The organism is Pseudoalteromonas sp. SG44-17, assembly GCF_014164235.1.
In the GTDB taxonomy this organism is placed as follows: Bacteria; Pseudomonadota; Gammaproteobacteria; order Enterobacterales; family Alteromonadaceae; genus Pseudoalteromonas; species Pseudoalteromonas rhizosphaerae.
Genome location: NZ_JACJEV010000005.1, coordinates 1 through 57,671 on the forward strand (window position 1 = coordinate 1; position 57,671 = coordinate 57,671).

The following is a 57,671-nucleotide window of genomic DNA, read 5'->3' on the forward strand; positions in this document are numbered from 1 at the left end:
AGTTTACAGCTTACAGCTTACAGCTTACAGCTTTATATAACCGACCCAAGTTGGAAAATAGGTAAGTACATGGCAATAATTAAACCGCCAACCAGTACGCCGAGTACCGCCATAATAAGCGGCTCTAATAGGCTTGATAAACCATCTACTGCATCATCCACTTCTTGCTCATAAATAGTAGCAACTTTTGCCAGCATACCATCTAAAGAGCCTGACTCTTCACCTATGGCGACCATTTGTATCACCATATCGGGGAATATTTTTGAGTTGCGCATCGCCCAGTTCATTTGATTCCCCGAGCTTACTTCAGCTTTAATGTCTAAAATAGCATAACGATAAACCGCGTTACCTGAAGCCCCAGCAGCTGAGTCCAGCGCATCAACTAGAGGTACACCCGCCGCAAAGGTGGTCGAAAGCGTACGGGCATAGCGCGCCACTGCAGCTTTGTTTAAAATCATACCAATTACGGGTAATTTTAAAATAGCACGGTCGTTGGCATCGCGTAGTTTTTTGCTTTTTAGTAGCGCTTCCTTATAAGCCCAGCCAAAGCCTACTAAGGCAATGAGCATCATCCACCAATATTCTTGCATAAACTCAGAAATACCTATCACGATTAAAGTAAACGCAGGGAGTTCTGCACCAAAGCCGGCAAAAATATCTTGAAATTGCGGCACTACAAAAATAAGCAGGATTGAGGTAACAATTAACGCCACTACCAATACAGCAATTGGGTAGAACATAGCTTTTTTAATTTTTGATTTCAGCGCTTCTGACTTTTCTTTATAAAGGGCAACGCGGTCAAATATTTTATCCAGTGCACCAGATTGCTCACCGGAGGCAACTAAATCACAATACAAATCATCAAAATAACGAGGATGTTTACGCAGTGCATCAGATAAAGCACCACCGGCTTTCACTTCATCGCCGACGGTTTCCATTAACTTTGCAACGCTTTTGTTTGTTGAGCCGGTACCAATCATTTCGATTGATTGAATAAGTGGTACGCCCGCCATTAACATAGTGGCAATTTGCCGCGTAACTAAAGCAATATCTTTTGGCGTAATAGCCTGCATACGCACGCCGAACAAAGGCTTGGCTTTACGTTTAACTTTTGAGGGGGTGATACCTTGTTTACGTAATTGGGCTTTGACTAAAGCTATACTTGCGCCTGTCATTTCGCCTTCAAGGCGCTTCCCGCGAGCACTCACGCCTACCCATTCAAAAGTATCAAATCCTTTTTTGTCCGGTTGCTTTGCCATTATAGAGCCTTTTGAGAATTACTGAGGACGTAATCAGAGTTTATGCATGGGGTTATGTTAGCGGTTATTATTTCACTATTAAAATGATTACATAACTTTTTTATTAATTCTTTTTTTAGATATATATCAGAAAAATCGCTGTCATTATATAATACTTTTTTTTCTAAATCAGTAATGTAAATTTTATTGTCATGTTCCGGATAAAATGATATTTGCCATTTATCAAATATAATGCCTCTCTGTTTAGATATAACGGCACGTTGATAAAGCTCTTCTTTAACAACTACTTTACCTAATGAATCCACTTCGAACAAATATGAATTTTGTTGAATGGTACCATCTATATCTATAGTGCCTTTACTATTAAACATAGGTTGTAATGAGCTTTCAAGAGGTATACTTCTTTGTTCTTTTACTTTCAAAATAGACATTCCGTCGAATTTCTCAGTCACATTTAAATTTAAGATATCAATAATAGTAGGTGTGATATCAGATAATGCATAGTTTAGCATAGGCTTTACATTTTTGAACTTATGTACTTCTCCATTTTTTATGTGCCCGAAGCTAAGTAGCGTTCTGTATTGAGAGTTCGAAATAATAGTGGTTCCATGGCCTGCTAAGTTAATGATTTCAGGGTTTTTATTGTCTGGTATGTCACTTTCTCTAGAAAAGCTTTCGCCATGATCAGAAACTATAAATACTAGAGCATTTTCTAATAATCCTTTACCATTTAGTATGGCGAAGTAGCTTTCTATTTGTTCATCGACTATTGATAATGTTTTTAAATATTTATTATAATCACTATCGATGCCATCTGTTTTTTTGTTTATTTTATAAGGCCAATGTGGAAGTGTAAAATGAGCTGCTGAAAAAATAGGACTGTCAGTATTTAATATGTTTTGTTCTATTTTTTTATTAAATTTTTCAGTGCTGTAGGTAACCCATGCTGCTCTGTTATTTATGATATGTGGCATAAATAAGTTAAAAAACTTCAACTCAGATGCTAAAGTAACTAAAGGAAAATCAACCACTTTAGATAATAGGAACTCTGCTGCTGTTGCGGGGGGGCCAATTATTTTATCAAAATAAAGTCTTTCATCAATATTATTAAATCGTCTTTCATCTTGAATATAATAATTTACATATCCTGCTGCCTTTAAATAGTATGGTAGTGTTTTCTTTAAATTAATTTGATTAAAATCGGTTAAATTTAAACGAGCTTTATTTGTTATTGGGTAATTCCCTGTAAGGATAGTAATCCATGATGGAAAAGTTCTCGCTATATGAGTATAAGTGATTGGAAGATAATTTGATTTATCAATGAATGACTGTAAAAATGGCATTTTTTTGTTATCAATCTCATTAATATTTAGCGAGTCTATACCTATAATAAAAACATTTCTCTTTGTTGTATTATTTTTTTCTTCTTTTTTTAGTTTGAAATTATTTAGTTCAGCAGTTGTCAATGTTAGTGATATTAATAAAAGTGTTTTAATGTTTTTTCTAGTTATAAATGATGAGAGTAGTAATAATAATAATGCTGGAATTGTAATAACAAGCAATATGAAATTATTCCAAGTGGAGTGACTAAAAAAGAGACTAGGATATAGGTTACTTGATAAACCTAAAATAGAAAAAAATAATAGACACCAAGTTATTAAAACACAAGTGAAGTATGATAAGCTTTTATTTTGTAATGTTTTTAAATTATCTGAAGCAATGTGAGCAATTACTCCTAGAAGTATTATTGATAGTGAAACTCCAATAAAAAATAAAGATATTTCATATAAGAAAGGGTAACTTGACAACGCATTAGAAAGTTTTTTTTCTGTAGACTCAATGCCAAGATTTTGTGAACTTAATTTCATTAGCCAATAATAAGAGCTAAGTATGAAAAGTATAAAAGAAATTAATATATTTATTATCATTTAATTAGGTTTCAAGCGTAGCTAAGAGCTACGCTCAAGAAGTTATTAACGGCAGTTTGCAGGGCGGTATTTATCGTCAACCGTTCCACCAGTACATATCCAAGTTATAGAGCCACCTGTTGATGCAACTGTTGGTGCGAAAACAATAGTTGTTGTATCAGCAACTTTATCATTATAAGTCACAGTTATTTCACCGTTGCCATTACCAACAGCTACACTTGTCACTGCATTACCAGTAATTGTAGTGCTGTCAGGAAGCCCAGCTTGCGCATTAGTTGTTGGCCAAGCAGCTTGTGATACATAATATTCAGTAACAGCAGCTTTTGCAGACGCAGCTAAGGTTATACCTTCACTTACATGAGCGCGCTTTGTATAATCTTGATACGCAGGCAAAGCTACTGCTGCCAAAATACCGATGATTGCTACTACAATCATTAATTCAATTAGGGTAAAACCCTTTTGACTTTGTTGTGTCATTTTTTCCATGTTCCTCTCCTAAAGGATAGTGTTTTTTGTAAGCTAAATAAATTATGTTAGTAAAGTGTGTAATCACGTTAGCTATTGTAACTGCTTTATCTTACGGTTTTTTTAAAATCGTTAAATTACTAATACCTAACCCAGTGCCTAGCTAAATACTGCTGGGTAGGTTTTTGCAACTATTAAAATTACTCTGTTAGATCTACTTTAGCACTAAAACAGCTGATTGAAAGCGGCTTTAACTGCATTTCATCGAATTTTAAAAACTTTCTTCACCCACTACTTGGTATTAATGTTGTTTATTTAACTCACAGCTTTCATCAAAGTAGCCGTGCGGTGTAAAACAATACCTGAAAGTAGTTCTTTAGAATTGGTTGAAAGTTAATTCATTCATCCTAGAGGCTTACATTAGCACTATTTCGTATTATATAAAGCACTAAAATTAACATTTTGTTACAGTGTAAGCCTTTCGGCGTATTTAATGCTTTTTTAATCAGTTTGTCAACGCATTAGGGAAACATAATATTTGTTATTTAGTTTGATTATTACTCAAAGCGCATTGATAAATCGATTGACTGTAAATTTTTTGTAAGTGCCCCGCTGGATATAAAATCAACCCCAGCCTGTGAGTAGGTGTGCAGTGTTTCTAAGGTCATATTACCCGAGACTTCTAATTTAGCGCGCTTATCGGTCAGTACCACTGCTTGTTGAATTTGCTCAACGCTAAAGTTATCCAGCATTATAATATCAGCACCGGCTGTAATGGCTTGATCTAGCTCAATAAGTGATTCGACTTCTACTTCTACTGGTTTAGTTGGATGATTAAGTTTTGCTTGCGCTACGGCTTTATCGATGCCACCGCAGGCGGCAATGTGGTTTTCTTTAATTAAAAACGCATCAAATAAGCCAATGCGATGATTTGCGCCACCGCCACATTTGACCGCGTACTTTTGTAATGCCCGTAGGCCCGGAATGGTTTTACGGGTATCGAGTAGTTGGGTGTTGGTGCCACTGAGTTCTTTTACATAATGCGCTGTGGTGGTGGCTGTACCTGACAAGGTTTGTACAAAATTAAGTGCGGTACGTTCGGCTGTTAAAATAGCGCGGGCAGAACCTATTGCTGTAAATAAGGTATCGTTAGCTTTAACTGTATCACCATCATTTACCAATACATTAACGGCTACACTCGGATCAACTTGTTTGAATACTTCTAAGATAATGTCTTTTCCGCAAAACACGCAATCTTCACGGGTGATCACTTTGGCATTAGCGTGCTGCGCCGCTGGAATTAATTGCGCGGTGATGTCGCCTTGTTCGGCTGTTTGATAATTTAAATCTTCATCAAGGGCAAGTTTAACCAATTGGCTTAAAAGGCTGTGTGGGATAGACATTATAAAAGCTCATTATAATTAAGAAATTGCACAAATTTTACATGGTTTGAAAGTGAAAGAGAAGGCTGAAGCTATAAGTTTGATTAGGTTCTAGGTTCTAGGTTTTAGGAAGTGACTAGGTGCTAGGGCATATTCGAAGTTCGTCGTTCGAAGCCCGTGGCATTTGTTCTTCTCATTCACTTCTCTTTGTGCAAAAGTCTTTTAGTGATTTATTCACCACAGAGATCATCGAGCTCACAGAGGAAAACCAATAGGTAATAGTGATTAACTTTACTTTTGTCTTCTCGGTGTAGCAAAGCGCCTCGGTGGTGAAATAGTGTATCTGTGTAAATGTAAAAACAGTCGCGAGGTAAACTCGCTGCTACCAATACTTAGGCGCGGGTTTACCCCGCGTATATTCACAAACAGGTTATGAGGCGCCGCGCATTAGAGAAGTAATTTAAAAATAGGGACTAGGTTTTAGGAAGTGACTAGATGCTAGGGCATATTCGAAGCTCCCCGCTCGAAGCCCGTGGCATTTGTTCTTCTCATTCACTTCTCTTTGTGCAAAAGTCTTTTAGTGATTTATTCACCACAGAGAGCACCGAGCTCACAGAGGAAAAACCAATAGGTAATAGTTATTAACTTTACTTTTGTCTTCTCGGTGTAGCAAAGCGCCTCGGTGGGCTCGGTGGTGAAATTGGTTTGTCTATGGAAATGCTGAAACAGTCGCGAGGTAAACTCGCTGCTACCGGCGCAAAACAATGAAAGTGCTTTGCTGTTATTCTACTTGGAAATCTATTAGCATCTGACTATGCATTTATTTACAGGCCATTATGAATATAAACTATGAAAATAAACTCTTTTGGTGTCGTTAGTACCGCTATCCAGCGACCAAGTACGCATTTTGATGAGCGCCCACTAGGTGAGGAAATATCTTTATTAGTGATTCATAATATTTCCTTGCCAGCAGGGCAGTTTGCCACGCCGTTTGTGGATGATTTGTTTATGGGATGTATTGATTGCCAAGCACACCCTAGCTTTGCTGATTTAAAGGGGTTGAGAGTTTCAGCACATTGTTTTATCAAACGCAGCGGTGAAATAGTTCAGTATGTGCCTTTTAGTAAACGTGCTTGGCATGCTGGCCAGTCTGAGTTTTTAGGACGTAGTCAGTGTAATGATTTTAGTATTGGTATTGAGCTTGAAGGTACAGATACAACGGCGTATACCCAAAATCAATATAATGCATTACAATCCTTAACTAAGACATTGATATATAAATACCCAGCTATCACTCGCGAGCGTGTTGTTGGCCATTGTCACATTGCACCAGGGAGAAAAACAGACCCTGGAGACAGTTTTGATTGGAATCATTATTTTGCTGCTATATTTTAACTAGCGCCCATTTGGAAAGAGAAAAGTATGATCTTAATTTCTATAATAATAGCTCTGATATTAGAGCGTTTAGGTGCCCGATCTGATTATTGGCAAATAAGCTATTACGCGCAAGGCTATTTAACACGTTCAAAAAAACAGCTTGGCGAGCAAGGTCTATTCAATTCGCCTGCAGGATTTATTATTTGGTTGTGTTTGCCGGTATTACTTGTGGCGGTTATTTTTACCTTATCTGATTTTGTATTATGGCAGTTAGCTATTAATGTGGCTGTGCTGCTGGTTTGTTTTGGCTGTGCTAAACAACGTGCTTTATATAAGTCCTATTTAAATGCGCTAACCCGTGATGATCAGCAAGCGGCAACCTTATATGCACTGCAAATGGGGCAAAAGAAAACGGAAGAGCAAAAAGGCGGCGAAACCTTTGGACAAACGTTGGCTTGGGTAAACTTTCGTTTTTATTGTGCAGTTATTTTTTGGTTTGTAATATTAGGCGTACCTGGCGCGACCTTGTATGCATTAGTACGTACTTTTGCTGATTTAGTGCAGAACGACCATAAAGTTGTGTATGCCAAACGTTTTAAACTTATTCATTCATTATTATTTTGGCTTGATTGGTTACCAGCCAGAATCGCCAGCTTTGGTTATCTAGTAATAGGTAACTTTAATAAAGGCACCAGTTGCTGGCTGCATTATGCACTCGATTTTACAGTGAGTAACCGTAAAGTGGTTACTAATACCGCGCTTGCCGCAGAGCAAATAGAACAGCAACATTTTGGTTGCGCGTATGAAGCAACTTGTATGATGAAGCTTGTAAAACGAAATGTGTTATTTTACTTGGTGTTGATTGCCTTGCTAACGTTGTTTGGCGGGTTAGCGTAAATAAACAGGTGCTAGGTTTTAGGGAAGTAACTAGGCGTTAGGGAAGTTATTGTTAAAACCTAGAACCTAAAACCTAAAACCTAAAGCTTCATCTCCCAATCACCTGGTCAGACCATTGTATTTTTTTATAAAATTCCTTCCTAAACACAGGCTTTATCTCATACTGTTTGATCTTTGTGCAAAATACGTTAGGGTGTTTTTTAAGGTGCGTCGCAGCGAAATTGACAGCAAACTTGCTTTTTGATAACGTATGGCTCAAATTTGGTATGACCAATTTACCTTTTGGTCTAGTCTCTGGGCACAAACTTGGATTTTTCAGGTTACATTTCCACTACAATGCGGACGTTGATTAATGTCTTTAAAGATTAAAGCAGCAAAACTATCGGATGTTATTTTACAGCAACTTGAGAACATGATTCTTGAGGGCTCATTAGCACCGGGTGAGAAACTGCCGCCAGAGCGTGAATTAGCCAAACAATTTGAAGTGTCTCGCCCTTCATTACGTGAAGCCATTCAAAAGCTAGAGGCAAAAGGCTTAGTAACGCGACGTCAAGGTGGCGGAACGTTTGTAAAAAATCAGCTAGAAGAAGGGCTCACTGATCCGTTATTTGACTTGATCAGTAAACATCCTGAATCACAGTTTGATTTATTAGAGTTTCGTCATGCTCTCGAAGGGATTGCAGCTTATTATGCTGCGCTTCGTGGTACTAGCACTGACTTTGCTAAAGTTAAGCAAAGCTTTGAATGCATTGCATTGGCTCATGATGATTTACTACAAAAAGCCAAAGCAATTAACGCGTTTCACTTTAGTGTGGCAGAAGCCTCGCATAATGTGGTGTTACTGCATTTAGTGCGCGGTATGCGGGCATTGCTTGAGCAAAATGTTTTACAAAATTTAACGGTATTGTTAGAGAAGCCGCATATTAGTTCGCGCTTAGCTGAGCACCGCCGTTTATTGATGGATGCAGTGATTGAAGGGAATCCAGAGCAGGCGCGACTTGCCAGTAATGCTCACTTAGCTTTCATTGAAGAAGCGTTATTGGAAGCAGGTAAAGAGCATTCACGAATTGAGCGTAGTTTAAGACGCACAAAGCAAAATTAAGTAACAAAAAACTAAGTTAAAGATAAATAATTTAAGCAAGTGCTGTATATGGCAACACGATTACCACAGTGCTAATTAAGAACATTCGTATTTTAAACATAAGGAAACCTCCATATGTCTGAAGTCAATAAAATTGACGTAGACGCGCTAGAAACACAAGAGTGGTTACAAGCTCTTGAATCAGTTGTGCGTGAAGAAGGTGTTGAACGTGCTCAGTTTTTACTTGAGCAAGTATTAGAGCAAGCCCGTTTAGACGGTGTTGATATGCCAACAGGTATCAACACAAACTACGTTAATACGATCCCGGTAGATCAAGAACCTGCTTACCCAGGGGACGTAAACCTTGAGCGCCGTATTCGTTCTATTATTCGTTGGAACGCAATCATGATTGTATTGCGTGCTTCGAAAAAAGACCTCGACCTAGGCGGCCATATGGCGTCTTACCAGTCATCAGCGGCGTTTTATGAAGTATGTTTTAACCATTTCTTCAAAGCCCCAAATGATGTAGACGGCGGTGACTTAGTTTATTATCAAGGTCACATTTCTCCGGGTATTTATGCACGTGCATTTGTTGAAGGTCGTTTATCTGCTGCGCAGCTTGATAACTTCCGTCAAGAAGTTGATGGCGAAGGTTTACCATCTTACCCACACCCTAAATTAATGCCTGAATTCTGGCAGTTCCCTACGGTATCTATGGGTCTTGGTCCTATCGCATCTATTTACCAAGCGCGCTTCTTAAAGTACCTAGATGGTCGTGGTTTAAAAGACACTAAAAACCAACGTGTATACGCGTTTTTAGGCGATGGCGAAATGGATGAGCCAGAATCGCGTGGCGCTATTTCTTTTGCTGCCCGTGAAAAACTAGACAACCTTTGTTACTTAATTAACTGTAACTTACAGCGCCTAGATGGCCCAGTAATGGGTAATGGTAAAATCATTCAAGAGCTTGAAGGTCTATTCAAAGGCGCTGGCTGGAATGTGATCAAGCTAGTGTGGGGCAGCGGCTGGGATATCCTACTAGCTAAAGACACTACGGGTAAGTTATTGCAATTGATGAACGAAACAGTCGATGGCGATTACCAAACTTATAAAGCTAAAAATGGCGCGTACGTACGTGAGCATTTCTTTGGTCGTTACCCTGAAACAGCAGCACTTGTTGCTGATATGACAGATGACGAAATCTTCGCGCTTAAGCGTGGTGGTCATGAGCCATCAAAATTATTCGCTGCATTCAAAAAAGCAGAAGAGACCAAAGGTCGCCCAACAGTTATCCTAGCTAAAACTGTAAAAGGTTACGGCATGGGTGAAGCGGCTGAAGGTAAGAATATTGCTCACCAAGTGAAAAAAATGGACATGTCACACGTTGCCCATTTACGTTCACGTTTAGGTCTTGATGATTTAGTATCTGAAGAGCAACTTGCAGAACTTCCTTATTTAACACTTGAAGAAGGTTCGGCTGAGCACAAGTACTTACATGCTCGCCGTGATGCACTTAAAGGTTATACGCCAAAACGTATTCCTAACTTTACTGAAAAGTTAGTACTGCCAGAAGTAGAAGCATTTAAGCCATTACTTGAAGAGCAAAAGCGTGATATCTCTACCACTATGGGCTTTGTTCGTGCACTTAATATCTTATTGAAAGATAAAGGTATTGGTAAAAACATCGTACCAATTATTGCCGATGAAGCGCGTACGTTTGGTATGGAAGGTTTATTCCGTCAAATCGGTATTTATAACCCGCATGGCCAAAACTATACGCCGCAAGACCGTGATATCGTTTCTTACTACAAAGAAGCAACATCGGGTCAAGTATTGCAAGAAGGTATCAACGAGTTAGGTGCAATGTCATCGTGGGTTGCTGCGGCAACATCATACAGCACTAACGATTTACCAATGATCCCATTCTATATCTACTATTCAATGTTCGGTTTCCAACGTGTTGGCGACATGGCATGGATGGCGGGTGACCAACAAGCACGTGGTTTCTTATTAGGTGCTACTGCTGGTCGTACAACATTAAACGGTGAAGGTCTACAGCACGAAGATGGTCACAGCCATATTCTTGCTAACACAGTACCTAACTGTATCTCTTACGATCCAACATACGCTTACGAAGTAGCGGTTATTGTTCAAGATGGTATTCGTCGTATGTACGGTGAAAGCCAAGAAAATATTTACTACTACCTAACGCTTATGAACGAAAACTATGCACAACCTGCTATGCCAGAAGGTGCTGAAGAAGGTATTCGTAAAGGTATCTACAAGCTAGAAAGCTACGCAGGCAAAAAAGCCAGCGTACAGCTATTAAGCTCAGGTACTATCATGACTGAAGTGCGTAAAGCAGCCGCGATTTTAAGTGATGATTACGGTATTGCATCTGATGTGTATTCAGTAACGTCGTTCAACGAATTAACTCGTGAAGGGCAAGATGTTGAGCGTTTCAATATGCTTAACCCTGAAAGCGAACAGAAGACTGCCTACATCACCAGTGTACTGAATGACTCAGTGACTGTTGCCGCAACGGATTACATGAAAAACTACGCAGAACAAGCGCGTTCATTCATTCCAAGCAGCAACTACAAAGTATTAGGTACCGATGGTTACGGTCGTTCTGATAGCCGTGAAAACCTTCGTCGTCACTTTGAAGTTAACGCCAGCTACGTAGTAGTTGCGACGTTATCTGAACTTGCTAAACGTGGTGAAGTTGAGAAGTCAGTTGTGGTTGAAGCACTTAAAAAGTTCAACATCGACACTAACAAACTTAATCCACTGTACGCATAAGAGGTTTGCAATGAGTATTGAAATTAAAGTACCAGATATCGGTGGCGATGAAGTCGAAGTAACCGAAATTCTAGTGAGCGTTGGTGACAAAGTTGACGTTGACCAATCATTACTAACTGTTGAGGGTGATAAAGCCTCAATGGAAGTACCTGCGGCACAAGCCGGTACTGTAAAAGAAATCAAAGTAAACGTGGGCGACACGGTTACTACGGGTTCTTTAGTATTCTTGTTTGAAGGTGAAGAGCAAGCATCTAGCGAAGCGCCTGCAGAACCAGCAAAATCTGAAGCTGCAGCACCTGCTGCGTCTTCAGGTTCAACAACTAAAGAAGTCACGGTACCAGATATCGGCGATGATGAAGTTGAAGTGACGGAAATCATGGTTGCTGTTGGCGACACCGTTGAAGAAGAACAATCTATCTTAAACGTTGAAGGCGACAAAGCGGCAATGGAAGTACCAGCGCCGTTTGCAGGTACTGTTAAAGAAATTAAAGTTGCCGCTGGCGATAAAGTAAAAACAGGCTCTTTAGTGTTTGTTTTTGAAGTGGCTGGTAGTGAGCCTGCAGCTGCGAAAGCAGAAACAGCGCCAGCTCAAGAGTCTGCGCCGGCACAAAGTTCAGCGCCAAGCAGTAAAGAAGTAAACGTGCCTGATATCGGCGGTGATGAGGTTGAAGTCACTGAAGTGATGGTTGCAGTAGGCGATAAGGTTACTGAAGATCAGTCAATCTTAAACGTTGAAGGCGACAAAGCGGCAATGGAAGTACCAGCACCGTTTGCCGGTACTGTTAAAGAGATTAAAGTTGCTGCGGGCGATAAAGTATCGACCGGTTCACTTATCTTTGTATTTGAAGTGCAAGGCAGTGCACCTGCAGCTACCGCTGAAAAAGCGGCTTCTGAATCTGCACCAGCAGCGAAAGCAGAATCAGCTCCAGCTGCACAAGCAGCGCCTGCAAAAGCGAGCAATGAAAGTTTTGAAAACAATAGTGCGTATGCTCATGCATCGCCAGTTGTTCGCCGCTTAGCCCGTGAGTTTGGTATTAACCTTGCGAACGTAAAAGGCTCAGGTCGTAAAAATCGCGTTGTGAAAGAAGACGTGCAAGACTATGTGAAGAACTTAGTTAAGCAAGTTGAATCAGGCCAATTAGCGACAGCTTCTGGCAATACTGGTGGTAGTGAACTTGGTTTAATTCCATGGCCAAAAGTTGATTTTGCTAAATTTGGTGAAATCGAAGAGAAAAAACTATCTCGTATTCAAAAGCTATCGGGTAAAAACTTACACCGTAACTGGGTGCAAATCCCGCATGTTACGCAGTTTGATGAAGCTGATATCACAACTCTTGAAGAGTTCCGTAAAGAGCAAAATGCCCTTAGCGAGAAGAAAAAGCTAGGTGTTAAAATCACCCCGCTGGTATTTGTAATGAAAGCAGCAGCGAAAGCACTTGCTGAGTTCCCTACATTTAACTCATCACTATCTAACGACGGTGAAAGCTTAATTCTTAAGAAGTACATCAATATCGGTGTTGCAGTTGATACGCCAAACGGTTTGGTTGTGCCAGTATTTAAAGATGTTGATAAGAAAGGCATCATTGAATTATCGCGTGAATTAATGGAAGTATCTGTTAAAGCGCGTGACGGCAAACTTACCTCTTCTGATATGCAAGGTGGTTGTTTTACAATTTCAAGCCTTGGTGGTATTGGCGGTACAGCCTTTACGCCAATCGTAAATGCCCCAGAAGTTGCTATTTTAGGTGTCTCTAAGTCTGAAATTAAACCTAAGTGGAATGGCAAAGAGTTTGAACCAAAACTAATGGTTCCACTTTCTATGTCTTACGACCATAGGGTGATTGACGGTGCACTAGCTGCACGCTTTACTGTAACTTTAGCAAGTTACATGAGCGATATTCGCCAATTAGTAATGTAAGCAATTGCTGCATGTAGCGAAATAAATAGAATCAAATCCCAGCCAGTTGTTTTTTGCTGGGATTTTTACCATTTGCAATGATACAATCTTTGTATATCTTGCATAAATTTTTGATCTGCTCTCCCTTTCTGCCTTGCAGAAACATGGCAGTTAAACTTTAGGGCAGTGTCCCGTTCAAACAATTAAGGTAAAAGCATGAGCAACGAATTAAAAACTCAAGTTGTTGTACTAGGCGGTGGTCCTGGTGGTTATTCTGCGGCTTTCCGTGCTGCTGACTTGGGCTTAGAAGTAACAGTAGTAGAATCTCGCGACACATTAGGCGGTGTATGTCTTAATGTTGGTTGTATTCCTTCGAAAGCACTTTTACACGTAGCTAAAGTAATTGATGATGCAGCAGAAATGTCATCTCATGGTGTTACTTTTGGCGCACCACAAATTGATTTAGATAAAATTCGTTCGTGGAAAGAGTCAGTTGTTAGCCAACTTACTGGTGGCCTAGACGGCATGGCTAAAATGCGTAAAGTTAAAGTGGTTTACGGTTACGGTAAATTCACAGGTAGCAACACGCTTGATGTTGAAGGCGCTGACGGTAAAACAACAATTACTTTTGATAACGCTATCATTGCTGCTGGTTCTAAACCTGTAAACTTACCTTTCATTCCTGAAGATGACCGCGTAATTGATTCAACCGGTGCACTAGAGCTTAAAGACATCCCTGAAAAGCTATTAGTATTAGGTGGTGGTATTATTGGTCTTGAAATGGGTACTGTGTATCGCGCACTAGGTTCTGCAATCGACGTGGTTGAATTTGCTGACCAACTAGTACCAGCTGCTGATAAAGACATCATCAAGATTTACCAAAAATACGTAAGTGATAAATTTAACGTTATGCTATCAACTAAAGTTGTTGGCGTAGAAGCGAAAGATGACGGCTTATACGTTACATTTGAAGGTAAAAACGCACCAGCTGAACCAGTACGTTATGACAAAGTATTAGTTGCTGTTGGTCGTACACCAAACGGTAACTTATTAGATGCTGACAAAGCGGGTGTTAATGTTGATGAGCGTGGCTTCATTAATGTTGATAAGCAACTTAAAACTAACGTTGACCACATCTTCGCGATTGGTGACTTAGTTGGCCAACCTATGCTTGCGCACAAAGCGGTTCATGAAGGTCACGTTGCTGCTGAAGTTATCTCTGGTCAAAAACATTACTTTGATCCGAAATGTATTCCTTCAATTGCCTATACTGACCCAGAAATCGCTTGGGTTGGCGTAACTGAGAAAGAAGCAAAAGAGCAAGGCTTAAGCATCGAAACAGCTGTATTCCCATGGGCTGCATCAGGTCGTGCAATTGCATCTTCTCGTACTGAAGGTTCTACTAAACTGATCTTTGATAAAGAAAGTGGCCGTATTATCGGTGGTGCTATGATTGGTATTAACGCAGGTGAAATGCTGGGCGAAATCGGTCTAGGTATCGAAATGGGCGCTGACGGTGAAGATTTAGCATTAACTATTCATGCTCACCCAACATTGAACGAATCAATCGGCCTTGCAGCTGAAATATTTGAAGGTTCAATCACTGATTTACCAAATAAAAAAGCAGTTAAAAAGAAGAAGTAAGTTCTTTTAGTTAATTGTTTAAAAACCCAAGCCTCGGCTTGGGTTTTTTGTTTTTAATGGTCATAAGTTGATTAATATGACCCTTTAAAATTTACGGCTTATTGCTAAGTCCTGTTTACCTCGCTCCTACCCCTTTATGCTCAGCTTGCGCAAGTTGTATATATTTACGCTCGACTAGTTGTGATAGCGGCACGAGTTCAAAACCTTGTTGTTCAAGTTCGGGTAGCATGCGCTGTAAGAATTCAATGGTTTCAGGGTAAGGGTGGGCAATCGCGATGGCGAAGTTATAACGTTCGGCTTTATACTTTAGTTCGTTGAGGCGAAATTGTAACTGTTTCTCATTGGGAATATTATCTAAAAACACATGGCGGCCGACATTTTCAACGCCATATAAGTTGGCAACATTTTGCGCTTGGCTTAAGCCTGTAGTGCGGCTATCTAAAAAGTACAGGTTGCGCTTTTTCAGCACTTCCATAGTCCATTTCATGGGCAGGCTTTCTTGAGTAAGTGCTGAGCCCATATGATTATTTACACCTTTGACCTGCGGTAAGGTTGCAAGCGCATTGCCGAGGGTGATTTGTAATTGTTCTTTACTCATATTGCTGGTGAGTGCGCCGGGGCCAAGTGCTTTGCTGCTGTCGAGTGCTTGCATGGGAATATGCAGCAGTAATTCTTTATTCGACTTACTGGCTAGGCGCGCAAAAACTTGCGAATACGGGGTATGAGGCAAAATCGAGAACGATATTTTACCTGGTAAATTTAGGATTTCGAGGTCGCGTTGATGATTGCCAATATCATCAATCACAATCGCTATTTGCTTATTTGCGGCAAGCGTAGGCAAGCTAAAAAAAAGCCAGAACAACCAAGTTAATTTTTTCACGTTTATAATTTTTATTATCTTTTTTATAGTGAGCTAAAAGCTTTATTTCATAGTTAATAGCTGCTGTGCTTTTAATAACAGTGGATCAGCTGAGTCTTTGCGTGACCATGGCCGATCGTCATTTCCTTGTTCGTTTTTTATTATAACTACTTTATCAATTTGCGAAAGGGTTGATTGATTAATCGCCACATCGGGGGTGACTCCAATCCCCTCAATAGATTGACCCGATGGGGTAAAGTATTTTGCAGTGGTTAATTTTAGTGCTGTATTACCATTGCCTAATGGGATCAAAGATTGCACCGATCCTTTGCCAAATGATTGGCTGCCAATTAGTGTGGCACGGTGATTGTCTTTAAGTGCAGCGGCTAAAATCTCTGCTGCTGAGGCCGAGTTTTCATTAATAAGTACGACGATTGGCGCACCATTTAAAATATCACCTTTTTTGGCGCGAAAGTGCTGGTTTGCATCATAAAAGCGACCTTTGGTGGTGACTATGGTGCCACTTTGTAAAAATAGATCCGATACCGCTACAGCACTTTGTAATGTGCCGCCTGGATTGTCGCGTAAATCGAGCACTAAGCCTGTAAGTGGATTACCGTAATGGCTTTGCAGTGCTGTTATTTGCCGCGCAACATCATGCAAGGTGTGATTGGTAAAGCTATTTATTGCCAAATAACCAATACCAAACTCTGATAATGAACTGGTGACACTCTCTAAGTTAATTTCTGATCTAGTCAGGGTAAAATAAATGGCTTGTGGTGAATTACTTCGTTCAACCGTTAAAGTAACCGTTGCTGTGTCACTAGCTTTAATCATTTGCGCAACTTGATTGATGTCTTTATGTGCGACTGTTTGCTGATTAACGGCAAGTAGCACATCATTTATTTGTACTCCGGCAATGGCTGCGGGAGAGTCTTTAATTGTGTTTACAATAATAATTTTTTGTTGTTGCTGTTTTATTTCAATCCCAAGGCCTGTGTAGCGGCCATTAGTGCTGCTAAATAGCGCTTCTAACTCGTGTTCATTAAGGTACTTAGAGTAAGGGTCTAGCTGTGCGAGCAGGGCTTCAAATTGTTGACTGCTTTCAAAACTTTGTTGCAAAGCTAAGTCTTCAACATAATAGGCATGTATATTAAAGAGGATTTCGTTTTTTTGTTGGCTTTTTAAATCGCCCACCGAGGTCACTGCAAAGCTATTAAAACTCAGGCACAAAAAAACGCTAACGAGTAATAAATAGCTTATTAGGATGCGATTAAAAGCAGAGTATTGTAACTGCTGTATTTGTAATTGTGTATTTAGCATCAGCTGCTCCCAGTGGGGTGCAGCTGTTTAATCAATTAAATGCGTCTGCACCATGTTACAGGATTTACTGCGCGTCCTTTGTGGCGTATTTCAAAGTATAGACCAGAATTTGCTTGTCCGCCGCTTTGACCAACTAAAGCGATAATATCGCCTTGGCGTACTATATCACCTACGTCTTTTAGTAAGGTTTGAGTATGGCCGTATAAACTCATAAAGCCTTCACCGTGGTCAATAACAATAACCCAGCCGTAGCCTTTTAACCAATCAGCAAACACGACTTGACCGTTGTGGACGCTATGCACATTATTGCCTTCATTAGCGCCAATTAATACGCCTTTCCAGTCAATACCACCGTGCTTATGTTGGCCGAAGCTGTGCTCAATTTTACCTTTTGTTGGCCAGTTTAATTTACCTTTACTGGCTGATAGGCCCAGTAACTCAACCTTTTTAGTTTTTTCTTTTTCAAGTTCTTGCAAGGTAGCTACTAGGGTTTTTTCATTATCTTTTAAGTAATCAATTGAGTTTTTGGTTGAGCTAAGCTTGGTTTTTAATTCACTGATGTTGGCTTTTCGTTGTTGTTGCGCTGCAATGAGTGCTTGATGACGATTGGCTTGCTCTTTATGGAGCACAACTAAGTGTTGTTTGGTTTTTTCAAGTTCAGTTTGTACATCCGCTATTTCAATCAGGAGTGCTTTTAGCTCATCAATTTGCTCAATGCGCGCTTTGTTGAGGTAATTATAATAACTTAATGTGCGTTCAACCTGTGCGGTATTTTCTTGATTCAATAGCATTTTAGAGTAGTCATGTCCGCCAGACATATAGGCACTTTTAATTTGTGCGGCGAGTGCATGTTGCTGCTCTAGGCGTTTTTCCTCAAGTGCTTCAGCTTGCTGCTGTTGCTGTTGTTGTTGTTTTTCAGTATCGCGAATTGATTGCTCGGCAATATTTAGTGCCTTAGCGTTTTTTGCGATCTCGAGTTCGTGCTGTTGCAGGTTCTTTTGCGATTTTTCGATGTCTTTACGCTGGGCGGCAAGTTCAGCTTGGCTTTGCTTTAACGCCGTTTGGATTTCGCTGAGATCTTTTTTAGTACGATCTTCATTAGCGACGGCAGGGGCCGTCACTAATAAAGTGAGTATTAACGCAGTAACAACGAGCGTACTAAAAATTAATGGGTTAATACTTTTATTCATGGTTTATTTCAATGTCATGATTGGTGTGCCAGTCATCTCGCTTGGTTGTTCCATGCCCATTAAGTGCAACATGGTTGGCGCAACATCACTGAGCGCTTTGCCTTCGCTTGGTGTTGCATCACGACCAACATAAATGAAATGAACAGGTTCACTGGTGTGTGCGGTATGCGCTTGGCCAGTTTTAAGGTTAGCCATTTGTTCAGCATTACCGTGATCAGCTGTAATTAATGCTTCACCACCAAATTCTTCAAGGGCAGCAACAACACGACCAATACAATGATCGACTGCTTCACAGGCTTTTACTGCGGCTTCAAATACACCTGAGTGACCGACCATATCGCCATTTGGATAGTTACAAATAATTGCATCGTATTTACCGCTTTTAATCGCTTCGACGAGTTTATCGGTGAGCATTTCTGAATTCATTTCAGGTTGTAAATCGTAGGTCGCAACTTGTGGTGATGGGATCAGCTCGCGGGTTTCACCTTCAAATTCATCTTCACGTCCGCCACTGAAGAAAAACGTCACATGTGCATATTTTTCAGTTTCAGAAATACGTAGCTGTGTTTTATGGTGTTTTTCAAACCATTCACCCAATACATTAGTCAAAGGGACTGTGGCAAAGGCTGCTGGTGCGTCGATGTCTGCTGCGTATTCGGTCAACATAACAAAGCCGCTTAGTGCGGGGGCTTTTTTCTTGGCGAAACCGTCAAAGTCTTTATCAACAAATGCGCGGGTCATCTCACGAGCACGATCGGCTCTAAAGTTTAAGAAAATAACCGTATCGCCGTCATTAATTTGTACTGCGTCTTGGCCTTGTGCTGCTACGGTAGTTGCAGCAACAAACTCATCGTTTTCATCACGTTCGTAAGCCGCAGCTAATGCATCAACACCATTTTTGTAACTATGTTGCGCAATACCACTGACCATTAGGTCATAGGCTTGTTCTACTCGGTTCCAGCGATTATCGCGGTCCATTGCATAGTAGCGGCCAATGATCGATGCTAAGCGACCACAATTTAATTTGCTAAATAGCGCTTCAATACGTTCAATTGACGTTTTTGCGCTACGTGGTGGAGTGTCTCGGCCATCTAAAAATGCATGAAAGTACACTTCTTTAGCGCCGCGCGCTGCAGCTAATTCAATTGCAGCTACAATATGGTCTTCATGACTATGCACACCACCTGGGCTTAATAAGCCCATTAAATGCACTGCTTTAGCAGCATTCACAGCTTTATCAATGTTTTCAACTAGTGTTGGGTTATGCGCAAACTCACCGTCATTTATTGCTTTAGTGATGCGGGTGAAATCTTGATAAACCACACGGCCAGCACCTAAGTTGACATGGCCTACTTCTGAGTTGCCCATTTGCCCATCAGGAAGACCAACATCTAAACCAGAGGCTGAAATTAGGGTGTGCGGGCGAGTTGCCCAAAGTTCGTCTAAAACAGGGGTGTTTGCCGCTAAAATTGCGTTGCTTTGGGTATCTTCACGGTATCCCCAACCATCTAAAATCATGAGTACGAGAGGTTTTTTATGTTGTGTCATTTTTGTTCCTGAAAATTAGCTCCTGCTTAGCCTTAGCATACCGTGTTTTGTGGTTATGATCAGCAATCAAAAGGGCATATTAAAATATTTCACTCTCTGGTAATTTCTAATCAAGCACGTATACTTGCGTGGCTAGGGCATTACCCTTACGTTTAACCCCAGTGCTAAAGGCGCGGGACAATTTTCATAGTGGAAGACGCATGGATCAATATATTGAATTTGTCGGTAATCATCCGATATTAAGTTTAGCTTGGGTTGCTTTAGTAGCACTCATCGTGGGCGGCTGGTTTAAAAGTAAGTTTTCAGCAATTCGTCAAATAAATCCGCAACAATTAACATTATTAATTAACCGTGAAGACGGTGTCGTTGTAGATATACGCGCACAAAAAGAATTTAATAATGGCCGTATTGCAGGCGCTGAGCACCTTAGCTCTGAAAAAGCGAAACAATCTGACTTCTCAAGCCTTGAAAAGTCTAAGAGTAAACCCATTATATTGGTATGTACCACAGGCATGACAGCCTCAGGTATCGCAACTGCTATGCATAAAGCTGGTTTTGAATCAGTTTATGTTTTATCTGGTGGTATGGGTGCATGGCAAAGTGCTGGTCTACCAACGACAACAGGTCGCTAATTAAGTTAGTTAGGCCGATAGAGGAATTGTTATGAGTAATGTTGTTCTTTACACCAAAGCGTATTGCCCTTTTTGTCAGCGTGCTTTAGCGTTGCTAACAAATAAAGGTGTGCAATTTACAAATATCGACATTGGTGTACAGCCTGAATTACGTGATGAAATGATTGCCAAAGCAGGTGGCGCGAGCACAGTACCGCAAATTTTTATTAATGATGAGCATATCGGCGGTTGTGACGACATGATGGCGATTGAAGCCCAAGGCAAACTTGACGCTAAGTTAAACGCTTAAGCATTTATTATAAAAACGATTAAAAGTTAGGAATTATCATGAACGAAGAAAACCAGAACGTAGCAGCACAAGAAGAAACTGGCGCACAATTTACGATCCAACGTATTTACACAAAAGACGTGTCTTTTGAAACGCCTAATTCACCTGCTATTTTCCAAAAAGAATGGACACCAGAAGTTAAGCTTGACCTTGATACACGTTCTAATAAATTAGACGAAGGCGTGTTTGAAGTAGTATTAGCACTGACTGTTACTGCTTCTATCGGTGAAGAAACGGCTTTTTTATGTGAAATTCAACAAGCGGGTATTTTCACTATCGCTGAAGTTGAAGAAGTACAACTTGCACACATGCTTGGCGCATTCTGCCCGAACGTATTGTTCCCGTACGCACGTGAAGCGGTATCTAACTTAGTTAACCGTGGTACATTCCCACAGCTTAACCTTGCACCTGTGAACTTTGATGCGTTATTCGCTCAATACATGCAGCAACGTGCAGCGCAAGCTGAACAGGCAACTGCAGACGCATAACTTATGAGTACAGCCAATTCAGCTGTTACTGTATTAGGGGCGGGGTCTTATGGCACCGCCCTTGCTATTTGTTTAGCCCGAAACGGTCACCAAGTGACACTTTGGGGTCGCAATAGCGATGACGTTGCCACGCTTGCAGCTGAGCGGAAAAATCAACGTTACCTGCCCGATGTCACTTTTCCTGACACTTTACACCTTGAAGCCGACTTACACACCGCAGTAACTGCAAGCCAAGTGATTTTGGTTGTTGTACCAAGTCATGCATTTGGCGATACGCTACAGCAAATTAAGCCTTCATTACTTGAAGGGGCACAAGTTGCATGGGCAACCAAAGGGCTTGAACCAGATACAGGCCGACTTTTGCAAGAAGTTGCCCAGCAAGAATTAGGTGATGATGTGCCACTGGCAGTCGTATCAGGCCCTACATTTGCTAAAGAAATGGCGATGGGTTTACCTACTGCTATTTCAGTGTCGTCAACATCAACAGCCTTTGCAAAACAGTTAGCTGAACTATTGCATTGTGGTCGCTCATTTAGGGTCTATAACAATAATGATTTTATTGGTATTCAGCTCGGTGGCGCGGTTAAAAATGTGATTGCGATTGGCGCTGGTATGTCTGACGGCTTTGGTTTTGGTGCTAATGCGCGGACAGCATTGATCACCCGTGGTTTAGCTGAGTTATGCCGATTAGGCTGCGCGCTTGGTGCTAAGTCAGAAACCTTTATGGGCATGGCTGGGCTGGGAGATTTGATTCTAACGTGCACCGATAATCAGTCTCGTAACCGTCGTTTTGGTTTAGCACTGGGTAAAGGTGAAAGGGTAGAGCAGGCGATAGCATCAATTGGTCAAGTGGTCGAAGGTTATCGCAACACCAAAGAAGTTTATTTACTTGCACAACGTACTGGTATTGAAATGCCGATCACTGAGCAAATCTATCAGGTACTTTATGAAAATAAAGACGTGAAAGAAGCCGCGATGGCTTTATTAGGTCGCGAGCAAAAATCAGAGTAACAGTGCCTTGTAGCTGCCAGCGTTTATGGGATTGTATAAACGCTGGCAGTTAATCTAATAACTAACATGGTACTTAGTCATTCATCAAATTAGATTGTTTTCTCAGGTTGTTTTTTTCGAGATAAGCAGCTACTTTTTCAGCACAAAGCGGGCGACTATAATAATAGCCTTGCATCGTATTACAGCCCATAACATGCAACATATAAGCCTGCTCTTTAGTTTCAACCCCTTCGGCAACAACATCGATATGTAAGTATTTAGCGAGGCGAATAATTGTCGCGGTAATATTACGATCCTGCTCACTATCGACAATATCTTTTATGAAAGAGCGATCAATTTTTAAAGTATCAATTGGAAAACGTTTTAGATAGCCCAATGATGAATGACCAGTACCAAAGTCATCTAGCGCAATGGTAAATCCTAGTGCTTTTAAGCGATTCATTTGCTGTTGGGCAAATTCAGGGTTGTCCATCATGGCACTTTCAGTTATTTCTAACTCAACACAGCGCGCAGGTACGTCGTAGTTTGTTAAACACTCAGTGAGGGTTTCGACTAAACTACTTTGCTGAAAGTGCAGAGCAGAAACATTAATAGCTACTTTGCCAAAACTCACCCCTTCATTACGCCATAACTCTAGTTGCTTAAATAGCTGCTTCATTAGCAATAAAGTGAGAGGAATAATTGCGCCATTTTGTTCTGCAAGAGGGATAAATTCAACAGGACTAATTATACTGCCATCAACTTGTGGCCAACGGACTAAAGCTTCAAAACCATGTACTTGATCTTTATCTGCGTTATATTTTACTTGGTAAAATAATTGAAAATCCTGATGTTCGATAGCCCGAAAAAGTGCACTTTCTTTACTAAGCTCATTAGTATCAATCGTGTGTTTAGATTTATCAAAAAATTGATAATTATTGTGACCCATCTTTTTGGCGTGATTAAGCGCACTGTTGGCGCTGCGCATCAGCGCTTCGCTGTTATAACCATTTTCTGGGTACCCAGCGATGCCACAACAGGCAGAAATAAAGCTCTCTATACCATCAAGCATAAACGGTGTTTGGAATTGTTTAAGAATATTATCGGCCAGTTTTTTGGCGAAAAAGACGGTCTTACCTGAATATAAATATGGCGGTACAAGTACAGCAAATTCATCTCCCCCTAAGCGGGCCAAGGTATAACCAGAATCAAGGTTTCGAGTGAGTCTGCCCGCAACTTCTTTTAATAGTTCATCACCGATTGCGTGACCAAGGGATTCGTTAATTTTATTAAAATTGTCTAAATCTATAAAAATAATCAGTAAATTAGGGAAGTTGTTATTACAGCTGGCAATTGCCTTATTTACAGATTCAATAAAAATAGTGCGATTGGATAGCCCAGTGACAGAATCTCGAGTGGTTAATTTAAGCATCGCACGTTCATTATTCTTACGTGCAGTTACATCTGAAAATAACCCAATATAATGCGCGCTACTAGTACGTAGGTTAGGGGTTTTTACTTTCGTTATCGATAAATCTAAGGCATAGGGTTGCCCGTCTTTACGCACATTCCAAATTTCACCAGACCAATAACCATCAACCTCTAGATCATTATAAATGAGGCTTTCTAATTTTTTATCGCGGCCGTTTACAGTAAAGGCTTTTGGTTTTTTACCCACTACATCAGCAAGAGTAAAGCCACAAATAGTTGTAAATGCTTGGTTTATGTTCGTTATTTGAAACTGTTCATTGGCGATCCAAATGGCATCTTTTGATTGCGTCATTAACGCGTTGACCAAATTATGTTTAGCACCACTTTTTAATCTATAAACAATTAACAGCAGTAAAATAGCGAAAATAGCCGCTAAAATGAGATAATTGATCCAGTGAGGGAAAGTAAAAGCAGTTTGTTTAATCATTAACACTAGCGGTTCGCTGTTTACTTGATTAAGGTTTTTAACTTCAAGATAAATATTCTTTTCACTACTTGCCAGTGACAGCATAGTTTGAGTCGGCGGCAGTGCTAGCCAATCGCCATTGGGATCAAGCCGGTAATTTAGCCGCATAGGCAAGAGGCTATTACTGCTAAACCAAACAGAAATCCCTTTTAGCGGTTGGCTGGTATTTACTGCGTTGGTTGCTAAGTGGTAATAGTCTTGGTCTTGCTCTTGATAGTGCAAAGTCAAATGACTGACTAAAAAAGAGCTGCTTTGAGGTGGTGCTTGTTTTGAATGTACTTCTAATAAAGTATTACCTGTTGGTGCAAACAACATTATTTTATCACGATAGCTAACGCTAAAGAGTGAACTCGGAAGTTGCTCATAACTTATAGAATCATCAATATAAGCGGCAATACTATGAGTGGCATTTTCAACCCATAGGTTAGTGCTGGGTTTGTAGAGTTTTATCGCTTGAGAATCAACTATCCACAAAGCATTTTGTGGTGCTTCGTAAATGGCTGTGGTGTTAAACGTACTTACTTTATCAAAATTTATCTCAAGTGTTATTTGCTGAGAATTTTCAGGTGCTTGCCATTGGCTCAGCCATAAGCCGTTACTTGTTGCAAGCCAAAGCCTTGAAGAGTTGCGTTGATAATAAATAGCGTTGATCTGCCCGAGGGCTTCAGTTTCAAGCACAAGGGCGGTGAGCTGTTGTTTAGCAATATAAAATAATTGCTCACCATTACTTGCTAGATATTGCTCGTCATTAAGGGATGTTAAAGCATTAATGTTATTAATTGGTAGTGTTTGGTTTTGTTGCTGCGTCGCAAAATCATATTTTATTAATTGCTTTTTGGTTGCTACCCAAAGTGTTGTTGGGGCGGTTGAATACAGGGCAGTAACTTGATCCTTTATTAATAAATCAAAAGTGAGGTTGCGGGCACTGTATAAATATAAACCAGTGTTGGTTGCAACAGCCCATTTATCTTCGCGCAGATAAGCGATGGTAATAATTTTTTTATGTTGTGTAAAATTATCTAACTGTTCCAACATGTCAAAGTATTGCTGCATACGCGGAGCAGGATTATCGGTGATAGGGGTTGTGATAATTTGCATTGCAGGGAGCTTTAGCCAGCTTTTAGTGGCAGTTTGCAGCCACAGTTGTTGGTTGTTTTGTTTAATTAATAAAAAGCGTGCAGGAGCACTATAAAATAAAGGATTAGTGTTTTTGGTCGTTAAATCATGTTTATAAGCGCGATTTTTATGCAAATAATAAAGCTGATCATCAAAGTAATTTAGTTGTTGAACATGCGCATGCTGGAGTTTTATTTCTTGCATAGAGTGCGTGTTGTTAAACAGGTAATGTTGGTCGTTATTGGTATTGATAAGGATCGCTGCTGAGGTTTGACTTGGACTCAATTGCGCGATAGGCGCGGGGACGATAAGCTGAGCTGTAATAGCATTACTTGCTAAATCAAAGTGACTAACTAAATTACTACCTGAATGTAGCCATAGGCTGTTGTTAAATCCCAATGCGAGTTCGACGATCTGCTCTGAAAAGGCGAATGGAGAATAGATTTTTTCGTCTTTTATAGTGTGGATCTGACCTTGGTACAGAAAGTAAAAGCCGAGCTCGGTGGTTAATATCGGCTGTTTTAGCGGTGTTGCTGTTAGTTGAATTAACTGGTTGTTAATTAAGTTTATTAAACTCAGCCCTTGCTCAGTGTTAATTAATAACCAGGATTTATAAGTAGCTACTTGTAAAATGGCTTGATTCGCAAATGATGAAAAAGGTGGTGCTTGGCCACTAAAAAGATGCACCGAGTCGTAATTAAACAGCCCTTTATTGGTAGCGAGCCAAAACGCATTACTCGGGTCTTGAGTAAAGTCATTAATGGCGGGTAGCGAAAGTTCATTCGCATTTAATTCAGCTACACTCGCGTTTGCATTTACAATAGATAACATGCTAATAAAACAGCATATTTGAAGGAAAAAACGCATTACAATCCATTGAATCAGTTTAAAAAGAACTTATTTAGAATAGTGTAGGAATAGAAATAATGCGAATCCACTCGAAGCAAATTTATTGCTATATGTAGTGCTAAATTATAATGGTGATTATAAAACAAGGCGCCTAACGATATAGGCGCATTTTAATATAATTTACTGCGCGTTAGGAAAGCCTAACTGACGCCATGATTCATAAACAAAAACAGCCACTGCGTTAGATAAGTTCATGCTTCTACTGTTAGCTTGCATAGGAATACGCACACGTTGTTCATTAGGTAGTGATTGAATTAAATCATCTGGTAAGCCCCGGGTTTCTGGGCCAAACACTAAACAATCACCTGCTTCATAACTCGCTTGATGGTGAAATTGACTGCCTTTAGTGGTACATGCATATACTTTTTTAGGTTGGCATTTTTCTAAGTAAGCTGCAAATGAAGGATGGCGTTGCACATGGCTAAATTCATGGTAATCAAGGCCAGCTCTTTTCACGCGCTTATCGTCCCACTCAAAGCCCAAAGGCTCGATTAAATGCAAAGCATAGCCCGTATTTGCACACAGGCGAATAATATTCCCTGTGTTAGGTGGAATTTCAGGTTGGTATAAAACGATATCAAGCATAACGAGCCTTATTGGTGATCTACATTTTGACGTTCGAGAGTATACACGAAACAGATAAAAAAAATGATATACTCATTTTAAGTAAACACTTTAAGCATAGGCAAAAACGTGCATCAGCGCAGTTATGAGTTTTGGGTAAAAACAGCAAGTGTGGTCACTATGGTGATGGTGAGTTTAATGATTGCTGCTAAATGTTGGGCATGGCTTGCGTCTGGCTCTGCCTCTATGCTCGGATCACTCACCGATTCTTTGATGGATATTACCGCTTCAGCAATGAGTTTTATGGTGCTCTTTTATGCACTGCGCCCAGCTGATGACGATCATCGTTTTGGTCATGGTAAAGCCGAAGCCTTGGCGGGTTTAGGGCAAGCGGCATTTATTGCAGGCTCTGGCTGTTTATTGGCGTTTCATGGTATAGAGCGATTATTTAATCCTGTGGTACTAAGTCATTCAATGCTCGGGGTATGGGTTAGTCTATTTGCGATTGCTTGCACCTTAGTGGTGGTTTATGTACAAACTCAAGTCATTAAGCACACCGAGTCAATTGCAGTTAAAGCAGACTCTGTGCATTACAAAGGTGATATAATTTTAAATGCAGCAGTACTGCTGGCCATACTGCTTGCGCAAAATGATATGCTGTACGCGGATCCTATTTTTGCCATTGGCGTTGCGGGTTATTTGCTTTATAACAGTTGGGATATTGCTAGGCAAAGCGCTGACCATTTAATGGATAAAGAGCTACCTGAGGACGAAAAAGCCAGTATTATATCAATCGCTAACAGCCATAACGATGTATTTGGCGTACATGACGTACGCACGCGACAAGGTGGTAAAGTTAAGTTTATTCAAATGCATTTAGAGCTTGAAGATCAACTCCCCTTGATCCGTGCTCATTATGTAGCGGATGAAGTAGTGGCGATGATCCAACAAGAATTTAATTGTGAAATGGATATTTTGATCCATCAAGATCCAATGTCATTGAGTAATAGCCGCGCTCAAGTTAATGAATCACAAAACTGATAAAAACGGCTAAGCACAGCTTTGCGAATGGTGTCTTGTTCAAATAGTAACTCGTGCTTAGCATTCGCAAATGTTTGTAAAATAGCATTACTTTGACGGTGAACTAAGGCTAATTGGGCTTGGTTATCAACCACAGTATCATTCTCAGCACTGGCTACAAAAAGTGGAATCGATAGCTGTTGTTTTTCAAGAGTTGCCATAAAGCCAAAAGCTTCATTCAACCAGCCGTAAGTCACCCCGCCTAATTGTAGCGCGCTATCCGTTTGGTAGGTTTGTCTAAATAAATCATAGCGAGTTTCGCTACTGGTAAGGTCATTCTGTGCGAATTCATCAGGCAGGTAATCTGCTTGGCCAAACGCATAGTGTTTATTAAAACCAAACAAACAGGCAGCACGGGCGGCAAGTTTAGCCAGTGGTTTGGGAGTACCTTTAGTGAAAATATCAAACATGGGCGAAGACAAAAATACCCCACTGTAGTTATGTTCAAACCGGGTCAGGAAATCAAAGGCAATCGCGCCGCCCATTGAATGCCCTAGGATGACTTTTTTGCCTTGGTAGAGTTTACTGACAATTAGACGGTCAAACAGTGCTAAATCATCAGCATAATCACTAAATTTATTAACAAAACCTTTATGAGGATTGGCTAAAGCGCGATAAGAACGGCCTTGTCCTTGATGATCAATAATAAACACCGCATAGTTATTTTTATATAACTCCCAGATTAGCTCTTGGTATTTATCTAATCCTTCAATACGTCCAGAGCAAATAACAATAGCGGCTTTGGCATGCTCAGGTATCACATAGCCATAATATAAATCGCCATTATCGGTAGTCAGCTGCGCTTTGTGCAACTGCTGCTGAAAAAACTGCGTTATCTCAGGTTGTTGGGTAAGTAAGTTTTGCTCTGTGCTGTAAAACATAATGGCCATGATTATTTTTGTTTATCCAGAGGTAAGGCGATACGCACACATAACCCGCTTGGTTGTTTATTATGCAGCGTTAAACTGCCAGAATGGGCGACAATTGCATTTTTAGCAATCGCTAAGCCAAGTCCTGTGCCGCCGCTAGTTCTGTCTCGTGCATCAGATTGGCGGAAAAAAGGCTCACATAATTTGCCTAAATTTTGCGGTTCGACGCCCGGCCCATCATCACTGATCTCTATATAAATAGCATCACTTAAACTCAATGTTAGGGTGATTGTTTGCTCTGCATATTTTATTGCGTTGCGTAAAACATTCTCTAGCGCACTGGCAATGAGGCTCTCGTCACAATAAATATCAACATTGAGTTGGCCATTAATAATTAATTGCTTATTAGTCTGTTTAGCTTCAAATTGTGCATCATTCAAAACATGATCAATAATGATCTGTAAGGATTGTTGATGCAGCGATAGCGCCTGACTTTTCGCCTCTAAGCGCGATACTTGCAGCACATCAGCGATCATTTTATCGAGCTGATTTGCTTCTTTTTCAATGCGTAATAAATAGGTTTGGTTTTCTTCTGGGGTCTGCATTTGCGCAAGACCCGTAGCCATTTTAAGGCGAGTTAGGGGGGAACGCAACTCGTGAGATATATCAGCCAATAAGCGCTTTTGTGCAGAAATCAGTTGCTCTAACTGACTTGCCATACTATTAAAGTCGCGGCCAAGTACGCCCAGTTCATCTTGCCTGTTTGGATCAATTTCAGCGCGCGCGGTTAAATCGCCGTCAGAGAGCTTAATTGCAGCTTGCTTTAAGTGATTAATAGGAGCAATTAGGTTACGACTAAATATAAAACTTAAAGTTAATGAAGCCAGTAAAGCAATGATCACTTTTAGCCAAATCGGCATCAGCTTTAACCGTATAAAAAAAGGTGGTTGATGATTCTCATCAATTTCGTATAGGTAAAATTGCCCCTCAGGAAGGTTTATTTTTATCGGTCCGAATGCTTGATAATACTCGGTAAAAATAATTTGTGGCGGCATGTTTTTAGTGAAATTAAGTAAACTTAAATCAATCTCACTTGATGGTACTCTGCTACTGATAGAATGATCTGGCTGATCTGAATTTAAATATAGTAACTTTTGTTTTGCAAGCCGCGGATGAGTTAAAATTTCGGCCGCTGGTTTATTGTGTTTTTCAATTATGCGTTCAATATTTTTGGCTGTGTATTGCAGGTTTTTTTTCATTGGCCCACGCAAGTCTTCATTACTAACTTGATTAGTCGCAATGTTACTTAAAAACACCAACGCAGTAATGGTGCCTATAATTGTTAGCCAAAACCAAGCAAAAATCTTAAAAAACAAAAAGTGCTGAGGGTTTTTTAACCAGGGGAATAGAGTTTTATTACTCTCCTTGGATAAAGACATAACCAGTCCCTCGCATGGTTTTTATTCGTTCTGCATTGTTGAACTCGGCAATTTTTTTACGAATATTACTCACATGCATATCAATTGAGCGGTCAAAAGAGGCTAGGCGTCTACCGAGCACCTCTTCACTTATTTGCTCTTTACTGACTACTTCACCTGCATGTTTAACCAGTAAGGCAAGTACTTCATATTCAGTACCGGTGAGGCTTAGCGGGTGTTCATCTACATACGCTTCGCGGGCAGCTAAATTTATAACAATATTATTAACGGTTAACTTATTACTGCTGGTATTTGCTAGGCTAGTAATATGTTCTATACGACGAGTAATCGCTTTAACCCGCGCGAGTAATTCACGATGATTAAATGGTTTAGGAATGTAATCATCAGCGCCTAGTTCAAGACCAAAAATACGGTCAAAGTCTTCACCTTTGGCGGTTAGCATGATCACCGGCGTTAATTTTGTTTGCCTAAGCTGTTTTAATACTTCAAAGCCATCTAGTTTCGGTAACATAACATCGAGTAAAATTAATGCATACTCTTGCTCAAGCGCTTGTTTTAAGCCTTGTTCGCCATCATGGGCACATTCTATTTGAAAACCTTGCGCAGTTAAGTACTCCGAGAGTAATTCACATAAACCGGTATCATCATCAATCATTAATAGCTTCATTATTTGCTCACCTTAACTACGCTGGAATAACTTCATTTTACGCCTTAACGCACTTAAAAGTGAACCTTTACACAACCTTTACATTGCTTTGCGTTGCTTTGCACTTGGTTAGTTATAGTGAATATAACAACTGAACAGACACTAAGTTACAAGCAACTCAAAGGTAATGATTATGACTATTTCAAGTAAAGTTTCTAAACTAGTATTAATTTGTGGATTAGCGACAGCAACATTAGGCACTGGCGCCGTAATAGCAAAAGAGGGCATGGATCATAAACCAGGCCATTCTCAACAGCATAAACAAGCGCGCTTTTTACTCTCTGAGCGTGGCGTTAAAAAGCTTGATTTAACTGAGCAACAACAAACCCAGTTAAAAAGCATTTTTGATGCGCAAAAAGCACAGTTTAAAGCGCTACGTGGCAACGATAAACAGGCCATGAAGGAAGAGCGTGCTGCACATAAGGCACAAATGCAAGCATTGTTAGATATGCCAACCTTTGATGAAGCCGCAGCAAAAGAGTTATTAGCGCAGCGCCAAACCAAAGGCGAGCAATTTGGCTTAATTAACCTAAAAACGCAGCATCAAGTATGGCAAGTATTAAATGCTGAACAACGTGAAAAGTACCAAGAAATTAAAAAACACATGCGTAAAAAAGGTGACAAAAAACGCAGCCGTGACGAACAAACGGCAGGCTAAGTAATTACCAAAATTACTAAAGCGAAAAAAGAAGCGCGGGAGAGATCCCGCGCTTTTCTTTTTCAACGACCCATGTAGCAGCGATTTTATATCGCGTTATAGTGCTTTTCTAGGGATGAGTAAGCTTAAAGAGGATTATGTTATTTAAGAAAAAATGCCAAGGGGCCTCGAGCAATGAGCTCCGAGTACATCCCAGCACCTAGCCCCTATTTTTACAATTACTTCTCTAAAAGCGCAGCGCCTCATAACCTCTTTGTGAATAAATTTTAATTGCGCGGGGTAAACCCGCGCCTACGAAATATCACCCATCTCGTAGCAGCGATTTTATATCGCGTCATAGTGTTAATTTGATAAGTGTACGTAATTTGCGTACATTTAAGCGCATGCACAAGGCAAGCTAACCTTACTCACTTATGCTATGAATGATGCAAATAAGCCCGCCATTTCATCCGATAAAATAATCAATATTCGCGAAGCGTTTAATATGTCGCGCTGAGTATTTGCAAACTTATTACGTACCTCAGCAAGAATGTTTGAAAAATGGGAACGAGGGCGCATTGTTCCTAATGGGCAAGCAATTACTTTACTAAAACTGGTGCAGCGTTATCCAGAAACATTGAATCATATAGCTGAGTTGTAGAAATTTAATAATTAATATGTATGTGTTACTCGTTTTTTATTGAATCACAACAAGAAGAGTAAGGAGTTATTTAAACTTAGTTTTAGGGAGTGAGTGAAAAAACCTTATCTTGAACATCATCTTGAATTGATGAAAAGTTAACATGAAGTTCAATTGTACCAAGGTATTTTATTACTTCCGTGAAACTAGCTTCATTGTTCATCTTCATAGTGATTATATTTAATGATGAATTAGGCGAAATACCTAATTCCGCTCCTATTTCCAGCTCCATATCTCCAAATAAGAGTAGTTTCTGTTGGAGATCTTTATGAGATAATTCACCGGCATCTGATAGTATCTTATATTTCAGATTTATAGCTGATCCTGTACCGTAGTTCTTTAGTTGGAAGTTATAAACATACTTTTCATTGTCTACGCTAATAAACCTTTCAATTACAGGTTTTATAGAGTTTTGATATATTCTCTTATTGTGCTGTAATCCTTGAAAAGCATAATAAAATGTGATGATTGCAACTAAGGTTGCAATTAAGTCACTGAGTTTTACTTCAAAAGAAAAGGTTTGCCCTACAATTATACCTGCAATAAATATTAAGCTAACCCCTAATAGAATCGCTTTATCAGATTTGCACATTTCTATCCCTTATTATTTCTTAATAGCATCAAGAGGCAATGTAAAATAAAGGGCGAATACGGAAAAGTTAGTCGTCACCATCAATGTCACTAAATGTATATTTTCCTTCGTATTTTTTTGAAAGTATCGATTCATCTAGTTTAGGTAAGTCCAAAATATCTTCATCATTTTCAGCTATTCTTTTGGATAGACGTTTATAATCTGGTGAAATTTTTTCGTAAAACGCTACGGTATTTTCCTCTATGCTTTTTATAAGCTCTACAGCTTCGTTGCCCCAGTTAACTAAAGATGAGCTAACTAATGCTGTATTTTTGTATTTTACTTGCTCTTTTTCTAAGTTTTCATACATGCGACGTGCTTCTAAATAATCATGATACTTCGTTTTGTTTAATGACTTTATTTTCAAAAGCTCTTGCTGCAAAGATGCATCAGATAAGCCTTTTTCATAGGTAGCTTTATAAGCTTCATTAGGATCATTATCTTCTGAGGATTTCAAATTTTCATATAGGTCGAAAATTTGAACTTGAGATTTTCTAAGCTCGAGAGAGATACAATAAAAGGCTGATATGTTTTTTAACAAAACAACACTTAAGTTATGTTTTTTTTCTTCAACCCAAGAATTTCTTACTTTCCAAGCTATACAGGCTAAAGCGATAGTGCCTAACATTATTGCAAAGGTACTGATAGAAGTTATCCAGTTAGCAAGGCTATCCTGTTTAAGTTTGCTTAGTAATATCTCCATAATTGAATTCGTAGAAATACCTACGATGAATCCAATAAGTATAAGAAGGGTACAAACAAGCCATTCATTTAAATAAATACTTTTTTTCATATTATTCATTTAACTCAGCTCTTTTATCGCTCTACTTATCCCATCTAAGCTTAGTGGGTACATGCGGTTATCCATTAGCTGCTTGATAAAATCAATTGATTGGTAGTAACGCCATTGTTCAACCGGTTGTGGGTTGAGCCAGGCGACTTTATCAAAGTGATTGGTAATGCGGGTCAGCCATGCGCTGCCGGGCTCTTCGTTGTAGTGTTCAACAGAGCCGCCGGGGTAGGCGATTTCATACGGGCCCATAGTGGCGTCGCCAACAAAGATCACTTTATAGTCACTGGTGAACTTGTTGATCAGCGTCATGGTGTCGATGACGTTTGAATGGCGGCGTTGGTTGTCTTGCCAAACATGTTCGTATAAGCAGTTATGAAAGTAGTAAAATTCTAAGTGTTTAAACTCGCTATGCGCGGCGCTAAATAATTCTTCACAGGTGTGAATGTAATCATCCATTGAGCCGCCAATATCAAACAGCATCAATACTTTTACCGCATTGTGGCGCTCTGGTGCCATTTTTACATCCAGCATGCCGCCTTGCTTGGCGGTAGCGCGAATGGTCTCGTTTAAATCGAGGGTGTCACTGGCGCCAGTGCGAGCAAACTTGCGCAGTTTTTTAAGGGCGAGCTTAATAGTGCGTGAGCCAATTTCACGATCGGAATCTAGGTTACGGTATTCGCGTTTATCCCATACTTTTACCGCCTGGCGATTGCGGTTGCCGTCTTGACCAATGCGCACGCCCTCAGGATTGTAGCCATACGCGCCAAATGGCGATGTACCACCCGTGCCCACCCATTTATTGCCACCGGCGTGGCGTTTTTGTTGTTCTTCTAGGCGCTCTTTGAGGGTTTTCATTAGCTCATCAAGGCCGCCCATGGCTTTAAGTTGGGCTTTTTCTTCATCACTTAAGTGTTTTTCAAACTCTTTGCGCAGCCAATCTTCAGGTAAGTTGTGCTGCTGATTTAAGCTTTCGAGTAAGTCCAGATCGGCAATGCCGCTAAAGTAATCAGCAAACGCTTTATCAAACCTGTCAAAGTGAGTTTCGTCTTTAACCATTATGGTACGGGCTAAATAATAAAATCCGTCAATATCGGCAAATACCGCGCCTTTTTTTAGCGCGTTGATCAAATCAAGCAGCTCGCGCAAACTAACAGGTAAACGGTATTCACGCAGTTTGAAGAAAAACGCAGCCAACATCTTAACGGCGACTCATAAAGGCAAGTTTTTCAATTAAGCTGATATCTTGCTCATTTTTAAGTAGTGCGCCAAACATTGGCATTAAACCGCCTTTTTGAGTTTTGTCATGCAGAGTTTTTGCATCGATGTCTTCAGCCATAAGCAGTTTTAACCAATCAAGTAACTCGCTGGTGGAAGGCTTTTTCTTAATGCCGTTGACTTCACGTAGATTAAAAAATACTTCCAGTGCTTGGCGAACTAAATCTTGTTTTACGTGTGGGTGGTGAACATCGATAATTTGCTGCATTTCGTCACTAGATGGAAAATCAATGTAATGGAAAAAACAACGGCGTAAAAAGGCATCGGGCAGTTCTTTTTCGTTGTTTGAGGTGATGATCACAATAGGGCGTTGTTTTGCGATTACACGCTCACCGGTTTCATAAACATGAAATTCCATTTTATCGAGTTCTAATAGTAAGTCGTTCGGGAATTCGATGTCGGCTTTGTCTATTTCATCAATTAATAATACCGGGCGTTTGTTATGTTCTTCACCATAAGTAAATGCCTGCCACAACTTGCCTTTAATAATATAGTTACCAATGTCGTTTACCCGGGCATCACCTAATTGGCTGTCGCGTAGGCGTGATACCGCATCGTATTCATATAAGCCTTGCTGCGCTTTAGTGGTCGATTTGATATGCCATTGGATAAGTGTGGTGTCTAAGCTTTTAGCCAACTCCTCAGCCAGCATGGTTTTACCTGTGCCGGGCTCGCCTTTGATCAAAAGTGGCTTTTCCAGCAAAATAGCCGCATTAACCGCTTGTTTTAACGCTGAACTTGCGATGTAGTTATCAGTAGAATTAAATTGCACGTAAATACCTATCTGGTCTGAGCAGTAAACAATATGCCTATCATGCCATAGTTAATCGGCTTCACCAAGGTAGCTAAAGCGTGGAATAATTTGGCCGTCTTTTTCAATCGTTTCGCTAAACATACTAAGCGGTCTTGCCCAAATGCCAAACTCACCATACAAGGCTTGGTAAATAACTAATTGTTCGTCTGTTTCACTGTGAGTGGCGACGTACATAACTTTGTACTTTGGGCCTTTGTAGTGTTGGTATATGCCTGATTTGAGGGTATGTGGTTTTATTGCTGTAGTCATGTTTTGATCTCTTGTATAATTTGTCTTTGCACTTTTAATGCTAACTAATTTGCCAATACTATGAACTATATTTCGTTAGATGATTACAAAAAAGCGTGGGTTTTTCGTCATAAAGATGCGCCAGTAACAGAACAAGACCTTGCCTTAATTAAACCTATGAGCCATGAGCGTGCCGCTGTTTTATGGAGCACCATGGTGAGCCGTGAACATGACCATCCTGATTTTTTTGAAAAAACAGACTGGTGTGGTAACGAAGACAATTTCTCGCAAACTATTCACTGGGAAGCAGCATGGGAAGCCGGCGATGAGCAATTGCCAGCGGAGATCCTTGCGCACTTAGGTTGGCAAGCTAATACTACAGTGTATTTTTGTATCGCCCGCGATAATATTATCGAAACCAGCTTTGATGTGTTTAAACGCAATTGGCAAAATTTTATGTTTTTAGCTGATGGTAGTCTGTTATTAGGTAAGAAACGTGATGAAGTAGTGCAGTTTTTAGAAACTGGCGATGCTAAATTAGGTATAAAGTCACAAGTTAAGTAACCTGAGCTTTGCTTTTGTAAAGAGCAGAGCTTAAAAAGCAGTCAATACTGTGCTATAAAACAAGCAACTAGATGTTTTAGAGTATGATCGTTGGCTGCAAGCGACCCCTTTCAACAAGTCGATATTTGGCAATCAGATACACAACGTGTGCTATATGCACAGTTGTGCAATGCTTTTTATGCGCGGGAAATAGGTCAATTAGTTGTTGAAGTTAATGAACAGCGTTTACGCAAGCGATTAAAAAGTCTTCCTTATTATATAGAACGCGCAGCAACGGCCGTGGTAAATGGTCAAGTTCCTTTTCAGTTAGATCCGCACAATGGCTGTTGGCTTGATAAGCAAAAAGCTCAGCCTCCCAACGCAAAAAATAATTATGATTTTTATCAAACACATAAAAATGTAGGTTTAATTGTTCCGCTTTTACTCAATAGCGCAAATCAAACCCGTGTTGCAATAGACAGCATCGACCAAGTAAGCGACAATAAACTTCATTGTAATGAGCATGGTTGGTTTGACTGCCAAGGTCAGCCGCTTGAAGGGCAGTCGGTGGTGTTATTAAAGCCCACAAAGGCAACAATGGCCGCTGCTTGTTGTGGCCATCAGTGGTCTTTTGATAAACGCACGACACCGCGAACGTTATCACTGAGAGAAATGCTGCTAGCAGGCAATATCAATTGGCGTAATTTAAAACGTCCCCATGTTCGAGTTAAAAAAATATAATACCAGTAGCCTTAATCGCATTATAAATTTGTACTGGTAGAGTAAAATCAAGGAGTGTTTAATGCGACTGTTTCAATTCACGCTGCTGTGCTTAGCGTTATTTGTACAATATCGATTATGGTTTGGCCACAACGGTGTACAAGATTATAGTCGTTTAAAAGCTGCTGTTACTTCACATCACGATACTAATGCTCAATTGATCAAACGTAATAAAGTGCTTAAAGCCGATATTGAGGATTTAAAGCTTGGTCAAGAAGGTGTGGAAGAGCGCGCTCGAAATGAATTAGGGATGATCAAACCCGGCGAAACATTTATTCGTGTTTTACCTGGGCAGCAACAAAATGACAACTAATTATACCCTTGCAGCCATAGTCCCAGCCGCTGGCGTGGGAAGCCGTATGCAACATAGCGCACCGAAGCAATACATTCGCTTGGCTGGTAAAACAATTCTTGAACATACACTTGCTAAACTAGCGCAACTCAAACAATTAACGACTATTGTGGTGGCCGTCAGCGATGATGATCCTTATTTTGCTACACTGGAGTTTATTGATCAGCGCATTGTCCGTGTAAGTGGCGGCAAAGAGCGAGCCGACTCGGTACTTAATGGCTTATTAGCGCTTGCAGATAACCCGCCTGATTGGGTGTTAGTGCATGATGCGGCAAGGCCGCTGGTTACCTTGGCTGATATTGAGCGCTTACTTAGTGAGTGTATTAACGCTGACGAGGGCGGTATATTAGCAAGCAAAGTGAAAGATACCATTAAGCGCGGTGCAACTCATAGCCAACAAACAGTGCCACGGGATGACTTATGGCAGGCGTTGACCCCGCAATTATTTAAGTACCACGATTTAATGCAGGCATTGCAAACTGCGCTTGCTCAGCAGGTTACGATCACCGACGAAGCATCGGCAATAGAATGGGCGAATAAGCCTGTAAAGCTAGTGGCTGGGCGTAGCGATAATATTAAAATAACCACTCCAGAAGATTTAGATTTAGCCAACTTTTTACTCCAAAAACAACATAGTGAGAATGCATCATGATTCGTATAGGCCATGGCTTCGATGTCCATAAATTTGGTGGCGAAGGCCCGTTAACTATTTGTGGTGAAAAGATTGCTTACCCACAAGGCTTTTTAGCGCACTCTGATGGTGATGTTGCGATCCATGCACTATGCGATGCTATTTTAGGCTCATTAGCAATGGGCGATATTGGCAAGCACTTTCCTGATACCGCCAGTGAATATGAGAATATAGATAGCCGTATTTTATTACGCCATGTTGTTGATTTAGCTAAGCAGCAAGGCTATGTACTGGGTAATGCGGATGTAACGATAGTAGCGCAAGCGCCAAAAATGCTGCCGCATATTCAAGCCATGCGTAAAAATTTAGCCGCCGATTTAAATGCTGAACTGGACCAGGTAAATGTCAAAGCAACAACCACTGAAAAGCTCGGTTTTGAAGGGCGCAAAGAAGGTATTTCAAGTCATGCAGTGGTTATCATGAGCAAGCAATCACTATGAGCGAGTTAAATTATTTATACGGTGCACCATTATCTAAAGCAGATTTTAAAACCACTGCTGAAGATTTTATGGTTGATGAGGATTTAGGCATAGAGTTTACTGGCAGTGGTGAACACGTCTGTTTACAGGTCGTTAAAAAAGGCGAAAATACCCAATACGTTGCTAAATTACTTGCCCAAAAAGCGGGGATTTCGCCACGTGATGTCAGCTTCGCTGGTATGAAAGATCGCCACGGAGTATGTAGTCAGTGGTTTAGTGTGCCAGTACCCATTAAAAAAGACATTGATTTTACTGAGCTAAACAGTGAATCACTGTTTATCATTGCTCAGCAACGGCATAATCGTAAGCTGCGGACTGGCTGCCACAAAGGTAATAAATTCAGCATTATTCTACGTAATGTAACTCAGCCGTTAGACATTCTTTGTCGTATCAACGCGGTACGCGCCGGGGTGCCTAACTATTTTGGCGAACAACGCTTTGGTCACGATGGTCATAATTTAGTGATGGCTAAAAAGATGTTTGCCGGTGAGCGCATTCGTGACAAAAAACTACGTGGTTTAATTATCTCTGCTGCACGTTCTTATGTGTTTAATCAAATAGTGAATTTGCGTGTTGCTGAGCACGGCTTAGCTAAAACCATGCACCGTGAAGTGTTTATGCTCAGTGGTAGCAATGCATTTTTTGAAGATGCCATTAGCGATGAAAATATCGCTCGTCTTGCCTCTGGCGATATTATGATGTCTGCGCCATTGGTCGGCACTAGCGAAAAAGGCCTCACCGAACAAGAAAAAATATGGCTAGAGCCGTATCAAGATTGGTGTGAAGGGCTTGGTAAGTTAGGGCTGAAAAATGAGCGCAGAATGTTGCGTTTGATCCCACAAGATTTAACCGTTGAAACGATTGATGAAACTACCATTAAATTGAGCTTTGGTTTACCCAAAGGCACCTTTGCCACGGCATTGTTACGTGAGCTGGTGGATTACACAGATGCAAGCCCACGAGTACATAAAGAACAGGACGCTGAAAATGAAAATTCTTCTAAGTAACGATGATGGTGTTAATGCAAAAGGTATTGCAGTGTTGTATCAGGCATTGACGCAAATTGCAGACGTAACGTTAGTTGCACCTGATCGCAATTGCAGTGGCGCAAGTAACTCACTGACGCTACTTAATCCACTGCGTGCTACCACGCTAGATAACGGGTTTATTTCGGTCAATGGTACGCCCACTGATTGTGTACATTTGGGCGTGAATGAATTACTTAATGAAAAGCCCGATTTAGTTGTGGCTGGCATTAATCATGGCGCGAATTTAGGTGACGATACTTTGTACTCAGGGACTGTTGCAGCAGCAACCGAAGGACGTCATTTAGGCTTGCCCGCAGTGGCGGTGTCTTTGTGCTCAAAAGAAGGCAATCATTTTGAAACGGCAGCAGCGGTGACTGTCAGCATAATTAAAGAGCTGGCGTCACATCCATTGCCAAAAGATCAAATCATCAACATTAATGTGCCAGATATTCCGTTATCTGAGCTAAAAGGCGTGCAAGTAACGCGTTTAGGTGCGCGTCATAAAGCAGAAACCATGACTAAACAACAAGATCCATGGGGACGAGACATTTATTGGTATGGGGTTTTAGGTGCCGAAAGTGATGCCGGAGAAGGTACAGACTTTTATGCTATCAATAATGGCTATGCATCGGTTACGCCACTAAGTGTTGATATGACAGCGAAAGATAGTTTGGCTGCGGTTGGTGAGTGGCTTAAAACAATGGAGATCAACGGTGCTGGCTAATTATACTCGAAGTGCCCGTGCGCTCGCTGACCTATTACAGCGTGAAGGTGTTGAAGATAAATTGGTACTCAGCGCTATTGCTGATATTCCACGTCATGTATTTGTTGATGATGTACTTAAGCATAAAGCGTATCAAAATACGGCGTTGCCAATAGGTCAAGGACAAACAATTTCACAGCCATATATTGTTGCCCGTATGACCGAGTTACTGCGTTTGGCTGGCGTGCGCGATAAAGTACTTGAGATAGGCACGGGTTCAGGCTATCAAACAGCGGTACTGGCGAAAACCTTTTCAAAAGTATTTTCGGTAGAGCGAATTAAAGCGTTACAATGGCAGGCTAAGCGCCGTTTACATAACCTAGACTTATACAACGTTTCCATGAAACATGGCGATGGTTGGCAAGGTTGGCAGTCACAAGCGCCATTTGATGGCATCATTGTAACCGCCGCTGCATCGCAAGTCCCGCAGGCATTACTTGACCAACTCATTGATGGTGGGGTGATGATTGCGCCAATCGGTAATGAAGATCAACAACTGGTTATGGTTGTGCGCGAAGGCGAAAAATTTACTCAACATGTTATTGCGCCAGTTAGATTTGTACCTTTAGTCCCTGGCGACATTGAATAGGAAGTCACTTTGAAATTGTTTACTAAGTTATACGATATGGCATTAGTGTGGGCAAAACATCGCCACGCAGAGCGTTATTTAGCTGGGATGAGTTTTGCTGAATCGGTTATTTTTCCTATTCCACCCGATGTAATGCTTGCGCCGATGTCGCTTGCACAACCGAGCAAAGCATGGCGCTATGCTACTTTTGCTACAGTTGCTTCGGTGCTTGGCGGTATTTTAGGTTATTTGCTCGGGTTTTGGTTGTTTGAACCTGTAGTAGAGCCATTAATAGCGCAAATGGGTTGGCAAGAAAAGTTTAATACCGCTTTAAGCTGGTTTAAAGATTATGGCGTATGGGTGGTGTTTTTAGCCGGTTTTTCGCCAATACCCTATAAAGTATTTACTATTGGTGCTGGGCTTTTGCACATGGCGTTTTTACCTTTTTTATTAGCCTCTGCTGTCGGGCGTGGTGCGCGGTTCTTTTTAGTTTCAGCGCTAATGAAGTGGGGCGGAGTAAAAATGGAGCAAAAATTACGTCAATATGTTGAGGTACTTGGCTGGGGGGTAGTGATTTTAGTGGTGGTTGCATACTTTTTATTACGTTAAGCATCTAAATAACTACTTTTAGCACAAGGAGCAAAACACCATGAATAAACAGTACGTCTTCTATGTTACTTTATTTACAAGTGTTTTGCTCAGTGCCTGCTCATCTCGACATGCCCCTGCTCCGGTCAGTAGTTTAAATACCAGTGTTAAACCTTATACTAGTAAAGTAAATATTAATGGTGACCGCTACACGGTTAAAAAAGGTGATACGTTATATTCGATAGCCTTTAGCGCCCAGCAAGATTTCCGCACGTTGGCAAAAAATAATGGCATACCAGCCCCTTACATAATCCAACCGGGGCAAACAATTTCTTTTAATAATGTACCTGAAAAAATAAAAAGGCATAAAAAATATACGAAACCGAGTAAAAAGTCTACAAGTGACATACAAAAAAATAACAAAAAATTAAAGAAAGAGCTTGATCAGCCAAAACAACGAGAGTATGTTCAAAAACAAGCCAATAGGAAAATTAGTAAAAATAACAGTTTGTCCTCGACCCAAGTTAAGTGGTCGTGGCCAGCTAAAGGAACAGTAACTCAGCGTTTTTCAACCAAGGAAAGCGGTTATAAAGGGTTACAAATTACTAATAAAAAAGGTGTCGCTGTTTTTGCCGCAGCACAAGGGACTGTAGTTTATGCGGGTAATGCACTTAGAGGATACGGTAATTTAATTATTTTGAAACATAATGATGATTATCTTAGTGCCTATGCACATAACTCTAAGTTGCTAGTTAAAGAAAAACAGGATGTGAAAGCTGGGCAAAAAATAGCCGAGATTGGCAGTTCAGACTCTGAAGTGACGGCATTGCGTTTTGAAATCCGTTACCGAGGACAAGCTGTTAATCCTGAGAAGTATTTGCCTTAGCTATCGGTCGGGTATTGATCATAGTGATTAAGATCACTTGTTTGCTTGAGGGTACGCTCATGGGTAACACAGCAAAAATAGAAAAAACGAAAGATGCGATTGATGATAAATTTGATGATATAGCTGTCGCTGATACAGACTCTGAATTATTAGATGACGTCGATAAAGATGATGACAAAGAAGATGAAATATTTGCCAAAGAGGAAATCACTAAGAATTTAGATGCGACTCAGCTGTATTTAGGTGAAATTGGTTTTTCGCCATTATTAAGTGCTGAAGAAGAAGTCTTTTTTGCCCGCAAAGCATTAAAAGGCTGTAGCGCTTCTCGTAAGCGAATGATTGAAAGTAATTTACGTTTAGTTGTTAAAATCGCCCGCCGTTATAACAATCGTGGCCTTGCGTTACTTGATTTAATTGAAGAAGGTAATCTTGGTTTGATCCGCGCCGTTGAAAAATTTGATCCTGAACGTGGTTTTAGATTTTCGACCTATGCGACTTGGTGGATCCGTCAAACAATTGAACGCGCCATCATGAATCAAACCCGCACAATTCGCTTACCAATCCATGTAGTGAAAGAACTTAACGTTTATTTACGCACCGCACGTGAACTAACGCAAAAGCTGGACCATGAGCCCACTGCCGAAGAAATTGCAGCGTGTTTAGACCGACCAGTTGAAGACGTAACTAAAATGCTGCGTTTAAACGAGAAAATCACCTCTGTAGATACACCTATTGGTGGTGAAAACGATAAAGCATTGTTAGATATTATTGCCGATGAAAAAGGCTTTGGCCCGGAAGGCGAAGTACAAAATAATGATATCAATAAGCACATTGTAGACTGGTTAGGTGAGCTTAATCCTAAGCAACGTGAAGTGCTTGCACGTCGTTTTGGTTTGTTAGGTTATGAGCCATCAACACTTGAAGATGTGGGTCGTGAAATCGGTTTAACGCGTGAGCGAGTAAGACAAATTCAAGTAGAAGCACTGCGCCGCTTAAAAGATATTTTGCAGCATGAAGGATTAAGCACTGATAGCTTGTTTGATCAGTTTTCATAACATTGATAGAGCAATAGACGCAGCAACACAAACACACACATAAAATAATTATTAAAAGCTGAGGAGCTAACTCTTCAGCTTTTTTTGTGCTTAAAGCATGCTACAGCAGCGATTTTAGCTTATATAGTAAATCTTGAGCTTGGCGTGGGCTTAAGTTATCTAGGTCAACCTCAGCGAGTTGTGCTTCTACCTGTGATGGTTCAGCTGCAAACAATGATGGCTGTACTGCATTGATATCAGCAGTGACTGGCTGATGATTCTCCAGCATTTTAAGCTTTTGTTTTGCCTGCTTTATAACTGCTTTTGGCACCCCAGCTAAGGCCGCTACTTGCAAGCCAAAACTTTTACTTGCGGCACCATCAAGTACGGTATGCATAAAGGCGATTGTGTCGTTGTGCTCTATCGCATCTAAGTGAACATTCACCAGTCCCGCTTGTTGCTCGGCTAGTTCGGTAAGTTCAAAATAATGGGTTGCGAATAAAGTTTTAGCGGATATTTTTGATGCTAAATGATCCGCTGTTGCATAAGCTAATGATAGACCATCGTAGGTACTCGTCCCTCGGCCAATTTCATCCATTAACACCAGTGACTGCGCGGTAGCATTGTTTAAAATAGTGGCTGTTTCGGTCATTTCGACCATGAAGGTTGAGCGACCTGATGCTAAGTCATCACTGGCGCCAATACGTGTAAATATACGGTCGATATTACCAATCTTAGCGCTGTCTGCTGGCACAAAGCTACCAATGTGTGCCATTAACACAATCAGTGCAGTTTGGCGCATATAGGTTGATTTACCGCCCATATTTGGTCCCGTAATGATCAGCATTTTACGCTGAGCATTAAGCTCTACAGGATTGGCAATGAAAGGGTCTTTCATTACTTGTTCAACAACTGGGTGGCGACCTTGCTTAATACTAATGTCATCGTTATCGCACAGTAGCGGTTTTGCATAGTTCAATGCAATTGCACGCTCGGCAAGGTTATTTAGCACATCTAAATCTGCCAGTGCTGCCGCCATTATTTGTAGCTGTTCAATGTGCGGGGCAATAAATTCAAACAGTTGTTCGTAAAGTTGCTTTTCAAGCGCCAGAGCTTTTGATTGGCTACCTAACACTTTATCTTCATGTTCTTTAAGCTCTGGAATTATATAACGTTCGTTATTTTTAAGCGTTTGGCGACGAATATAATCAGCGGGCACTAAATGTGCGTTGGCACGACTTACTTCAATAAAAAAGCCATGCACACGGTTATAACCGATTTTAAGGGTGCTAATACCGGTGCGTTCACGCTCGCGCTGTTCGAGTTGTTCAAGAATGTCGGTAGCGCCTTGGCTGAGTGAACGCCATTCATCGAGTTCACTGTTGTAACCCGGTGCAATTACGCCACCATCACGAATAAGTACCGGTGGGTTTTCAATCACTGCTTGCTCAAGTAATTGCTGTAAATCAGGTAATTCAGGAGATTGCGCGATGATCTGACTAATGCGAGGATCGCTGGCATCGGTTAATAGCTCGTGCAGTGGAGCTAGGGCTTGTAGTGCGCTACGCAGACGGGTTAAATCGCGCGGACGAGCGGTCCACAATGCTAAACGAGCAATAACACGCTCAATATCACCTATTTGTTTTAACGACTCATGTAGCTCACCACACAGCTGTACATCTATAATGGCACTAATCGCATTAAGGCGAGCGTTAAGCTCAGGTTTAGAACGTATTGGTGTATGAATACGACGCTTTAATAGCCGTGAGCCCATCGCTGTTGCTGTTTTATCAAGTACTTGTGCTAAGGTGTTTTCAAAGCCACCAGAGAGGTTAACGGTCAACTCTAAATTTTTACGGGTGGCAGCATCTAAGATTACTGCATGTTCGTTATGTTCTAATGTGATGGCGCGAATATGGGGTAGAGCAATACGTTGCGTGTCTTTCACATATTGCATAAGGCAACCGGCGGCAACTAATGCAGCAGTTGCTTTATTAACCCCAAAACCGACTAAATCTTTGGTGCCAAACTGCTCGCATAACAAATGTTGTGCAGTGTCTAAGTCAAACTCCCATTCAGGACGACGGCGAATACCTTTGATATGCTCAATCAAATGAAAGTTGGCAAAGTCTTCGCTATAGAGTAACTCTGCTGGTGCTAAGCGTTGTAAAGTTGAACTAAATGCTTCTTCAGTATTTACTTCAACAATATTAAAACGGCCTGAGTTAATATCTAAGTAAGCAATGCCATACACGCCTTTTTTACTTTGCCAAACGCTGGTCAGTAAATTATCTTGGCGCTCTTGTAATAGTGCTTCATCAGAAATGGTGCCAGGGGTAACAATGCGTACAACTTTGCGCTCAACAGGTCCTTTGCTGGTTGCAGGGTCGCCTATTTGCTCACAAATAGCGACGGATTCACCCATTTGTACCAAACGAGCTAAATAGTTCTCTACCGCATGATAAGGGACGCCTGCCATAGGAATAGGATCGCCGCCGGCTTTACCACGGTGAGTTTGTGAAATATCAAGCAGTTGTGCTGCACGTTTTGCATCATCAAAAAATAGCTCGTAAAAATCGCCCATGCGATAAAACAGTAAAATATCACGATGCTCAGATTTTATTTTTAGATACTGCTGCATCATCGGAGTTTGTTGACTTATATTGTGCGGTGCATAAAGATCGAACGACATGTATTTACCCAAAGGCTGAATATGGAATTACATCAAGAGATTAAAACACTTGCTGCGCAGTTAGGCGCTATTTTAACGGATAAACGCTTATGGATCACTAGTGCTGAATCATGTACTGGTGGTGGAGTGAGTTATGCGTTAACAGATACCCCTGGCAGCTCGGCTTATATTGACCGTGCATTTGTAACATACAGTAATCAAGCTAAGCAGGATTTACTAGGGGTTACAGAGCAAACCTTAACTTTATACGGCGCAGTGAGTGAGCAAACTGTTTTGCAAATGGCCGCGGGTGCGTGTAAGGCCGCAGGGGCAGATATTTCGGTTGCAGTATCGGGTATTGCAGGTCCAGGTGGTGGCAGTACAGAAAAACCAGTAGGTTTAGTATGGTTTTGTATTCAAATTGGCGAGAAACAGTATCCGAGCCAACAGATATTCGCAGGCGATAGAGCGCAAGTTAGGTTGCAAGCTATTGTTTACTCATTAAAAACCATTATAGAAAAGATAAATTAATAAAATTAGCTTGATACTGTGATTTCATACAGTATACTTGTCTGCATTAGCCGGATTTGGAGAGTAAAATGAACGATAACAAACAAAAAGCGTTGGACGCTGCTTTATCTCAAATTGAACGTCAATTTGGTAAAGGCTCAATAATGAAATTGGGTGACAATAAAGCGTTAGATATTGATGCTATATCAACAGGCTCTCTGGGCATTGATATCGCATTAGGCATAGGTGGTTTACCTATGGGGCGTATTGTTGAGATTTATGGCCCTGAATCATCAGGTAAAACAACGCTAACATTACAAGTTATTGCTGAAGCACAAAAAGAAGGTAAAACCTGTGCTTTCGTTGATGCTGAGCATGCACTTGATCCAATTTATGCCCAAAAATTGGGTGTAAATATTGATGAGTTATTAGTTTCACAACCTGATACAGGTGAACAAGCACTTGAAATTTGTGACATGTTAGTACGCTCAAGCGCTGTTGATGTGGTTGTTGTCGATTCGGTTGCGGCATTAACACCGAAAGCTGAAATTGAAGGCGACATGGGTGATTCACACATGGGCCTACAAGCACGTTTAATGTCACAAGCATTACGTAAGCTAACTGGTAATATCAAACGTTCAAACACTTTATGTATTTTCATTAACCAAATCCGTATGAAAATTGGTGTTATGTTTGGTAACCCAGAAACCACTACTGGTGGTAACGCACTTAAATTCTACGCGTCAGTACGTTTAGATATTCGTCGTATCGGTTCTGTTAAAGAGGGCGACGAAGTGGTGGGTAACGAAACCCGCGTTAAAGTGGTGAAAAACAAAGTTGCTCCTCCGTTTAAGCAAGCTGAATTTATCATCATGTATGGTGAAGGCATCTCTAAGCATGGCGAGTTAATTGACTTAGGTGTTAAGCATAAGCTGGTTGAAAAAGCAGGTGCTTGGTATAGCTACAATGGTAGTAAAGTTGGTCAAGGTAAATCAAACTCAATTAAGTTCTTGAAAGAGAACCCTGAGATTTCTAACGAGATTGAAGGTAAATTGCGTGATATGTTGTTATTAAAAGCAACAATTAAGCCTGACGATATTGAAGACACAGTGTTAGCAGATGATGCTGAGCTTTAAAAGTATTTAATAAGCGCGATTTGACCCGCACTTAACATTAAAAAAGCCGCTAAATAATATTTAGCGGCTTTTTTGTATTTTTGTTAGCGAGTTATAACTGCCAATTCACTGAGACAGTGAAGTTACGTGGTGCACCATAGTAGCCTTGCTCCCAATACAGGCTGTGGATGTATTTTTCATTGGTTACATTATTAATATTGAACGACAAACCGACATTATCCGTAATATCGTAAGTAGTCATAAGGTTTAAGATACCGAATGCATCTTGTTTGGTAACTGGAGTAACACCCAGTGCTGTAATTGGCTGAATGCGTTTAGTGTCATCTTGCCAGCGGTAATTTAAGCCAAATGTTAGCCCTTCAATCTCAGTCACTTTATGAGTGATGGCAAGTTTATACTGGTTTTTAGGGGTGTAATTCTTAACAAGCTCATCACCATCAATATTGATGGTGCTATAACTAAAACTAGTACTGAGGGTTTCAGTAATTTTACCGCTAAGCTCCACTTCAAAACCATCACTGTTAATACCATCAGCACCATAGTAACGGGTGTCATCAGGTTTTGAGCCTGGAATTGCAACCGCAAGGCCAACTTGCTTAGCATCAAAATAAGCAAGGGTAACAAACAGGTTACTGTCTAATAACTGTGCTTTTACGCCTATTTCACTGCTTTTACCTGTGATTGGATCGAGGTAATCACCATTGATCTCACGCTCAGTTTGCGGCACAAATGTTTCTGTGTAGCTGGCATACGCTGCTAGATCGTCGTTAATATCGTACACAGTGCCAAAATAAGGAATGGTTTTATCCGCTTTTTTATCTTTGGCAACACCATACGACATACCTTTAGATTGCCAGTTAACTTGGCTAACACCGGCTAAAAAGCTGAGTGAGTCGGTAGCACGAATACGCGTAGAAATATAAGCAGAACGTTGTCTGTTAGTAACATCACCACCGGTCAAACCATCCGTAAGCGTTGCCACTGGCGCTGCGCCATCCCAGCCACCAAGCTCTGGCATTGGAGGATAACCATTGCCTGTCGTGTTGTCATAAAGTGACTTATCATAATTATCCATATCAGCCTGGTTTACACCAAATGATAAATCATGCGCCATGCCGAATAAATCGAACTTACCCGCAACGTATAAATCAAAAATGTCGTGCTTGTCTTTATGGTCATACTCACTTGCATAACCCGTTAAGCCAAGGCCGGTTTCACGATCGGGAGTACCAAAAACGTAAAATAGCTCAGAATCTTGCTCATTTACTAAATGCGCGTAATTTGCTTTTAAAAACCAAGTATTAGTAATGTTTTGTTCAACTGAGACGAAAAGTTGCTCAGTAGAGTTATTCCAATATGACCAATCTGACGCTGTACTTGTCGATACATCAAAATTTGTTGCACTACCATCGCTATAATAAAGCGGTAATGCTCCCCAAAGCGGGCTGTCGGCATCTTTTTGTTGATTGACATAGTTTACCGATAAAGTCGTACTGTTGGTAAGCTGGCCTTCATAGGCAAGGTAATAAATGGTTTTTTCTTGTTCGTAGCGATCTAGGTATGAATCTGTTTTTTGTTTTGTAAACGCAACACGTACGGCCTGATTTTCAGTTAACGCCGTTGAGGCGTCGAGTTCCAAGCGTTTGTTACTCCATGAACCAAACGATGCAGAAGCGCTTACTTTTGTTTGATAAGTTGGCTTTTTAAGTACCATGTTAACGGTAGCTGACGGGTTACCTGCACCAGTCATCAAACCATTTGCGCCGCGAACAACTTCTACGCTTTCAAAAATAGAGGTATCAAGTGTACCTTGAATCGAGCCGTTATCTTGCGGGGTACCCATGCCATTTACTTGGAAGTTAGTAATTTCAAAACCACGGGCTTTAAAATATGTGCGATCTGTTTCTATTTGTTCAACAGTTACGCCTGGCGTGCTTTCTAGTACGGCATTAATATCATCGAGAGAGAAGTCGTCCATTAAGGCGCGCGATATAACAGAGATCGACTGCGGTGTTTCTTTAATTGTTAAGCCCAATTTGGTTGCTGACTGCGCATCTTCCGTAATGTAATTTTTATGGTGTTGTCCATACACAGCTATTTTTTCAAGGGATTCATGATTGTTATTTTCTTCGGTTGCGTGAACAACACCACTTATAGCTAGCGAAGTAAAAGCTGCTAATTTAGATAAACGTAAAAACTGCGGGGCAGACATGTGACATCCCATAAATTAAAAAGAAGTACGCAATTTAATCTAAATGCCAACGATTTGCAATTGCATTGTTGTGTTTTATTCGATAAAGAGTTTGATTTTGGAGTAATAAAAAAGCGGCCAAAGCCGCTTAAGGAAGTAATATAATTTTAGTTTTAGCTTAGAACGCGTATTTAACTGAGAACTGCAGGCGATCTAAATCACCATCAACGCCACTTTCTGTTTCGCGTTCTGCATGCTTTAACTCAGCACCAAACGTTAAACGTTTAACTGGTGAGTATAAAATATTAGCGCTATAGCTTTGGCTAGATTCAGTTGGGTCACCGGTAATCGTAAGCAAATCAGTGTTATTGTCTGCTGAGAAGAACGAGTAAAGGAATGTTGAGCGCCATTGGTTATTCCAATTGTGCTGGTAAGCAATAAACCCTGATGTAGAGTCAATTGCATCTAGCTCATCACCATTAAGCACTGCACCATGCGCAACATTTAAGCCAACGTAACGACCTAAGCCTTTACCTTGGGTAAGCATAAATTTAACGTTGTCTTGGCCAACTTTAAACATACCTGATGCACTAATGCCAATTGATGTTTCATCAGCGTCAAGGCCGCCCACTTTATAAGTAAGTTGACGAGCAAGCGCTGCAACCACTAAGTTACCCCAATCAGCAGTATGTGTGTAACGTGCTGTGAAATCCGGTAATGATGCATCATCGGTTACAGCCATACCATTTGAAGTTGTAATTGTACTTTCAGGGTTTTCTAGCGAGAAAGACCATGCGCCAGTTGTGTATTTAACTTGTGCTTGGCGAACAAATACCGTGCCTTCAGCTGGACCTACAAAATCAAGAGTTTCAGGCAGTGCACCAACATTTTGGAAGTTTGACCATGTTTGACCAAACAACCAGCCGTCGTAAGAAATAAATGCGTGGCGAATACGTGGCGCGTATGAGTTAGATACGCGCTCATTACCGCCAGCAGCAGATGCTAAAAAGTCTATTTCGATTTTACTACTTATGGTTTTGCCGTTGTCTAGGAGTGTTGATGTGCCAAAATTAAAACGAGACTGACGTGCGTGCATATCAAATACAGCATCAGAGTTGTTGTCGGCACCGACTGTTAATGTACTTGGTACATAAAAGTCACGCCCTACATTTGTTCCTGCAGGCGCGCCAGCTGAATAATCACTCCACATTGCATCGAGTTTTATATAACCACCATAAGTAACATCAGTGCCACCAATGGTTGCGGCTTGTGCTGTAGCTGAGAGCGCGCACAATACGGCAGTGGCAGTAAGTGTTTTTAATACTGTTGATTTTGTTGTCATAGTCAAAGTCCTATTCGGGGCTGCTTGTTGCATCATGATACTTGTGTTGTGATACCACTTTTGATTAAGTATGCTTTTTACTCAATTACCTATTGGTCTATTAGACTAAGGTGGCAAGCTTGCTACCCTAGTTTAAACATATCATTAACATTTTGTATTAATAGCGTAAAATGATGAAATTTTAAAACAATTAGAGCGTTCAGTGAAATAAATCAAAGATAATACAACTAAGGTCTAATACTTTCGCCCGCTATGCTGGGTGATCCTTAAGATAGGCCTTAGGCAAGTAATTAAAATGGAGACGACTATGTCACAAAGTATCTATCCAGTTCCTGCACATATCAAGAATGCAGCCTTAGTTGATAACGATAAATATAATACACTTTACAAGCAATCTATTGATGATCCAGAAGGTTTTTGGGCAGAGCACGGTAAACGTCTCGATTGGTCAACACCTTTTACTAAAGTAAAAAATACCTCTTTTGATAAAGGCCATATCAGTATTAAATGGTATGAAGATGGCGAACTTAATGCTTCGTATAACTGTATTGACCGCCATCTGGCAACTAAAGCAGATAAAACGGCATTGATCTGGGAAGGCGACGATCCATCGCAAAGTGAACATATTTCTTATCAACAGCTGCATGACGAAGTGGCAAAATTTGCCAATGGTTTGAAAAAACTCGGTGTTAAAAAAGGCGATCGTATTGCTATTTACATGCCTATGTCACCGCAAGCTGTTTATGCAATGCAAGCATGTGCGCGTTTAGGTGCAATTCACTCGGTAGTCTTTGGTGGTTTCTCACCATCAGCAATTGCTGATCGTATTAAAGATTCTGGTGCTAAAATTGTTATTACTTCTGATGAAGGGCGTCGTGCAGGCAATACAGTGCCGCTTAAAGCAAATGTTGATGAAGCCGTTGCACAACAGTCGGTCACTACCATCGAACACGTTGTTGTACATCAGTTAACGGGTGGCGAGGTACAATGGCATGAACATGATGTATGGTGGCATGATTTAGTTGCTGATCAAGCCCCAGACTGTGCACCAGAGCCGATGAATGCAGAAGATCCACTCTTTATTCTTTACACTTCAGGTTCAACAGGTCAGCCTAAAGGGGTGGTTCATACGACTGGTGGTTATTTAGTATATGCATCGATGACTCACGAATATGTGTTTGATCTAAAAGAAGATGATATCTTTTGGTGTAGCGCCGATGTGGGCTGGATCACAGGTCACAGTTATATTGCTTACGGCCCATTAGTTAATGGTTGTACGCAAGTCTTATTTGAAGGTGTACCCACTTACCCAACCGCAGGACGTATGGGTGAAGTAGTCGATAAGCATAATGTTACAATTTTATACACAGCGCCAACGGCAATTCGTGCACTGATGGCCAAAGGCGATGAACCAACAGCGACCTCAAACCGCGATAGCCTACGTATTTTGGGCTCGGTGGGTGAGCCAATCAACCCAGAAGCATGGACTTGGTATTACGAAAACATGGGTAAAGGTAACTGCCCAATTGTTGATACTTGGTGGCAAACTGAAACTGGTGGCATCATGATCACACCTTTACCAGGTGCAATTGATATGAAACCAGGTTCTGCAACCCGTCCATTCTTTGGTATTGCGCCAGCATTATTTGATGCTGAAGGTAATGCTCTGGAAGGCGCAGTTGATGGTAACTTAGTTATTCTTGATAGCTGGCCATCACAAGCTCGAACAGTTTATGGCGATCATGAACGTTTTGAACAAACTTACTTCTCTGCTTATCCGGGGGTGTACTTTACTGGAGACGGTTGTCGCCGTGATGAAGATGGTTACTACTGGATCACCGGCCGTGTTGATGATGTATTAAACGTATCAGGACATCGCTTAGGTACTGCCGAGATTGAGAGTGCACTGGTTGCTCACCCTGCGGTTGCCGAAGCTGCTGTAGTAGGTTACCCGCACGATATTAAAGGCCAAGGTATTTATGTTTACCTAACGCCAAACGAGGGTGTAACGGTCAGTGACGAATTAACCAAAGAGGTACGTAATTGGGTTCGTAAAGAGCTTAGCCCAATTGCATCGCCAGATATGATCCAATGGTCACCAGGTTTACCTAAAACCCGCTCAGGTAAGATCATGCGTCGTATTTTACGTAAGATCGCTGCAAATGAGCACGAGCAATTAGGTGATACCTCAACACTTGCAGACCCTGGTGTGGTTGATGAATTAATCGAGAACCGATTAAATCGTTAAATATGCGTTAAAAACTTGATTAGAAGTTGATTCTAAACGTAGTATATCGGCTGTCAGCTATTTGATAGATGGCAGCCGAATTCATTAGGAGTGAACCATGAGTCAGTTTTTAATAGCGGATGACCACCCGTTATTTCGCGAAGCACTAAAAGGGGCATTAACGGCAAAGTTTGATGGTTTAGAGGTTTTTGAATCTGAAAATTTTGAAACTACATTGCAAGTGCTTAGTGAACAAGAAGATTTAGATATCTTACTACTAGACCTACATATGCCCGGCAGTGGCGATTTATATGGCCTAATTCGCATTCGTGAAGATTATCCAAGCTTGCCAATTGCTGTTGTCTCTGGCAGTGAAGATATCAATATTGTTTCAAAAGTTATGAGCTACGGGGCGATGGGATTCATTCCTAAGTCATCATCATCAGATGATATTGCCGGAGCAATTAATCAAATACTCGATGGCGATGTATGGCTACCACCTGAGCTTAAAGACAAAGTAGCGAGCGTTACCAATGAAGATAAAGAAATCGCCGCTCAAGTAGCTTCCCTTACCCCACAGCAATATAAAGTGCTGCAGTACTTGCACGAAGGTTTGTTGAATAAACAGATCGCTTATGAACTACATATTTCAGAAGCAACGATCAAAGCGCACATCACCGCGATATTCCGTAAGCTTGGAGTGTATAACCGCACGCAAGCGGTGTTGATAGCTGCAAAATTACAACTCGAACCTATCGAGCAAACACATTAAGTACAGTATAAAAGTGTCAATAATAATAAAAATAAAGAGGCGTTGCGCCTCTTCATTCTACTCTATTTCTAGAGCCTAGCTAAATACGACGGTTCTATTACCATTAATAAATAGCTTATGTTCTGATGCTAATTGCAGTGCCTTACAAAACACTGTTTTCTCTACATCTTTGCCCATTTTAGCCATCATTTCGGCAGTGTTTGCGTGGTTTACATGGGTGACGTCTTGCATAATAATCGGCCCTTCATCGAGCTCATTATTAACAAAATGCGCTGTTGCACCAATGATCTTAACTCCTCGTTCAAATGCCTGATGATATGGTTTTGCACCGATAAAAGCAGGTAAAAATGAATGATGAATATTGATAATTTTACCATCAAAGCGGCCTACAAATTCAGGACTTAAAATCCGCATATATTTGGCAAGGCCAATGATATCGGGATTGTAGCTGGCAATTAAGTCACCCACTTGCAGGTCGTGTTCAGCGCGTGATAGCCCTTCATGGCTGACCACATGAAACGGCACATCAAAGCCCTTCGCCAATGGCGCTAAGTCAGGATAATTAGCAATCACAGCCAATACTTCAATATTCAGTGCTTGCTCAAATTGCTTTAGCAATACGCCCCCTAAGCAGTGGGCTTCTTTAGTCGCTAGTAACACCACTTTAGTTTTCTCGTCAGTGTGCAGTGCTAATTGCGCGCCATCGGGTAACAAAGCTTGTAATTGATTTAAAAAATCTGGATCTGGTTGGCCCGTTAGTTCAGTGCGCATAAAAAAGCGCTGAGCATCTTTATCTACAAATTCATTATTGCGGGTAATATTTAAATTATGCTGATGACAAAGTCCGGTGATTTTCGCTATTAAGCCGACATCATCGGCACATTGCGTGGTTAGTATCGTGTTCATTTTTCCTCATTCTAATCCCGTGAACAGTGGCTCCATTATTTGTTAATTTGTCACAATAGCAAGGGCTTTATTGAGAAATTCAGTATTACCTAAATTGCTATAAGTGGAAAATAAAAAAATATTTTAATTTTGTGAGAAATTATTATACAGATTTCGTTATGGGTTATTTATTGTTCATTATCTTATTATCGTCAGGTAGACAAAATATAACAACGAAAGGGATAATTTTATGAATCTAATTAAATCAATGCTTGCGGCATCTATTTCGCTGGCTTTATTGTCTGGCTGTGAATCTGATTTTGTTGATCACCCTGATGAGCCTATAAATACCGCACCAGTTATTAGCGTAAGCGATACAGCAGTAGTTGAAAAACAAGCTATTTCAATCAGTGCCACAGTGCAAGATGAAGGCCCCGTTAATTATCTTTGGAGCCAAAATGCAGGGTTGTCAGTTGCATTAGAGAACACCAATACAGGGACTGTTAGCTTTATTGCGCCAAGTGTTAGCGAAGATAAAAAAATATCTTTAAATTTAACTGTTACAGACAGTGAAGGTTTAACGAGTGAAAAAAATGTTGTAGTTGATATTCAACAGCAGCTGGTTAAATTATCACTGGAAGGCATAGCAACAGATTCCCCCTTAATTGACGCGGCTATAAAAGCCAAAATAGGATCGCAAGAGTTCACGACAACGACAAATAGCGATGGTTATTATAGCTTAGAGTTAGCACTTGACGATGATGCTGATATGAGTCAATTGGTGACAATTGAAGCACAAGGTAAAGAGCAACAACAAGCCGCTTTGTTGCAGTCACGATTAATGAGCTTTGCAAGCTTGAAAACGAAAGCGGGCGATGACGCTGTACTTACTAATGACGAAGACTTTTCGGTAAATATTACTAATCTAACCACAGCAAAGTCGGCGCTTTTGGCGCGAGAAAATTTATTCGTAGACATTAAAAGCGAGCAAGACTTGAAACGCTTGTCGAATGAGATTAGTGCTGATGAGCTCGTTAAGGTTGCTACGGCTATAAAAGTTATTTTGGACAAATCAACGAGCAATGAATTATTTGCTTTACCCGAGGGAGTAAATAATGTTTTAGAGCTGGCTTTAGATAATGAAAAAATGACTCAGTATATTAAAAAAGTGGAGCAAACGCCCGAGTTTAGCCAGGCCCAAGAAGAAATGCTAGCTGATGAGAAGGTGGTTCAGTCTACAAAGACTAATAACATTAAAACTTTTTACTATAATCGTGGCAATTTATCTATTAATCAAGTTATTGAATTAGATAACGACGGCACTGGTCGTTACCTTCTTCAAAATTATGATGGTCGCTTCGACTGGATATATCAAAACGATGTGTATACCTTAAATAATCCTGAAGGTTTTTATGCTTATCAGACTACTGCTGATATTGAAATTGATGGTGAAACAAAGCGGGTTCGCCAAGAGGTTACTACTTATAAAGCAGAGCTAAAGATAATTGCGGCAACTGAAAATGGTTTTTTAGTCAAAGAAACTGAGTATAAAAATGTAGAGTACCCAGATGGTGAGTTAGAAAATTATCAACTCACTAACGAGTCTATCCTTAAAGTATTCACTCAAAATGAGCAAGTTGATTTTACCTTCGCGCAAACTCAAAACCCTATTGCATTGCCTGCACCGTATATTTTCGTTGATCAAGTATCTCTTGGTGCGATTACGTTAATGTTAAATGACGATGGAACAGGTGCTGTTTCAGAGCTTGGAAATACGCCTATTACTTGGCGAATGATAGAAGATAATAACAAACAGTCATTACATATCACACTGAGTGATTACGATAATGAAACAATACTATTTAGGCAATTAACAAGTGATGGTGATATTACAACGTTTGCTGCATTTAGTGAATTTGACGGAATTAAAAATGCGAGTGTAGGTACTGGCAGCATTATCGACGAATCAGAGACATTCAATATTGCAACAATCCCTGGAATATATAGCTACAACTTTGATGGTAAGAGTTTAGATGAGTTTTGGTTTGAGCTTTGGCCTGATGGCAAAGCTATTTCGATGAGTGTGTACGACAGCAATGAGGATGGGCAATTATCAGTTGCTGAAAGTCGAATTTATGCTGGTAACTGGCATCTTGATGATGACATTCTTACAATAACGCGAAACCTAAATGGACGAGATGATTGTTACTACGTTGAGCAAGATCCTAATTGCTGGTTGTGGAATACTCGGCAATGGAAGCTAATTGAACAGATCGAAGATACTATTTATGTAAATAACATGCATCAATTTACCTATAGCCAAGGTGAGGAACCAAGAGAGAAAACGTTCGATAATCGCAAGTTTAATCGAGCAACTGAGCGGCCTATTTCGTCTCCACTACCTGATGAAATTTTAC

At 40.6% G+C, this 57,671-nt stretch carries 50 protein-coding genes (1 of these 50 running past the window's edge); 28 read left to right on the forward strand and 22 right to left on the reverse strand.

Annotated elements, in window-relative coordinates; all coding sequences use genetic code 11:
• Positions 1-32: 32 nt before the first annotated feature.
• The 4 genes from H5182_RS05440 to nadC all read right to left on the reverse strand — a co-directional run bounded on the left by H5182_RS05440 (position 33) and on the right by nadC (position 5,055).
• Complete coding sequence (locus H5182_RS05440) at positions 33-1,259, reverse strand: type II secretion system F family protein (protein ID WP_182759659.1); 1,227 nt, start codon at positions 1,257-1,259, stop codon at positions 33-35.
• On the reverse strand, positions 1,259-3,127 hold the full coding sequence (locus H5182_RS05445; RefSeq protein WP_182759660.1) for a sulfatase-like hydrolase/transferase: 1,869 nt from the start codon (positions 3,125-3,127) through the stop codon (positions 1,259-1,261). Before H5182_RS05445 ends, H5182_RS05440 begins: the two co-directional genes overlap by 1 nt.
• A gap of 105 nt (positions 3,128-3,232) precedes the next feature.
• Complete coding sequence (locus tag H5182_RS05450) at positions 3,233-3,673, reverse strand: pilin (RefSeq protein WP_220497076.1); 441 nt, start codon at positions 3,671-3,673, stop codon at positions 3,233-3,235.
• Positions 3,674-4,209: 536 nt separating this feature from the next.
• Complete coding sequence (gene nadC, locus H5182_RS05455; RefSeq protein WP_182759661.1) at positions 4,210-5,055, reverse strand: carboxylating nicotinate-nucleotide diphosphorylase; 846 nt, start codon at positions 5,053-5,055, stop codon at positions 4,210-4,212.
• Positions 5,056-5,883: 828 nt separating this feature from the next.
• Here nadC and ampD point away from each other — a divergent pair.
• The 6 genes from ampD to lpdA all read left to right on the forward strand — a co-directional run bounded on the left by ampD (position 5,884) and on the right by lpdA (position 14,732).
• Positions 5,884-6,429: a 1,6-anhydro-N-acetylmuramyl-L-alanine amidase AmpD gene (ampD, locus tag H5182_RS05460; protein ID WP_182739957.1), complete on the forward strand. Its 546-nt coding sequence runs from the start codon at positions 5,884-5,886 to the stop codon at positions 6,427-6,429.
• A gap of 27 nt (positions 6,430-6,456) precedes the next feature.
• Complete coding sequence (ampE, locus tag H5182_RS05465) at positions 6,457-7,308, forward strand: beta-lactamase regulator AmpE (protein ID WP_182759662.1); 852 nt, start codon at positions 6,457-6,459, stop codon at positions 7,306-7,308.
• A gap of 352 nt (positions 7,309-7,660) precedes the next feature.
• Complete coding sequence (gene pdhR / locus H5182_RS05470; protein WP_145235214.1) at positions 7,661-8,410, forward strand: pyruvate dehydrogenase complex transcriptional repressor PdhR; 750 nt, start codon at positions 7,661-7,663, stop codon at positions 8,408-8,410.
• Positions 8,411-8,524: 114 nt separating this feature from the next.
• Positions 8,525-11,191, forward strand: coding sequence for a pyruvate dehydrogenase (acetyl-transferring), homodimeric type (gene aceE / locus H5182_RS05475; RefSeq protein ID WP_182759664.1), 2,667 nt, complete (start codon positions 8,525-8,527; stop codon positions 11,189-11,191).
• A 10-nt stretch (positions 11,192-11,201) separates the two neighbouring features.
• On the forward strand, positions 11,202-13,109 hold the full coding sequence (gene aceF / locus H5182_RS05480) for a pyruvate dehydrogenase complex dihydrolipoyllysine-residue acetyltransferase (RefSeq protein WP_149981339.1): 1,908 nt from the start codon (positions 11,202-11,204) through the stop codon (positions 13,107-13,109).
• Positions 13,110-13,304: 195 nt separating this feature from the next.
• A complete protein-coding gene (gene lpdA / locus H5182_RS05485) occupies positions 13,305-14,732 on the forward strand; it encodes a dihydrolipoyl dehydrogenase (RefSeq protein ID WP_145235220.1) in 1,428 nt (475 codons plus the stop codon).
• 115 nt (positions 14,733-14,847) lie between these two features.
• On the opposite strand, the gene H5182_RS05490 is transcribed toward lpdA, so the two are convergent.
• The 4 genes from H5182_RS05490 to gpmM are packed head-to-tail and all read right to left on the reverse strand — an operon-like array spanning position 14,848 to position 19,652.
• Complete coding sequence (locus H5182_RS05490; RefSeq protein ID WP_182731556.1) at positions 14,848-15,612, reverse strand: divergent polysaccharide deacetylase family protein; 765 nt, start codon at positions 15,610-15,612, stop codon at positions 14,848-14,850.
• Between the two features lie 42 nt (positions 15,613-15,654).
• Positions 15,655-16,914 carry a S41 family peptidase gene (locus tag H5182_RS05495; RefSeq protein WP_182731555.1) on the reverse strand — a complete coding sequence of 420 codons (1,260 nt, stop codon included), beginning with the start codon at positions 16,912-16,914 and terminating at the stop codon, positions 15,655-15,657.
• A gap of 35 nt (positions 16,915-16,949) precedes the next feature.
• Positions 16,950-18,104, reverse strand: coding sequence for a murein hydrolase activator EnvC (locus H5182_RS05500; RefSeq protein ID WP_182731554.1), 1,155 nt, complete (start codon positions 18,102-18,104; stop codon positions 16,950-16,952).
• Positions 18,105-18,107: 3 nt separating this feature from the next.
• Positions 18,108-19,652: a 2,3-bisphosphoglycerate-independent phosphoglycerate mutase gene (gene gpmM, locus H5182_RS05505; RefSeq protein ID WP_182759665.1), complete on the reverse strand. Its 1,545-nt coding sequence runs from the start codon at positions 19,650-19,652 to the stop codon at positions 18,108-18,110.
• 200 nt (positions 19,653-19,852) lie between these two features.
• On the opposite strand from gpmM, the gene H5182_RS05510 reads away from it, so the two are divergent.
• From H5182_RS05510 to gpsA, 4 genes are read left to right on the forward strand one after another with little or no spacing between them, the layout of a single operon-like run.
• A complete protein-coding gene (locus H5182_RS05510; RefSeq protein WP_145235231.1) occupies positions 19,853-20,284 on the forward strand; it encodes a rhodanese-like domain-containing protein in 432 nt (143 codons plus the stop codon).
• A 31-nt stretch (positions 20,285-20,315) separates the two neighbouring features.
• Positions 20,316-20,573 (forward strand): glutaredoxin 3, encoded by a 258-nt coding sequence (gene grxC, locus H5182_RS05515; protein WP_145235234.1) that lies wholly within the window; start codon positions 20,316-20,318, stop codon positions 20,571-20,573.
• Between the two features lie 38 nt (positions 20,574-20,611).
• On the forward strand, positions 20,612-21,100 hold the full coding sequence (gene secB, locus H5182_RS05520; protein WP_145235236.1) for a protein-export chaperone SecB: 489 nt from the start codon (positions 20,612-20,614) through the stop codon (positions 21,098-21,100).
• A gap of 3 nt (positions 21,101-21,103) precedes the next feature.
• The gene (gene gpsA, locus H5182_RS05525) at positions 21,104-22,111 is read left to right on the forward strand and encodes an NAD(P)H-dependent glycerol-3-phosphate dehydrogenase (RefSeq protein WP_182731552.1); all 1,008 of its coding nucleotides are present in this window, start codon (positions 21,104-21,106) and stop codon (positions 22,109-22,111) included.
• A gap of 73 nt (positions 22,112-22,184) precedes the next feature.
• Here the strand turns inward: gpsA and H5182_RS05530 are convergent, their stop codons facing one another.
• Positions 22,185-26,030 (reverse strand): EAL domain-containing protein, encoded by a 3,846-nt coding sequence (locus H5182_RS05530; protein ID WP_182759666.1) that lies wholly within the window; start codon positions 26,028-26,030, stop codon positions 22,185-22,187.
• Between the two features lie 162 nt (positions 26,031-26,192).
• Positions 26,193-26,657, reverse strand: a complete 465-nt coding sequence (gene trmL / locus H5182_RS05535; protein WP_145235242.1) for a tRNA (uridine(34)/cytosine(34)/5-carboxymethylaminomethyluridine(34)-2'-O)-methyltransferase TrmL — start codon at positions 26,655-26,657, stop codon at positions 26,193-26,195.
• A gap of 108 nt (positions 26,658-26,765) precedes the next feature.
• Here trmL and H5182_RS05540 point away from each other — a divergent pair, with 108 nt between their 5' ends.
• On the forward strand, positions 26,766-27,677 hold the full coding sequence (locus tag H5182_RS05540) for a cation diffusion facilitator family transporter (RefSeq protein ID WP_145235244.1): 912 nt from the start codon (positions 26,766-26,768) through the stop codon (positions 27,675-27,677).
• Here the strand turns inward: H5182_RS05540 and H5182_RS05545 are convergent.
• Genes H5182_RS05545 through H5182_RS05555 form a run of 3 tightly spaced genes read right to left on the reverse strand, consistent with a single transcriptional unit; the run spans position 27,653 to position 30,691 of the window.
• Positions 27,653-28,597 carry an alpha/beta fold hydrolase gene (locus H5182_RS05545; RefSeq protein WP_182758424.1) on the reverse strand — a complete coding sequence of 315 codons (945 nt, stop codon included), beginning with the start codon at positions 28,595-28,597 and terminating at the stop codon, positions 27,653-27,655. The two genes, H5182_RS05540 and H5182_RS05545, sit on opposite strands and share 25 nt — an antisense overlap.
• 11 nt (positions 28,598-28,608) lie before the next feature.
• Positions 28,609-30,024 carry an ATP-binding protein gene (locus H5182_RS05550; protein WP_182759667.1) on the reverse strand — a complete coding sequence of 472 codons (1,416 nt, stop codon included), beginning with the start codon at positions 30,022-30,024 and terminating at the stop codon, positions 28,609-28,611.
• Positions 30,002-30,691, reverse strand: coding sequence for a response regulator (locus H5182_RS05555; RefSeq protein WP_149982148.1), 690 nt, complete (start codon positions 30,689-30,691; stop codon positions 30,002-30,004). Before H5182_RS05555 ends, H5182_RS05550 begins: the two co-directional genes overlap by 23 nt.
• Positions 30,692-30,863: 172 nt before the next feature.
• Here H5182_RS05555 and H5182_RS05560 point away from each other — a divergent pair, with 172 nt between their 5' ends.
• On the forward strand, positions 30,864-31,388 hold the full coding sequence (locus H5182_RS05560; protein WP_182759668.1) for a Spy/CpxP family protein refolding chaperone: 525 nt from the start codon (positions 30,864-30,866) through the stop codon (positions 31,386-31,388).
• A gap of 722 nt (positions 31,389-32,110) precedes the next feature.
• Here the strand turns inward: H5182_RS05560 and H5182_RS05570 are convergent.
• The 5 genes from H5182_RS05570 to H5182_RS05590 all read right to left on the reverse strand — a co-directional run bounded on the left by H5182_RS05570 (position 32,111) and on the right by H5182_RS05590 (position 35,829).
• Positions 32,111-32,659, reverse strand: a complete 549-nt coding sequence (locus H5182_RS05570; protein WP_182759669.1) for a hypothetical protein — start codon at positions 32,657-32,659, stop codon at positions 32,111-32,113.
• Positions 32,660-32,726: 67 nt separating this feature from the next.
• Complete coding sequence (locus tag H5182_RS05575; RefSeq protein WP_182759670.1) at positions 32,727-33,500, reverse strand: hypothetical protein; 774 nt, start codon at positions 33,498-33,500, stop codon at positions 32,727-32,729.
• The gene (locus tag H5182_RS05580; protein WP_182759671.1) at positions 33,501-34,688 is read right to left on the reverse strand and encodes a VWA domain-containing protein; all 1,188 of its coding nucleotides are present in this window, start codon (positions 34,686-34,688) and stop codon (positions 33,501-33,503) included.
• Between the two features lies 1 nt (position 34,689).
• Positions 34,690-35,538 carry a MoxR family ATPase gene (locus H5182_RS05585; protein ID WP_182731547.1) on the reverse strand — a complete coding sequence of 283 codons (849 nt, stop codon included), beginning with the start codon at positions 35,536-35,538 and terminating at the stop codon, positions 34,690-34,692.
• 51 nt (positions 35,539-35,589) lie between these two features.
• Complete coding sequence (locus tag H5182_RS05590; RefSeq protein ID WP_182759672.1) at positions 35,590-35,829, reverse strand: DUF1653 domain-containing protein; 240 nt, start codon at positions 35,827-35,829, stop codon at positions 35,590-35,592.
• A gap of 60 nt (positions 35,830-35,889) precedes the next feature.
• Between H5182_RS05590 and H5182_RS05595 the strand changes: the two genes are divergently transcribed.
• The 11 genes from H5182_RS05595 to rpoS all read left to right on the forward strand — a co-directional run bounded on the left by H5182_RS05595 (position 35,890) and on the right by rpoS (position 43,541).
• Complete coding sequence (locus H5182_RS05595; RefSeq protein WP_182759673.1) at positions 35,890-36,372, forward strand: DUF2947 domain-containing protein; 483 nt, start codon at positions 35,890-35,892, stop codon at positions 36,370-36,372.
• Between the two features lie 90 nt (positions 36,373-36,462).
• Positions 36,463-37,092, forward strand: a complete 630-nt coding sequence (locus H5182_RS05600) for a hypothetical protein (RefSeq protein ID WP_182759674.1) — start codon at positions 36,463-36,465, stop codon at positions 37,090-37,092.
• Positions 37,093-37,153: 61 nt separating this feature from the next.
• Complete coding sequence (gene ftsB / locus H5182_RS05605; RefSeq protein ID WP_145235264.1) at positions 37,154-37,444, forward strand: cell division protein FtsB; 291 nt, start codon at positions 37,154-37,156, stop codon at positions 37,442-37,444.
• Complete coding sequence (gene ispD / locus H5182_RS05610; protein WP_182759676.1) at positions 37,434-38,135, forward strand: 2-C-methyl-D-erythritol 4-phosphate cytidylyltransferase; 702 nt, start codon at positions 37,434-37,436, stop codon at positions 38,133-38,135. The genes ftsB and ispD overlap by 11 nt, the downstream gene beginning before the upstream one ends.
• Positions 38,132-38,614: a 2-C-methyl-D-erythritol 2,4-cyclodiphosphate synthase gene (ispF, locus tag H5182_RS05615; protein WP_182731532.1), complete on the forward strand. Its 483-nt coding sequence runs from the start codon at positions 38,132-38,134 to the stop codon at positions 38,612-38,614. Before ispD ends, ispF begins: the two co-directional genes overlap by 4 nt.
• The gene (gene truD, locus H5182_RS05620; RefSeq protein WP_182731531.1) at positions 38,611-39,660 is read left to right on the forward strand and encodes a tRNA pseudouridine(13) synthase TruD; all 1,050 of its coding nucleotides are present in this window, start codon (positions 38,611-38,613) and stop codon (positions 39,658-39,660) included. The genes ispF and truD overlap by 4 nt, the downstream gene beginning before the upstream one ends.
• Positions 39,641-40,405 carry a 5'/3'-nucleotidase SurE gene (gene surE, locus H5182_RS05625; RefSeq protein ID WP_145235272.1) on the forward strand — a complete coding sequence of 255 codons (765 nt, stop codon included), beginning with the start codon at positions 39,641-39,643 and terminating at the stop codon, positions 40,403-40,405. Before truD ends, surE begins: the two co-directional genes overlap by 20 nt.
• Positions 40,395-41,033 (forward strand): protein-L-isoaspartate(D-aspartate) O-methyltransferase, encoded by a 639-nt coding sequence (locus H5182_RS05630; RefSeq protein ID WP_182739733.1) that lies wholly within the window; start codon positions 40,395-40,397, stop codon positions 41,031-41,033. The genes surE and H5182_RS05630 overlap by 11 nt, the downstream gene beginning before the upstream one ends.
• A 9-nt stretch (positions 41,034-41,042) precedes the next feature.
• Entirely contained in the window at positions 41,043-41,621 is a 579-nt protein-coding gene (locus H5182_RS05635; RefSeq protein WP_145235276.1) for a YqaA family protein, read from the forward strand.
• Positions 41,622-41,661: 40 nt separating this feature from the next.
• A complete protein-coding gene (locus H5182_RS05640) occupies positions 41,662-42,486 on the forward strand; it encodes a peptidoglycan DD-metalloendopeptidase family protein (RefSeq protein WP_182731530.1) in 825 nt (274 codons plus the stop codon).
• Between the two features lie 59 nt (positions 42,487-42,545).
• Positions 42,546-43,541, forward strand: coding sequence for an RNA polymerase sigma factor RpoS (rpoS, locus tag H5182_RS05645; RefSeq protein ID WP_145235280.1), 996 nt, complete (start codon positions 42,546-42,548; stop codon positions 43,539-43,541).
• A gap of 100 nt (positions 43,542-43,641) precedes the next feature.
• Here the strand turns inward: rpoS and mutS are convergent, their stop codons facing one another.
• A complete protein-coding gene (gene mutS / locus H5182_RS05650; protein WP_182759677.1) occupies positions 43,642-46,212 on the reverse strand; it encodes a DNA mismatch repair protein MutS in 2,571 nt (856 codons plus the stop codon).
• Positions 46,213-46,233: 21 nt separating this feature from the next.
• Here mutS and H5182_RS05655 point away from each other — a divergent pair, with 21 nt between their 5' ends.
• Both H5182_RS05655 and recA read left to right on the forward strand, forming a co-directional pair.
• Complete coding sequence (locus H5182_RS05655) at positions 46,234-46,722, forward strand: CinA family protein (RefSeq protein WP_145235284.1); 489 nt, start codon at positions 46,234-46,236, stop codon at positions 46,720-46,722.
• A gap of 68 nt (positions 46,723-46,790) precedes the next feature.
• Complete coding sequence (gene recA / locus H5182_RS05660) at positions 46,791-47,837, forward strand: recombinase RecA (RefSeq protein WP_149982137.1); 1,047 nt, start codon at positions 46,791-46,793, stop codon at positions 47,835-47,837.
• Positions 47,838-47,928: 91 nt separating this feature from the next.
• On the opposite strand, the gene H5182_RS05665 is transcribed toward recA, so the two are convergent.
• Together H5182_RS05665 and H5182_RS05670 are read right to left on the reverse strand one after the other, a co-directional pair.
• Positions 47,929-50,049 carry a TonB-dependent siderophore receptor gene (locus tag H5182_RS05665; RefSeq protein WP_182759679.1) on the reverse strand — a complete coding sequence of 707 codons (2,121 nt, stop codon included), beginning with the start codon at positions 50,047-50,049 and terminating at the stop codon, positions 47,929-47,931.
• 157 nt (positions 50,050-50,206) lie between these two features.
• A complete protein-coding gene (locus H5182_RS05670) occupies positions 50,207-51,370 on the reverse strand; it encodes a DcaP family trimeric outer membrane transporter (RefSeq protein ID WP_145235291.1) in 1,164 nt (387 codons plus the stop codon).
• A gap of 307 nt (positions 51,371-51,677) precedes the next feature.
• On the opposite strand from H5182_RS05670, the gene acs reads away from it, so the two are divergent.
• Positions 51,678-53,618: an acetate--CoA ligase gene (gene acs, locus H5182_RS05675; RefSeq protein ID WP_182731527.1), complete on the forward strand. Its 1,941-nt coding sequence runs from the start codon at positions 51,678-51,680 to the stop codon at positions 53,616-53,618.
• Positions 53,619-53,715: 97 nt separating this feature from the next.
• Positions 53,716-54,369 (forward strand): response regulator transcription factor, encoded by a 654-nt coding sequence (locus H5182_RS05680; protein WP_145235295.1) that lies wholly within the window; start codon positions 53,716-53,718, stop codon positions 54,367-54,369.
• A 75-nt stretch (positions 54,370-54,444) separates the two neighbouring features.
• Here H5182_RS05680 and purU read toward each other — a convergent pair whose 3' ends face one another.
• The gene (purU, locus tag H5182_RS05685; protein ID WP_145235297.1) at positions 54,445-55,275 is read right to left on the reverse strand and encodes a formyltetrahydrofolate deformylase; all 831 of its coding nucleotides are present in this window, start codon (positions 55,273-55,275) and stop codon (positions 54,445-54,447) included.
• A gap of 229 nt (positions 55,276-55,504) precedes the next feature.
• Here purU and H5182_RS05690 point away from each other — a divergent pair, with 229 nt between their 5' ends.
• On the forward strand, positions 55,505-57,671 hold the 5' portion of the coding sequence (locus H5182_RS05690; protein ID WP_182759681.1) for a PKD domain-containing protein. The gene runs 731 nt beyond the window's last position; the window shows 2,167 of its 2,898 coding nt (coding positions 1-2,167); it begins with the start codon at positions 55,505-55,507; the stop codon falls past the right edge of the window.

Excerpts from the sequence above, each read along its gene's own strand:
- H5182_RS05440 (WP_182759659.1), bottom strand. The coding sequence starts at position 1,259 with ATGGCAAAGCAACCGGACAAAAAAGGATTTGATACTTTTGAATGGGTA.
- H5182_RS05445 (WP_182759660.1), bottom strand. The coding sequence starts at position 3,127 with ATGAAATTAAGTTCACAAAATCTTGGCATTGAGTCTACAGAAAAAAAA.
- H5182_RS05450 (WP_220497076.1), bottom strand. The coding sequence starts at position 3,673 with ATGGAAAAAATGACACAACAAAGTCAAAAGGGTTTTACCCTAATTGAA.
- nadC (WP_182759661.1), bottom strand. The coding sequence starts at position 5,055 with ATGTCTATCCCACACAGCCTTTTAAGCCAATTGGTTAAACTTGCCCTT.
- ampD (WP_182739957.1), top strand. The coding sequence starts at position 5,884 with ATGAAAATAAACTCTTTTGGTGTCGTTAGTACCGCTATCCAGCGACCA.
- ampE (WP_182759662.1), top strand. The coding sequence starts at position 6,457 with ATGATCTTAATTTCTATAATAATAGCTCTGATATTAGAGCGTTTAGGT.
- pdhR (WP_145235214.1), top strand. The coding sequence starts at position 7,661 with ATGTCTTTAAAGATTAAAGCAGCAAAACTATCGGATGTTATTTTACAG.
- aceE (WP_182759664.1), top strand. The coding sequence starts at position 8,525 with ATGTCTGAAGTCAATAAAATTGACGTAGACGCGCTAGAAACACAAGAG.
- aceF (WP_149981339.1), top strand. The coding sequence starts at position 11,202 with ATGAGTATTGAAATTAAAGTACCAGATATCGGTGGCGATGAAGTCGAA.
- lpdA (WP_145235220.1), top strand. The coding sequence starts at position 13,305 with ATGAGCAACGAATTAAAAACTCAAGTTGTTGTACTAGGCGGTGGTCCT.
- H5182_RS05495 (WP_182731555.1), bottom strand. The coding sequence starts at position 16,914 with ATGCTAAATACACAATTACAAATACAGCAGTTACAATACTCTGCTTTT.
- H5182_RS05500 (WP_182731554.1), bottom strand. The coding sequence starts at position 18,104 with ATGAATAAAAGTATTAACCCATTAATTTTTAGTACGCTCGTTGTTACT.
- gpmM (WP_182759665.1), bottom strand. The coding sequence starts at position 19,652 with ATGACACAACATAAAAAACCTCTCGTACTCATGATTTTAGATGGTTGG.
- H5182_RS05510 (WP_145235231.1), top strand. The coding sequence starts at position 19,853 with ATGGATCAATATATTGAATTTGTCGGTAATCATCCGATATTAAGTTTA.
- grxC (WP_145235234.1), top strand. The coding sequence starts at position 20,316 with ATGAGTAATGTTGTTCTTTACACCAAAGCGTATTGCCCTTTTTGTCAG.
- secB (WP_145235236.1), top strand. The coding sequence starts at position 20,612 with ATGAACGAAGAAAACCAGAACGTAGCAGCACAAGAAGAAACTGGCGCA.
- gpsA (WP_182731552.1), top strand. The coding sequence starts at position 21,104 with ATGAGTACAGCCAATTCAGCTGTTACTGTATTAGGGGCGGGGTCTTAT.
- H5182_RS05530 (WP_182759666.1), bottom strand. The coding sequence starts at position 26,030 with ATGCGTTTTTTCCTTCAAATATGCTGTTTTATTAGCATGTTATCTATT.
- trmL (WP_145235242.1), bottom strand. The coding sequence starts at position 26,657 with ATGCTTGATATCGTTTTATACCAACCTGAAATTCCACCTAACACAGGG.
- H5182_RS05545 (WP_182758424.1), bottom strand. The coding sequence starts at position 28,597 with ATGTTTTACAGCACAGAGCAAAACTTACTTACCCAACAACCTGAGATA.
- H5182_RS05550 (WP_182759667.1), bottom strand. The coding sequence starts at position 30,024 with ATGTCTTTATCCAAGGAGAGTAATAAAACTCTATTCCCCTGGTTAAAA.
- H5182_RS05555 (WP_149982148.1), bottom strand. The coding sequence starts at position 30,691 with ATGAAGCTATTAATGATTGATGATGATACCGGTTTATGTGAATTACTC.
- H5182_RS05560 (WP_182759668.1), top strand. The coding sequence starts at position 30,864 with ATGACTATTTCAAGTAAAGTTTCTAAACTAGTATTAATTTGTGGATTA.
- H5182_RS05570 (WP_182759669.1), bottom strand. The coding sequence starts at position 32,659 with ATGTGCAAATCTGATAAAGCGATTCTATTAGGGGTTAGCTTAATATTT.
- H5182_RS05575 (WP_182759670.1), bottom strand. The coding sequence starts at position 33,500 with ATGAATAATATGAAAAAAAGTATTTATTTAAATGAATGGCTTGTTTGT.
- H5182_RS05580 (WP_182759671.1), bottom strand. The coding sequence starts at position 34,688 with ATGTTGGCTGCGTTTTTCTTCAAACTGCGTGAATACCGTTTACCTGTT.
- H5182_RS05590 (WP_182759672.1), bottom strand. The coding sequence starts at position 35,829 with ATGACTACAGCAATAAAACCACATACCCTCAAATCAGGCATATACCAA.
- H5182_RS05595 (WP_182759673.1), top strand. The coding sequence starts at position 35,890 with ATGAACTATATTTCGTTAGATGATTACAAAAAAGCGTGGGTTTTTCGT.
- ftsB (WP_145235264.1), top strand. The coding sequence starts at position 37,154 with ATGCGACTGTTTCAATTCACGCTGCTGTGCTTAGCGTTATTTGTACAA.
- ispD (WP_182759676.1), top strand. The coding sequence starts at position 37,434 with ATGACAACTAATTATACCCTTGCAGCCATAGTCCCAGCCGCTGGCGTG.
- ispF (WP_182731532.1), top strand. The coding sequence starts at position 38,132 with ATGATTCGTATAGGCCATGGCTTCGATGTCCATAAATTTGGTGGCGAA.
- truD (WP_182731531.1), top strand. The coding sequence starts at position 38,611 with ATGAGCGAGTTAAATTATTTATACGGTGCACCATTATCTAAAGCAGAT.
- surE (WP_145235272.1), top strand. The coding sequence starts at position 39,641 with ATGAAAATTCTTCTAAGTAACGATGATGGTGTTAATGCAAAAGGTATT.
- H5182_RS05640 (WP_182731530.1), top strand. The coding sequence starts at position 41,662 with ATGAATAAACAGTACGTCTTCTATGTTACTTTATTTACAAGTGTTTTG.
- rpoS (WP_145235280.1), top strand. The coding sequence starts at position 42,546 with ATGGGTAACACAGCAAAAATAGAAAAAACGAAAGATGCGATTGATGAT.
- mutS (WP_182759677.1), bottom strand. The coding sequence starts at position 46,212 with ATGTCGTTCGATCTTTATGCACCGCACAATATAAGTCAACAAACTCCG.
- H5182_RS05655 (WP_145235284.1), top strand. The coding sequence starts at position 46,234 with ATGGAATTACATCAAGAGATTAAAACACTTGCTGCGCAGTTAGGCGCT.
- recA (WP_149982137.1), top strand. The coding sequence starts at position 46,791 with ATGAACGATAACAAACAAAAAGCGTTGGACGCTGCTTTATCTCAAATT.
- H5182_RS05665 (WP_182759679.1), bottom strand. The coding sequence starts at position 50,049 with ATGTCTGCCCCGCAGTTTTTACGTTTATCTAAATTAGCAGCTTTTACT.
- H5182_RS05670 (WP_145235291.1), bottom strand. The coding sequence starts at position 51,370 with ATGACAACAAAATCAACAGTATTAAAAACACTTACTGCCACTGCCGTA.
- acs (WP_182731527.1), top strand. The coding sequence starts at position 51,678 with ATGTCACAAAGTATCTATCCAGTTCCTGCACATATCAAGAATGCAGCC.
- H5182_RS05680 (WP_145235295.1), top strand. The coding sequence starts at position 53,716 with ATGAGTCAGTTTTTAATAGCGGATGACCACCCGTTATTTCGCGAAGCA.
- purU (WP_145235297.1), bottom strand. The coding sequence starts at position 55,275 with ATGAACACGATACTAACCACGCAATGTGCCGATGATGTCGGCTTAATA.